At 66.2% G+C, this 57671-nt stretch carries 50 protein-coding genes and 1 tRNA gene (1 of these 51 running past the window's edge); 25 read left to right on the forward strand and 26 right to left on the reverse strand.

The genetic code is table 11. From position 1 onward, the window contains the following. The coding region (locus N825_RS29645) for an NAD(P)(+) transhydrogenase (Re/Si-specific) subunit beta (protein ID WP_037459840.1) at positions 1 to 619 on the forward strand (619 nt) is incomplete at its 5' end. Between the two features lie 158 nt (positions 620 to 777). Then, on the forward strand, positions 778 to 3012 hold the full coding sequence (locus N825_RS37135) for a putative bifunctional diguanylate cyclase/phosphodiesterase (RefSeq protein WP_051513541.1): 2235 nt from the start codon (positions 778 to 780) through the stop codon (positions 3010 to 3012). Between the two features lie 151 nt (positions 3013 to 3163). On the opposite strand, the gene rpsU is transcribed toward N825_RS37135, so the two are convergent. After that, positions 3164 to 3367 (reverse strand): 30S ribosomal protein S21, encoded by a 204-nt coding sequence (gene rpsU, locus N825_RS29655; protein WP_012974546.1) that lies wholly within the window; start codon positions 3365 to 3367, stop codon positions 3164 to 3166. A 191-nt stretch (positions 3368 to 3558) separates the two neighbouring features. Between rpsU and def the strand changes: the two genes are divergently transcribed. Next, complete coding sequence (gene def, locus N825_RS29660) at positions 3559 to 4191, forward strand: peptide deformylase (protein ID WP_051513543.1); 633 nt, start codon at positions 3559 to 3561, stop codon at positions 4189 to 4191. Continuing rightward, on the forward strand, positions 4188 to 4874 hold the full coding sequence (locus N825_RS29665) for a COQ9 family protein (protein ID WP_245613271.1): 687 nt from the start codon (positions 4188 to 4190) through the stop codon (positions 4872 to 4874). Before def ends, N825_RS29665 begins: the two co-directional genes overlap by 4 nt. 22 nt (positions 4875 to 4896) lie before the next feature. Here N825_RS29665 and N825_RS29670 read toward each other — a convergent pair whose 3' ends face one another. Both N825_RS29670 and N825_RS29675 read right to left on the reverse strand, forming a co-directional pair. Then, a complete protein-coding gene (locus tag N825_RS29670) occupies positions 4897 to 5841 on the reverse strand; it encodes an NAD-dependent epimerase/dehydratase family protein (RefSeq protein WP_037459843.1) in 945 nt (314 codons plus the stop codon). Positions 5842 to 5961: 120 nt separating this feature from the next. Further along, positions 5962 to 6489, reverse strand: coding sequence for a hypothetical protein (locus N825_RS29675; RefSeq protein ID WP_157619626.1), 528 nt, complete (start codon positions 6487 to 6489; stop codon positions 5962 to 5964). Positions 6490 to 6512: 23 nt separating this feature from the next. Here N825_RS29675 and N825_RS29680 point away from each other — a divergent pair, with 23 nt between their 5' ends. Continuing rightward, positions 6513 to 9428: an autotransporter outer membrane beta-barrel domain-containing protein gene (locus N825_RS29680; protein WP_157619627.1), complete on the forward strand. Its 2916-nt coding sequence runs from the start codon at positions 6513 to 6515 to the stop codon at positions 9426 to 9428. A gap of 45 nt (positions 9429 to 9473) precedes the next feature. Here N825_RS29680 and N825_RS29685 read toward each other — a convergent pair whose 3' ends face one another. From N825_RS29685 to N825_RS29715, 7 genes are all read right to left on the reverse strand, one after another. Continuing rightward, positions 9474 to 10427 carry a 3-hydroxyacyl-CoA dehydrogenase gene (locus N825_RS29685; protein WP_245613272.1) on the reverse strand — a complete coding sequence of 318 codons (954 nt, stop codon included), beginning with the start codon at positions 10425 to 10427 and terminating at the stop codon, positions 9474 to 9476. A gap of 248 nt (positions 10428 to 10675) precedes the next feature. Continuing rightward, entirely contained in the window at positions 10676 to 11617 is a 942-nt protein-coding gene (locus N825_RS29690; protein ID WP_037459915.1) for an NAD(P)-dependent oxidoreductase, read from the reverse strand. Positions 11618 to 12092: 475 nt separating this feature from the next. Further along, the gene (locus tag N825_RS29695; RefSeq protein WP_037459848.1) at positions 12093 to 12434 is read right to left on the reverse strand and encodes a hypothetical protein; all 342 of its coding nucleotides are present in this window, start codon (positions 12432 to 12434) and stop codon (positions 12093 to 12095) included. A 172-nt stretch (positions 12435 to 12606) separates the two neighbouring features. Next, complete coding sequence (locus tag N825_RS29700) at positions 12607 to 13416, reverse strand: anti-sigma factor family protein (protein ID WP_037459850.1); 810 nt, start codon at positions 13414 to 13416, stop codon at positions 12607 to 12609. Then, a complete protein-coding gene (locus tag N825_RS29705) occupies positions 13413 to 13940 on the reverse strand; it encodes a sigma-70 family RNA polymerase sigma factor (protein ID WP_037459851.1) in 528 nt (175 codons plus the stop codon). Before N825_RS29705 ends, N825_RS29700 begins: the two co-directional genes overlap by 4 nt. A gap of 65 nt (positions 13941 to 14005) precedes the next feature. Beyond that, positions 14006 to 14875 (reverse strand): RNA polymerase sigma factor RpoH, encoded by an 870-nt coding sequence (gene rpoH, locus N825_RS29710; RefSeq protein ID WP_037459854.1) that lies wholly within the window; start codon positions 14873 to 14875, stop codon positions 14006 to 14008. 104 nt (positions 14876 to 14979) lie between these two features. Continuing rightward, positions 14980 to 15510: a hypothetical protein gene (locus N825_RS29715; RefSeq protein WP_157619629.1), complete on the reverse strand. Its 531-nt coding sequence runs from the start codon at positions 15508 to 15510 to the stop codon at positions 14980 to 14982. 477 nt (positions 15511 to 15987) lie between these two features. Here N825_RS29715 and ileS point away from each other — a divergent pair, with 477 nt between their 5' ends. The 8 genes from ileS (at position 15988) to mutL (ending at position 28101) form a co-directional block, all read left to right on the forward strand. After that, positions 15988 to 18834 carry an isoleucine--tRNA ligase gene (gene ileS, locus N825_RS29720; RefSeq protein ID WP_037459918.1) on the forward strand — a complete coding sequence of 949 codons (2847 nt, stop codon included), beginning with the start codon at positions 15988 to 15990 and terminating at the stop codon, positions 18832 to 18834. Continuing rightward, entirely contained in the window at positions 18831 to 19361 is a 531-nt protein-coding gene (gene lspA / locus N825_RS29725; protein ID WP_245613274.1) for a signal peptidase II, read from the forward strand. The genes ileS and lspA overlap by 4 nt, the downstream gene beginning before the upstream one ends. Before the next feature lie 117 nt (positions 19362 to 19478). Next, on the forward strand, positions 19479 to 20093 hold the full coding sequence (locus tag N825_RS29730) for a DUF3035 domain-containing protein (protein WP_084165178.1): 615 nt from the start codon (positions 19479 to 19481) through the stop codon (positions 20091 to 20093). Positions 20094 to 20189: 96 nt separating this feature from the next. Then, positions 20190 to 21740 carry a M16 family metallopeptidase gene (locus tag N825_RS29735; RefSeq protein ID WP_245613275.1) on the forward strand — a complete coding sequence of 517 codons (1551 nt, stop codon included), beginning with the start codon at positions 20190 to 20192 and terminating at the stop codon, positions 21738 to 21740. After that, positions 21737 to 23092, forward strand: coding sequence for a M16 family metallopeptidase (locus tag N825_RS29740; protein ID WP_037459857.1), 1356 nt, complete (start codon positions 21737 to 21739; stop codon positions 23090 to 23092). Before N825_RS29735 ends, N825_RS29740 begins: the two co-directional genes overlap by 4 nt. A gap of 130 nt (positions 23093 to 23222) precedes the next feature. After that, positions 23223 to 24857, forward strand: a complete 1635-nt coding sequence (pgi, locus tag N825_RS29745; protein ID WP_037459860.1) for a glucose-6-phosphate isomerase — start codon at positions 23223 to 23225, stop codon at positions 24855 to 24857. A gap of 72 nt (positions 24858 to 24929) precedes the next feature. Next, positions 24930 to 26222: a pentapeptide repeat-containing protein gene (locus N825_RS29750; RefSeq protein ID WP_037459862.1), complete on the forward strand. Its 1293-nt coding sequence runs from the start codon at positions 24930 to 24932 to the stop codon at positions 26220 to 26222. 52 nt (positions 26223 to 26274) lie between these two features. Beyond that, entirely contained in the window at positions 26275 to 28101 is a 1827-nt protein-coding gene (gene mutL / locus N825_RS29755; RefSeq protein ID WP_037459864.1) for a DNA mismatch repair endonuclease MutL, read from the forward strand. Here the strand turns inward: mutL and rsmD are convergent. The 3 genes from rsmD to N825_RS29770 form a co-directional block, all read right to left on the reverse strand. Next, positions 28098 to 28649 (reverse strand): 16S rRNA (guanine(966)-N(2))-methyltransferase RsmD, encoded by a 552-nt coding sequence (gene rsmD / locus N825_RS29760; protein WP_037459866.1) that lies wholly within the window; start codon positions 28647 to 28649, stop codon positions 28098 to 28100. The two genes, mutL and rsmD, sit on opposite strands and share 4 nt — an antisense overlap. Beyond that, positions 28630 to 29571, reverse strand: coding sequence for a pseudouridine synthase (locus tag N825_RS29765; protein ID WP_084165179.1), 942 nt, complete (start codon positions 29569 to 29571; stop codon positions 28630 to 28632). Before N825_RS29765 ends, rsmD begins: the two co-directional genes overlap by 20 nt. Before the next feature lie 111 nt (positions 29572 to 29682). After that, complete coding sequence (locus N825_RS29770) at positions 29683 to 29892, reverse strand: dodecin (protein WP_037459867.1); 210 nt, start codon at positions 29890 to 29892, stop codon at positions 29683 to 29685. A 185-nt stretch (positions 29893 to 30077) separates the two neighbouring features. Here N825_RS29770 and N825_RS29775 point away from each other — a divergent pair, with 185 nt between their 5' ends. Both N825_RS29775 and N825_RS29780 read left to right on the forward strand, forming a co-directional pair. Further along, positions 30078 to 30512, forward strand: coding sequence for a nucleoside deaminase (locus N825_RS29775; protein ID WP_084165185.1), 435 nt, complete (start codon positions 30078 to 30080; stop codon positions 30510 to 30512). Positions 30513 to 30589: 77 nt separating this feature from the next. Then, entirely contained in the window at positions 30590 to 31471 is an 882-nt protein-coding gene (locus tag N825_RS29780) for a cold-shock protein (RefSeq protein WP_342666057.1), read from the forward strand. A 60-nt stretch (positions 31472 to 31531) separates the two neighbouring features. Here N825_RS29780 and mntR read toward each other — a convergent pair whose 3' ends face one another. Further along, entirely contained in the window at positions 31532 to 31978 is a 447-nt protein-coding gene (mntR, locus tag N825_RS29785; RefSeq protein WP_037459869.1) for a manganese-binding transcriptional regulator MntR, read from the reverse strand. A 211-nt stretch (positions 31979 to 32189) separates the two neighbouring features. Between mntR and N825_RS29790 the strand changes: the two genes are divergently transcribed. After that, positions 32190 to 33500 carry an Nramp family divalent metal transporter gene (locus tag N825_RS29790; protein ID WP_037459871.1) on the forward strand — a complete coding sequence of 437 codons (1311 nt, stop codon included), beginning with the start codon at positions 32190 to 32192 and terminating at the stop codon, positions 33498 to 33500. Positions 33501 to 33699: 199 nt separating this feature from the next. Beyond that, the gene (locus tag N825_RS39295; RefSeq protein WP_157619630.1) at positions 33700 to 33873 is read left to right on the forward strand and encodes a hypothetical protein; all 174 of its coding nucleotides are present in this window, start codon (positions 33700 to 33702) and stop codon (positions 33871 to 33873) included. Between the two features lie 19 nt (positions 33874 to 33892). On the opposite strand, the gene N825_RS29795 is transcribed toward N825_RS39295, so the two are convergent. Continuing rightward, positions 33893 to 34150, reverse strand: coding sequence for a hypothetical protein (locus N825_RS29795; RefSeq protein WP_037459873.1), 258 nt, complete (start codon positions 34148 to 34150; stop codon positions 33893 to 33895). Positions 34151 to 34282: 132 nt separating this feature from the next. Between N825_RS29795 and N825_RS29800 the strand changes: the two genes are divergently transcribed. Next, entirely contained in the window at positions 34283 to 35011 is a 729-nt protein-coding gene (locus N825_RS29800) for a ThuA domain-containing protein (protein ID WP_037459875.1), read from the forward strand. 16 nt (positions 35012 to 35027) lie between these two features. On the opposite strand, the gene lon is transcribed toward N825_RS29800, so the two are convergent. The 7 genes from lon to N825_RS29830 all read right to left on the reverse strand — a co-directional run bounded on the left by lon (position 35028) and on the right by N825_RS29830 (position 43054). After that, positions 35028 to 37448, reverse strand: a complete 2421-nt coding sequence (lon, locus tag N825_RS29805; RefSeq protein ID WP_037459878.1) for an endopeptidase La — start codon at positions 37446 to 37448, stop codon at positions 35028 to 35030. A gap of 12 nt (positions 37449 to 37460) precedes the next feature. Beyond that, positions 37461 to 37880: an Hsp20/alpha crystallin family protein gene (locus N825_RS29810; RefSeq protein WP_037459879.1), complete on the reverse strand. Its 420-nt coding sequence runs from the start codon at positions 37878 to 37880 to the stop codon at positions 37461 to 37463. A gap of 167 nt (positions 37881 to 38047) precedes the next feature. Further along, on the reverse strand, positions 38048 to 38974 hold the full coding sequence (locus N825_RS37140) for a glycosyltransferase family 2 protein (protein ID WP_198038960.1): 927 nt from the start codon (positions 38972 to 38974) through the stop codon (positions 38048 to 38050). Between the two features lie 185 nt (positions 38975 to 39159). Continuing rightward, entirely contained in the window at positions 39160 to 39384 is a 225-nt protein-coding gene (locus N825_RS37145; RefSeq protein WP_051513546.1) for a hypothetical protein, read from the reverse strand. Beyond that, positions 39381 to 40766 (reverse strand): UbiD family decarboxylase, encoded by a 1386-nt coding sequence (locus tag N825_RS29820; RefSeq protein WP_051513547.1) that lies wholly within the window; start codon positions 40764 to 40766, stop codon positions 39381 to 39383. The genes N825_RS37145 and N825_RS29820 overlap by 4 nt, the downstream gene beginning before the upstream one ends. Next, positions 40763 to 42166, reverse strand: a complete 1404-nt coding sequence (locus tag N825_RS29825) for a UbiD family decarboxylase (protein WP_051513549.1) — start codon at positions 42164 to 42166, stop codon at positions 40763 to 40765. The genes N825_RS29820 and N825_RS29825 overlap by 4 nt, the downstream gene beginning before the upstream one ends. Positions 42167 to 42202: 36 nt before the next feature. Beyond that, a complete protein-coding gene (locus N825_RS29830) occupies positions 42203 to 43054 on the reverse strand; it encodes an alpha/beta hydrolase (RefSeq protein WP_037459936.1) in 852 nt (283 codons plus the stop codon). A 347-nt stretch (positions 43055 to 43401) separates the two neighbouring features. On the opposite strand from N825_RS29830, the gene N825_RS29840 reads away from it, so the two are divergent. Beyond that, positions 43402 to 44508 carry an ABC transporter substrate-binding protein gene (locus tag N825_RS29840; protein ID WP_084165181.1) on the forward strand — a complete coding sequence of 369 codons (1107 nt, stop codon included), beginning with the start codon at positions 43402 to 43404 and terminating at the stop codon, positions 44506 to 44508. Between the two features lie 136 nt (positions 44509 to 44644). Then, a complete protein-coding gene (locus N825_RS29845; protein ID WP_198038961.1) occupies positions 44645 to 45358 on the forward strand; it encodes a GntR family transcriptional regulator in 714 nt (237 codons plus the stop codon). 55 nt (positions 45359 to 45413) lie between these two features. Here N825_RS29845 and N825_RS29850 read toward each other — a convergent pair whose 3' ends face one another. Continuing rightward, positions 45414 to 48926 (reverse strand): ATP-binding protein, encoded by a 3513-nt coding sequence (locus tag N825_RS29850; protein ID WP_157619631.1) that lies wholly within the window; start codon positions 48924 to 48926, stop codon positions 45414 to 45416. 146 nt (positions 48927 to 49072) lie between these two features. Further along, positions 49073 to 50902 (reverse strand): glutamine--fructose-6-phosphate transaminase (isomerizing), encoded by a 1830-nt coding sequence (gene glmS / locus N825_RS29855; protein WP_037459887.1) that lies wholly within the window; start codon positions 50900 to 50902, stop codon positions 49073 to 49075. 215 nt (positions 50903 to 51117) lie between these two features. Between glmS and N825_RS29860 the strand changes: the two genes are divergently transcribed. Next, positions 51118 to 51462: a hypothetical protein gene (locus N825_RS29860; protein ID WP_037459889.1), complete on the forward strand. Its 345-nt coding sequence runs from the start codon at positions 51118 to 51120 to the stop codon at positions 51460 to 51462. Here N825_RS29860 and N825_RS29865 read toward each other — a convergent pair. After that, the gene (locus N825_RS29865) at positions 51456 to 52829 is read right to left on the reverse strand and encodes an amidase (protein ID WP_037459938.1); all 1374 of its coding nucleotides are present in this window, start codon (positions 52827 to 52829) and stop codon (positions 51456 to 51458) included. The genes N825_RS29860 and N825_RS29865 overlap by 7 nt on opposite strands. 262 nt (positions 52830 to 53091) lie before the next feature. Here N825_RS29865 and N825_RS29870 point away from each other — a divergent pair, with 262 nt between their 5' ends. Then, positions 53092 to 54267, forward strand: coding sequence for an ATP phosphoribosyltransferase regulatory subunit (locus N825_RS29870; protein WP_037459890.1), 1176 nt, complete (start codon positions 53092 to 53094; stop codon positions 54265 to 54267). A gap of 100 nt (positions 54268 to 54367) precedes the next feature. After that, positions 54368 to 55660, forward strand: a complete 1293-nt coding sequence (locus N825_RS29875) for an adenylosuccinate synthase (RefSeq protein ID WP_037459892.1) — start codon at positions 54368 to 54370, stop codon at positions 55658 to 55660. 57 nt (positions 55661 to 55717) lie between these two features. Here N825_RS29875 and lipB read toward each other — a convergent pair whose 3' ends face one another. Then, the gene (gene lipB, locus N825_RS29880; protein ID WP_051513551.1) at positions 55718 to 56437 is read right to left on the reverse strand and encodes a lipoyl(octanoyl) transferase LipB; all 720 of its coding nucleotides are present in this window, start codon (positions 56435 to 56437) and stop codon (positions 55718 to 55720) included. A 123-nt stretch (positions 56438 to 56560) separates the two neighbouring features. Here lipB and N825_RS29885 point away from each other — a divergent pair. Together N825_RS29885 and N825_RS29890 are read left to right on the forward strand one after the other, a co-directional pair. After that, positions 56561 to 56647 (forward strand) — tRNA-Leu (locus N825_RS29885). Between the two features lie 102 nt (positions 56648 to 56749). Further along, positions 56750 to 57671, forward strand: partial view of a DUF6538 domain-containing protein gene (locus tag N825_RS29890; protein WP_157619632.1) — the 5' portion only. The gene runs 794 nt beyond the window's last position; the window shows 922 of its 1716 coding nt (coding positions 1-922); it begins with the start codon at positions 56750 to 56752; the stop codon falls past the right edge of the window.

The raw sequence follows: 57671 nt of genomic DNA on the forward strand, positions 1-57671 counted from the left end.
CAAGGGCATGAACCGGTCGATCTTCAACGTCATCCTGGGCGGCTTCGGCGGCGACAGCGCGGCGGCGGCCGCGGGTGGTCCCGCTGGCGACCGCGCGGTCAAGGCCGGCTCGGCCGAGGACGCGGCGTTCATCATGAAGAACGCCTCGTCGGTCATCATCGTGCCGGGCTATGGCATGGCGGTGGCGCAGGCCCAGCACGCGCTCCGCGAGATGGGCGACATGCTGAAGAAGGAGGGCGTCGAGGTCCGCTACGCCATCCACCCCGTCGCCGGCCGCATGCCCGGCCACATGAACGTGCTGCTGGCCGAGGCCAACGTTCCGTATGACGAGGTCTTCGAGTTGGAGGAGATCAACCGCGACTTCGGCCAAGCCGATGTCGCCTTCGTGATCGGCGCCAACGACGTGACCAACCCCGCCGCCAAGACCGACCCGACCTCGCCGATCTATGGCATGCCGATCCTGGATGTCGAGAAGGCCAAGACGGTCCTGTTCATCAAGCGCTCGATGGCGGCTGGTTACGCCGGCGTCGAGAACGAGCTGTTCTTCCGCCCGAACACCATGATGCTGTTCGGAGACGCGAAGAAGGTGACGGAAGAGGTCCTGAAGGCCCTGGACTAAGCTGTCCGGGGCTTCCCCAAGGTTTGGGGCAAGGATTACCAGAAGGCGGTGGCGCCGTGGGGCGCCACCGCCTTTTCCATGCCTGCCGTTCAATTTTCCTACCATCGCGATAACGTGATAAGGTTTTCTCTTGCCGGCGGTCCAGAGGGGAAACCACCATGCTCGCCTCTCTCCAAGACGCCGTCGACCGGCGCAACGCGATCTTCCAGGCGATCGCCGATGGGGCCGCCGCGATGGTGGGCCATTCGGACTGGCGGACCGGGATCGACCATCTGCTCGGCCGGCTCGGCACCGCCGCCGGCGTCAGTCGGGTCTACCTGTTCGAGGTCCACGAGGCGGCGGGGCAGGGGCCGGCGCAGACCTGCCGGCATGATTGGGCGGCCCCGGGGCTGGCGCCCCTGGCCGGCGATCCGCGCAACACCGACGAGAAGCTGGTCGGCGCCGACCCGACGCTGACGGACTGGACCGAGCGCCGCCGCCGCGGCGAGTTGATCCAGGGATTGACCCGCGATCTGTCCGGATACCTGCGGGAGGACTTCGAATATCAGCGCATCCTCTCCTTCGTTTCGGTCCCGATCCTGTTGGATGGTGTCTGGTGGGGGCATCTCGGCTTCGACGATTGCGAGAGCGAGCGGGTATGGTCCGAGCTTGAGCTGGACGTTCTGAAGACGGCCGCCGCCCTGATCGCCGGCGCGGTCGAGCGCGGCCGGGCGGCCGGCGTCCTGCGCACCAGCGAGGCACTGAAAAGCGCCATGCTCGACACGGCGCTGGACTGCGTCATCACGATCGACGACGGCGGGCTGGTGGTGGAGTTCAACCGGGCTGCGGAACGCACCTTCGGCTGGCGCCGCGAAACCGTGATCGGGCTGCCGCTCTCCGAGGTGATCGTCCCGCCGGAGATGCGGGGTCGCCATGAGGCGGGCCTCAGCCGCTACCTGACCTCGGGCGAGTCCCGCGTCCTGGGCTCCAGGATCGAGGTCGAGGGCATGCGGTCCGACGGCGGCCGGATGCCGCTGGAACTGGCGATCACCGAAGTGCCAACGTCCGAGGGCCGGTTCTTCACGGCCTATCTACGCGACATCACCGAGCGCCGGCAGGCCCGCGACCGGCTGGAACGAATGGCTTATTTCGATACTGTAACGGGCCTGCCCAACCGCGCGCAGCTGCTGAAGCAGGTGGCTGGGCGTCAGACCACATCCAAGTCGCCCTGGATCGTCGCGGTGGAGCTGATGCGCTTCGGCAGCCTGAGGATCAGCCTGGGCACGGCTTTCGCCGATACGCTCCTGTGCGCCCTGACCGCCAGGCTTCGCGAGCGCCTGGGTCCCGACGCGCTGCTGGCCCGCACCGGCGACCGGCAGCTGGCCGTCCTGGGAAGCGGCGGCGGCGCCGAGGAAACCGCCCGCCGGCTGGCTCAGGCGCTCTACGACGCGTTCCACCTGGATGGCAGGACGATCTTCATGACGGCGAGCTACGGCATCGCCGTCGGCCCCGCAGAGCCCGAGGCGCTGCTGCGCGACGCCGAACTGGCCTGCGAGCGCGCGGTCGAGTCGGGAGGCGGGACCTGCCTATATGACGAGACCATGCACGCGGCACAGCTGGACCGGTTGAGCCTAGAAACCGACCTGCGCCATGCGATCGATGCCGGCGACCAGCTCTGGGTCGCCTACCAGCCGATCGTGGCCTTGCCGGAGGGCCGACTCGCCGGGTTCGAGGCGCTGGTTCGCTGGGACCATCCGACCCGCGGCAGGTTGTCGCCCACTGTCTTCATCCCGATCGCCGAAGTGACGGGCCTGATCGTGCCGCTCGGCCGTCTCGTCCTGCACAGGGCCTGCCACCAGATGGTGCGCTGGACGGCGATGAGGGAGCAGGGCGCCGAGCCGCTGTTCATGAGCGTCAACCTCTCCGCCCGGCAGCTCGGCGACCGCGACCTGCTGGAGACCGTGACGGAGGCGCTGGCGGAAAGCGGCATCGATCCCGCCCAGGTCAAGCTGGAGCTGACCGAGAGCGCGGCCATGAGCCATGCCGGAGAGACCATCGGCCTGCTCTGGCGGCTGAAGGCGCTGGGATTGCGGCTGTCGATCGACGATTTCGGCACCGGCTACTCGTCGCTCAGCTATCTCCACCGATTTCCGGTCGATTCGCTGAAGGTCGACCAGTCCTTCGTCGCGGCCATGTGCCGGTCGACCGAAGGCCGGGACATGGTCCGGATCATCGTCGACCTCGCCCATATGTTGAAGCTGGACGTCATCGCGGAGGGCATCGAGACGGCGGAGGACGCGAAGTTGCTGTCCGACATGGCCTGTGGCTTCGGCCAGGGCTATCTGTTCAGCGCCCCGCTGCCGCCGCGCGAGGCGGCCAGCTGGATCACGTCATCCGAAATCGCCGGCCGGTAGACAGCCTGACCTGAGAAGGCTTGGTCTGCCACGATCGCGACTCCGAGCCGTGATTCGAAAACGCCAAAAACCGCCGCCGGACGATGCCGGGGCGGTTTTTGCAAGCTTGGTCTGAAATCCGCAAGCCAGACGGGCGCGGATCGTCAGTCGATCAATAGCCTTCACGCTCCATGCGCTTGCGCAGCAGCTTGCGGGTGCGGCGAACGGCCTCCGCCTTTTCCCGCGCGCGCTTCTCCGAGGGCTTCTCGTAGTTGCGCCGCAGCTTCATTTCACGGAAAATCCCCTCGCGCTGCATCTTCTTCTTCAGCGCGCGCAGGGCTTGATCGACGTTGTTGTCACGAACCAGCACTTGCACGGTTTGTTGTCTCTCCAACATTTGAATTCAAACGCACGATGCGCAAACAGCACCCGTCCGACACTAAGTCGTGGGTTCTAGCATCCGGGGAGCCCTCTCTCAAGGACTAAACGGTGGCTGCCCACATCCGTTCCGCCAAACCGGGCCGGTGCGGGCTTTGCTTCCGCACCTTATACACCCATACTGGGGCCATGGCTATTCTGAAGATCGCCCGCATGGGCCATCCCGTCCTGCGCCGGATCGCCGATCCCGTCGAGGACCCGTTCGACCCGGAAATCCAGCGGCTGATCGCCGACATGGCCGAGACCATGGCCGACGCCTCGGGCGCCGGTTTGGCCGCTCCCCAGGTGCATGCCGCGAAGCGGATCATCATGTTCATCGTTCCGGCGGAGCGCGCCACCCTGGAAGGGGAGGAGGACCGGCCCCGTGGGCTCTCGGTGCTGATCAACCCGGTGATCGAGCCGGTGATCGGACCGGGCGGGACCGGGATGGTGCCGGGCTGGGAGGGCTGCCTGTCGATCCCCGGCCTGCGCGGCATCGTGCCGCGCCACGCCCATATCCGCTATCGGGGTCTGGACGCCAAGGGCCAGCCGGTCGAGCGGGAGGCCAAGGGCTTCCACGCGCGTGTCGTCCAGCACGAACTGGACCATTTGGACGGCATCCTCTATCTGGACCGGATGCCCAGCCTGGACCTGCTGACCTTCAACGAGGAGATCCGCTATTTTCCGGATGACCTGTCGGAGTTGGCTTTCCGGGGCCGGGACGCCACATCGAATGATCGGACGCCTGGAACGGTCAGGGACGGAAGCGGGACGCCAGAATGAATGGGGCTGATATGAACGACGGCGAGTTCGATCTCGACGGGATCAGGGACGAGATGATCGAGGCGATGCTGCCCAACGTCATCTTCGACGGCTGGGGCACCCAAGCGCTGCGCGACGCGGCGGCCTCGACAGGCCACGACGCCGACACGGCGGCCTTGGCCTTTCCGGGCGGCATCCCGGGGACGGTCGAGTATTTCAGCGGCTGGGCCGACCGAAAGATGCTGGTCGAGTTGGAGAAGCACGACCCGGGCGCAATGAGGGTGCGGGACCGGATCACCCTGGCGGTGCGCTCCCGCCTGGAGGTGCTGGCTCCCCACGAGGACGCCGTGCGCCGGGCGCTGACCTTCCTCGCCCTGCCGCAGAACACCGCGCTGGGCGCCAAGATCGTCTACCGCACCGTCGATGCCATCTGGTACGCGGCGGGCGATACCTCGACCGACCACAACTACTACACCAAGCGGGCGCTGCTCGCCGCCGTCCTGACCTCGACCACGCTGTTCTGGTTGAACGACCAGTCGGAGGACAAAGCTGACACCTGGGCCTTCCTGGACCGGCGGATCGGCGACGTCATGCGGGTGGGGCGGACCACGGGGAAGCTGGCGGGCGTCGGCAACGTCCTCGCCAACCTGCCGTCACCGTTCCGATTCGCCCGCCAGATCCGCCGCCGGGCGTCGGGCTTCTAGCTCTCTCGCCGGCCCTGTAGGGTCACTCCGCCGCGAGGCTGCCGGAGATCGCCGCCAGCGTCTCCCGCAACCCCTCGGTGACGGGAGTCTCCGCCGTGAAGCCGAAGGCCTCCGCCGCCCGCCGGGGGTCACCCAAGGATTCGCGGATGTCACCGGCGCGGGCGGGGCCATGTTCGATCCGCGGCTCCACCCCGCCAAGGCGGGAGATGATCCTGGCCAGTTCCAGCACGGTCGTCGGCCTGCCGGTGCAGACATTGAAGACCCGGCTGCCCTGATGCCCCGAGTCCATCGCCGCGACCAGATGACGGACCACGTCGGTGACATAGACGAAGTCGCGGGTCTGCCCGCCATCGCCGTTGACCGTGATCCCGCGACGCTCGGCCACCTTGTCCGCGAAGATCGCGATCACGCCGGAATAGGGCGACTTGGGGTCCTGGCGCGGTCCATAGACATTGAAGAAGCGAAAGCCGGTGGACGGCACGCCGTGGACCTTCCAGGCGACGCGGGCGTGCAACTCGCAGCCCAGCTTGTCGGCGCCATAAGCCGACAGCGGCGCGGTCGCCGCCGTCTCCGGAAGGGGCATTTCGGGATTGTCGCCATAGACGGCGGCCGAGGAGGCGTAGACCACCGGAACCGCTCCATTTCGCCCCTTGGTCCGGGCGGCGTCGAGCACGGCGACCGTGCCGGTCAGGTTGACCCGGTGGGTGCCCAGCCAGTCCTCGTTGCCGCGTTGGACCGAGGCGACCGCGGCCAGATGGAAGCAACCGTCCACCCCAGCCATGGCGCGGGACACCACTGCGGCGTCCGCCACGTCGCCGACGAGCAACTCGACCCCTTGCGGTAGATTGGAGCGCCGCCCCGTGGATAGGTCGTCGAGCACGCGGACGCTATCGCCCCGTGCCAGCAAGCTGTCGACGAGATGCGAGCCGATGAAGCCGCAACCGCCCGTAACCAGCCAAAGAGCCATTGGAATTCCCCAGGTATCCGAACTTCCTGGGAACCGCTGATATAGCGTCCGGTTGCAAATCTGGCCGTGAGTAAAGGTATTAAGTCGTGGGAGTGCCCACGTCTTGGTGTGCCGTTCAAGTCACAGCGCTACGCTCGAATAAAAGTCGACTAAATCCGTAACAAAAACGACGCCTATCCTCGCGCATGGTCCGCGTCGGTCGTGCCTTTTAAAGGCATTACCAATCAATTGGATCACGCGAGGCGTCATGACATCGGCAAGGCTGTATCTTCTCGGCACGGTTTCCCTTTTGGCTCTGTTGGGCGGCGCCGCGACCGCTTCCGCCCAGGCGATCAATTCGACCACGACGGGAACCACCGTCGGCCAGAACGCCGATCGGTCGATCGCCGCCGGGGTGACGGTGTCCAACGCCACCGCCAAGAACGCCCGGTCGGTCACCATGACTTCCGGCACAAACGCGGCGACGGCGGCCACGCGCACCCGTTTGACCAATTCCGGTACGGTGCGTTCGGTCACCGGCAGTTCGGTCGAGGCCGTCGGGCTCAGCGCCAATGACAACGTCACGATCACCAACACGGCCACAGGCGTCATTTCCGCCGAGGGTACCGGGCGGGCGATCCAGTTGGACGACAATGTCACGATCGACAACGCCGGTTCCATCTCCGCGGTTGGTGACCGACGCGGTCGTCGTCGACGCCAACGCGTCGGTCACCAACCGCGGGACGATCGCCACCAGCCTGTCGCCGGCCGCCGCCGCCGCGGTCTACGCCGTGAGGACCGGCGCCGGCGCCTTCACCAACACCAGCACCGGAACCATCACCGCGACCGGCAACGCCATCGCCGGAACCAGCGATTCGACGCAGGTATACGCCGTCCGGGCCGCCGGCACCCTGGTCAATGACGGCGCCATCAGCGTGACCGGCAGCGCCACCAGCGTGCCGACCGGCGGCAACGAAGGCGTCGTGGTCGGCGTCCGGGTCGATGGCGATGCCAGCACCTTGACCAATACCGGCACGATCTCCGCCACCGGGGCGATCATCACGCCGGTCGGCACCGGCGCCGCTCCGGAGGTGGGCAAGGTGCAGGGCGTGCGCCTCAATGGGCTGGCCAACACCTTGACCAACTCGGGCACCATCACCGGCACCAAGGACGGCGTCCGCGTCCAGAGCCGGGCGACCGGCACCGTCACCACCATCATCAACGAGGCGGGTGGCGTCATTCGCGGCGCCCAGGACACGGGGATCAGTGGCCGGGCCGCCGCGGCGGGCGCCACGACGGCGGCGCCGGGAGCCAATGGTGGCGCCAACGGCATCGTCATCAACCGCGGCCTGATCGAGGGACTCGGGGATGATGGCATCGACTTCTCCTCCGTCTCCGGTTCCACCCGGATCGACAACCATGGCACCATCCGGGCATCCGGCAGCGTCGATCCGCTGGGGCAGGCGGGAACGGAGACCAACGAGGCGATCACCATCAATGCCGGCACCGTCAACAACTTCGCGGGCGGCGTGATCCAGTCCCAGCATCACGGCATCTACTTCGTCGTCTCGGCCAGCGACAGCCCGCTGGCGACCGGGGCGGGCACGGTCGTCAACCAGGGTAGCGTGATCGGCGAGCAGGGCTATGGCATCCGCTTCTTCGGCGCGTTCAATGACAGTGTCACCAATACCGGCGTGATCTCCGGCGGCAACGGCACCGCGATCGACTTCGGCGCCGGCGACGACAGCCTGGCGCTGGGAACAGGATCGGTGGTCACTGGGGCGGTCAACGGCGGGGCCGGCGCCGATGGCGTCACCCTGACCGGCACCGGCAGCCATGCCGGCACCTTCCTGAATTTCGAGACGCTGACGGTCAGCGGTGCCAATTCGGCCTGGACGCTGAGCGGGGCCAGCACCTTCGGCGGCGCCGGCACCACCGTGGCGGCCGGCACCCTGACCAGCACCGGGCGGCTGCTGGGCAAGGTCGCCGTCGCCTCCGGGGCGCGGTTGAACGCCTCAGGTGCCACCGGCGCGCTGACCAACTCTGGAACCCTCGCGATTGGCGACGGGGCGATCTCGGCCCTGACGGTCGCCGGGGACTTCGCCCAGGGCGCCGGCTCGGTTTGGGAGGTCGACATCGACGCCGTAGGCGGGAACGACAAGCTGACCGCCGATGGCGGCGCCACGCTGGCCGGTGGAACCATCGCCCTGACCGGAGCATCCGGCGAGTACCAGCGGAACACGGTCTACACGCTGCTGACGGCGGCCGGTGGCGTGACCGGCACCTTCGCCGACGTCACCTCGAACCTGCCGGCCCTGGGTTTCACCTTCCTGAAGCCGGAGCTTGGCTACACGGTGTCCGACGTGCGCATGAGCCTGGTCTTCAGCGACACCACCTTCGCCAGTGCCGCGCGGGGTGCCGCCGAGTCGCGTGTCGCCACGAGCCTGGACCACGTCAAGCGCACCGCCGGCGGGTCCCTGGCGCCCGTGCTGGACGAGGTCGCGCGCATGACCCCGTCGCAGGCCCGCACCGCCTTCGCCCAGCTCGATCCCGAGGTGGCCGCGATCAACGCCGGCATCGGCTCGGTGTCGGCGACCCGCGTCGCGGGGCTGGTGTCGCGGCGGCTCGGTCAAGTCGGGGCCGGCGCCCTGGCCGCGACGCCCGGCGCGTCCTCCTTCGCCGGACCGCAGTTCAGCTTCGCCGGAACCGACGGGGATTTCGGCCACGGCGCGCCGCTGGCGGCGTTCGGCGGCATGTCCAGCGATCCTGGTGCCGCCTGGGGCGGCTGGGCGCGCGGCTACGGCATGCTGGGCCACGCGGACGCGTCGGGCGGTGTCGGCGGCAGCGACAGCAGGACGGCTGGCACCGCCATGGGCCTGGATTATCGCCTGACCGACGATCTGACGGTGGGCGTGTTCGGCGGCTACTCCCGCACCGATCTGTCCTATGATGGGCGGTCCGACGACACCGACATCGACAGTTGGCAGGCGGGCGTCTATGGCGGATTGACCATCGGCAACAGCTACGTCAACGCCCAGGCCGGCTACGCCCGCAACACCCATGAATCGGTTCGCGTGGTCCAGGTCGGCGCCAGCACCTTCCGGCCGCGCGCCGACTATGACGGTCACGAGTTCAACGGCTATCTGGAAGCCGGCCACCGCTTCCATCTAGCCGACGGCTTCGGCCTCCAGCCCTTGGTCTCGCTCCAGGCTGGCCAGATCGTCCAGGACGCCTACAGCGAAACCGGTGCCGCCGGCGTGCGGGTGGAGAAGGCGACCTCGGAGTCCCTGCGTCCGTCGGTGGAGGTCAGGCTCGACCGCGCGTTCACCGTTTCCGACGATGGCGCCAAGCTGACGCCGGAGCTGCGCGTCCGCTACGCCAGGGAATTGCTCGACACCGACCAGTCCGTCACCGCGTCGTTCGTCGGTGCCACCGGTGGATCCTTCGTGGTGCCGGGCCGGTCAGGCTCCCGCGACATCGTGGGCTTGGGAGCCGGCGTCACCGCCGCCGCCGCCGATGGCGTCGCGTGGTTCCTGGACTACGACGCCGAACTCCGGGACGATCAGAACGTCCAGGCGATCAGCGCCGGACTTCGCCTGAGTTGGTAGGCCAGAGCTGGTAAGGGGAGAGAACGCCAAAGGCCGGCCGACGGCTCACTCGGTGATGGTCTTGCCGGCCTGCGTCTTGTGGGCCGCCAGGGCCATCAATCTCCGGTCGCGCCAATCCTGCCGGGCCTGCAAGCGGTCCTCGGAAAGCAGTACGCGGCGCTGACGCTCGATCCGATCGGCGACGTTGCCATCCCAGGCCCGCGGCTCCGCTTGGCTCTGGGCCATCTCGTAATACATCGGCCCATAGCGGGTGATGTAGTCGACGATGCCGCCCGGCGCGTTCAGATCGATCGTCTCGAACGGTCCCATGAACGACCAGCGCAACCCCAATCCCTCGCGGATCGTCTTGTCGACGTCCTCGACCGTGACGACGCCGTCCTGCACAAGCTTGAACGCCTCGTTCAGCAAGGCGCCCTGAAGCCGGTTCAGCACGAAACCGGGAACCTCGCGGGTGGTCCGGATCGGCTCCTGCCCCAGGGCGGTCATCAGCGCCTGGGTGCGCAGAACCACCTCCTCGTCGGTCCACGGCGCCGGGATCAGCTCGACCAGCGGGATCAGGTAGGGCGGGTTGACGGGATGGGCGACCAGACAGCGCGCCCGACCGGGCAAATGTTCGGTGAAGCTGGAGGCCGGCAGGCCCGACGACGAACTGGCGATGGCGGCCTCGGGCTCCGCCATCCGGTCGAGCTTCGAGAACAGCTCGCGTTTGACGTCGACCTGTTCGACGACGCATTCCTGGACATGGCTGGCGCCACCGACCGCTTCCGCCAAGTCGGAACTGGGCTCGATCCGTTCCAGCAGACGGGCGGGCTCGACGGCGATCAATCCAAAGTTGAAAAGATCCCGCAAGTTGCCTTCGATGACCTGCATCGCCAGGGGAAGGGCTTCGGGATTGCTGTCGTATAGGGCGACCCGGCGGTTGGCGCGGGCGCACACGATCGCCCAGCCGCGTCCCACCAATCCGGCTCCGACAACGGCGATCTTATCCACCATGGCCATGGGGTTTCTCCATTCTCTTCGCTATATCGCGGGGCTGCCCCAGGATCCTCGCGCCCGCGCCGGATTGGGCCGGGAAGATCACCTGGGAGCGCGACCCTAAGCCTTCGGACCATTTGAATCGAGTCCGAAACGTTCCATAACTCATATATTTCGCTTCTACTTTGAAACGAGTTTGTGGATAGTTTGCCGCACCCGGGAGACCGCCGGGAACGGTTATCCGTCGTCATTGGGACGTCCCCGGATGACCGTCAGACAACCCGGTGATCCGGCGTCCCGCCGCCAAGCAGGGTCACAACCCCGCCGACGACACCCATCCCCATGCGTTCCATCGATTCCGCCGTGGCGGCACCAATATGCGGCGTCGCGACGAAGCCGGGCAGACGCAGGAGCGGGTGACCGGCTGGTGGCGGTTCCTGGACGAAGACATCCGTGGCGGCTCCGGCGATGGTGCCGTTGGTCAGCGCGTCATGGAGCGCCGTCTCGTCCACCACGCCGCCGCGCGACAGGTTGAGCACCATGGCGTCCCGCTTCATGAGCGCCAGCCTTCGGGCATCGATCAGCTTCTCGGTGTCGCGGTTCAGGGGAATGTGCAGCGTCAGCACGTCGACGCGCGGCAGCAATTCATCCAGGCTGGCGCAGCGCTCGGCGTCCGCGGCCGCGAAAGCCTCTGGAGGGGCGAAGGGATCGTACGCCAGGATGGTGGAGCCGAAGGCCGCCTTGAACAACGCGGCGGTGCGCCGCCCGACCCCGCCCATCCCAACCACCCCGACCGTCCTTCCGGTCAGCTCGATGCCCTGCGGCGGCGGGCTGGTGACGGCGCCATCGCGCAGCATGCGGTCGAGCAAGGCGATCCGCCGGGCCACCGCCAGCGCCAAGCCAACCGCCAGTTCGGCGACCGCGTTGGAGTTGGCGCCCGGTGTGTTGATCACCGCGACGCCTCGGTCCCGGGCGGCATCCAGATCGATGTTGTCGACACCGACCCCGTGCTTGCCGATCACCTTCAAACGTTGGGCAGCGGCGATCATGTCGCGCGGAATCTTGCTGGTTCGGACGATCACCCCATCGGCGTCCTCAAGCCACCTGCCTTTGCGCTTGTCGTCATGATCGACCACGTCGCAACTCTGCCTCAAGGTCGCGACGGCGCTCGGCGCGATCGGATCGAGGACATAGACGAGGGAGCGTTCCACCATCTCGCTTTTCAAAACCCTGGTTTTCGGCCTCGGCATTCGGCCGGCCTGATCATCACAATTGGCCAAGTTAGTCACTCGGCGGCCGGGATGGCAAATACCGATGACCTCTTCCGCCGTGCCGGCCCAACGCCTTGACTACCGCGGCGGAGAACCCCTTTGGAGAGACTTGACGGTAACGCCCGACAGGATCGGACGTTCAGCGCCAAAGCCCCATCGCGGTCGCGACGCGCCAGCCACGCGCGGCGCGCGCCGATGGACCGGTCGGCAACGGACCGGACGCTTGCCAGAAACAGGGTATTTGTTCAAGACCTTGCGGGAGTTCCGCGGGCGTATCCAGGCGATTGGGTGATGACGATCGGCTGATTCGAACCGACCGCCTTAATCCCTTATTGCCAAGGATCAAGGCGTGTTCCGCGGCGGGGTAGCCCCAGCCCGAGGGCGTCGCCTGGGTATGCCGGTCGCCCCTATGCTCCAGCTATTTCCCGGTCGGGCGGCTCACCGCGAATTCGTGGACCGCGTCGTCGTGCCGGTAGCGGACCATGGTCAATTCTCCCTGCTGGCATCGGAGGTCGATCCGCTCCGGCACGGTCTGATCGTCCCCGAAGGTCAGGGGAAGCTCGACCGTGTCGCCGACCTGGATCACCCGCATGCCATCACTCGCGATATCGGACCGAAACCGCAGCCGCAGCGATCCGCCAGCGCCGGGCAGGTCGATCGGCCCGAAGCTGATCGGTGGCGCGTCGGCCCCGTTCCGCAACAGCTCCAGGGGCAGGATGACGCTTGCGGCGTCGAACCCCCGGCATCCCGCCAGCCCCACGGTGACCGTCCGCGTCGCGTGGAACCGCGCCGACAGGAGATAGGCCGTGACTCCCCCCGCGACCGCGATCAGGACCAGCGCGGCCGGGATCAGCCAAGCCGGGATCAGCCAAGCCGGGATCAGCCAAGCCGGTCGGGGCCACCCCGGTGGCCGGGGGGAGTTCGGGCGCCGGTCAATAATGCCCGGCCTGATACGACCGGTCGCGGGTCAACTGCCCGACGATGGCGGTGAGCTGGGTTTCACTGGTGTCGGCCACGATGACGTAGCTCTGCTCGCCGTTGCTCCAGTACCCGACGCGCACTCCCCCAACCTCGGCGACATGCAGGCCATCGACCGGTCCGTCGTCGCGCGGCGACAGGCAGATGGTCAGGCGCCTGCCATCCTTGTCCTCATAGACCAGCCCGGCCAGCGGATGCTCCATGCCGCCCATCACCCGGCCACCGACCAGCTTCAGGCCGATCGGCGACAGTTCCGGGATCTCCACCCGCTCGCCGAGACGCGCCGACATCACCCGCGCCAGATCGCCGCCGACCGGGCTCGTCACGCCGACCTGGGTCATCGGACCCTCCGCGAACACCAGATGCGCGCCGGTCGCCTCGACCACGTATTCCGGCAGGCGCCCCCCCGGCTTCATGTGGTGCCACAGCTCGTTGGTGGTCCAGCCGGCGGCGACCAGCGCCACGACGGCGGCCGCCTGGCGCAGCCACGTCAGCGAGCGCCACCGTCCTGGAAACTTATGGCGGTGGCTTTCGAGCTGGTCGGACAACTCGCCGGCCAGTTCCTCCGTGCGCGTCGGATCGCCACCCGCCAGACCTTCGGCGGCGCCGATCGCCGTCAGCAGCTTCTGTTCGGCGTAATCACGCAGCCTGTTCCGGGCTTCGGGATCGCTCTCCAGCCATGCCAGCACCAGGGCTTCCTGCTCGGGCGCCAGCTGGCCGTCGAGGAAGGCGTGAAGGTCGTTCTCATCGATTTCGATCGTCATTGTGACCTTCCCACCAGCCGAAGTGTCGGCCGCTTGGCCTGATTGAGCATGGAACGCAACGCCGCCCGTCCGCGGCCCAGCCGCGACATGAAGGTCCCGATCGGGACGCCCAGCCGCTTGGCCGCCTCCTCGTACTTCAACTCCTCGGTCGCGATCAGCGTCACGGCGCGGCGCTGGTCCTCCGGCAACTGGGACAGCGCCGTCATCACGTCGCGCACCTCCAGGTTCCGGTGCTGCGCCGGCTCGGCGACGGTGTCGTGTCCGGCGGCTTCGGCGTCGGCCTTGACCGCGTTCTCCAAAGTGCGTCGCCGCAGGCCGCTGACATGGACGTTGTGCAGGATGCGGAACAGCCACACCCGCAGATCGCCGTCTGTGCGGAACGTGTCGGCACCGGCGATCGCCCGCGACAGGCATTCCTGTACCAAATCCTCCGCCTCGTCCTTATTGCGGGTCAAGGCGATGGCGTAGCGGCGAAGGCTGGCGATATGGGTCGCCATCTCCTCCTTGAGCTTGCCGTGCGGCATGATCGCTTCCTAGGTCCCTCTCCGCCATTCCCCAGCCGGCATTCCCATGCCGGGCCGCCTTCCTATCATGCCGGCACCAGGCCCGTCATGCGCCTGCCACCCGCCATCATGCGCTGGAGCTTCTCGATCGCCCGGGCCTCGATCTGGCGCACCCGCTCCCGGCTGATGCCGAACTGGCGGGACAGGTCGTCCAGCGTCAGCGGCTCCTCGGACAGCCTGCGCGCCGCCAGGATCGACCGCTCGCGCTCCTGCAACTGCTGCATCGCCCGCTTCAGCTGGTTGCGCCTGCGGTCCAGTTCCTGACGCTGAGCCAGCATCTCCTCCTGCGTCTCGGACGGGTCGACCAGCCAGTCCTGGGCTTGGCCATCCTCCATGCCGGGCAGCGGCAGGTTGAGCGACTGGTCCGGTCCGGCCAAGCGGCCATTCATGCCGGAGACGTCGTGGACCGGGACCTTCAGGTGCTCAGCCAGCCGCTGGGCCTCCTCGGGGCTCAGGTCGCCCTCCTGCAGGAGGTTCATGGCGCTCTTGGCCCGCCGCAGGCTGAAGAACAGTTTCTTCTCCGCGCCGGTGGTGCCCATCCGGACCATCGACCACGACCGCAGAATGTATTCCTGCATCGCCGCCCGGATCCACCACAGGGCGTAGGTGGTGAAGCGGTAGCCGCGGTCCGGGTCGAAGCCGTTGAGCGCCTGGACCATGCCCATGTTGCCCTCGGCGATCATGTCGGCCATCGGCAGGCCATAGCCGGCATAGCCGCGCGCCACCTTGGCGACCAGACGCAGATGGCTGCCGATCAAGCGGTCGGCGGCGTCGGGGTCGCGGCGGTCGCGCCACGCCTTGGCCAGTTCCTGTTCCTCTTCGGCGCCGAGCATTGGATACTCGCGAATCCGGGAAAGGTAGCGGTTGAGATCTGTCCGGTTCGGCGAAGGCTGCATCCAAGTGCTCCCGTGTTTTCCGTCTGTCTTCTGGTCGATCATGTCGATGATCCGCGTTTCCCCAATTACGCGGGGCTCGGCGCTTTCATCCCTGATTTTTCGAATTATTTCGCGGCGTGGTGCGATTTCCCTGCCGCACCCTCCGCCACCTGGGTGTGGATGACGGCGAATTCTTTGACGGCGCCGCTTTGGCTGACGTACTGGACCAGCGCCACGACATCGTTCCGGCAGTGCAGCAGGATGCGGCGGGGCGGATCGGCGGGGTCGCCTTGGTGGACGGGCAGATGGATCACGTCGCCGACCCTGGACACCGTGCCGGCGTCGCCTTGGGCGTCGGCGCCGAACCTCAGCCGCACCACGTCGGCGGAGCCCTGCTGCGCGAAGGGACCGAGCCAGACCGGCACCGGCTGCCGCCCGCCCAGGCTGGCGTCCGTGCGCGTGATGTCGAGCAAGGGGCCGGGTAGGGTGAAGCTCGCGGTGTGCTTGGGAACGCCGCAGGGAACCTGCGCGATCTCCACCGGCAGCGGCGTTTCCCGGCCCAGCGTGAAGCCGGCGATGGCGGGCGCCATCAGGGCCAACGCCCCGACCGCGACGACCCAACCATTCCTGAAACCCCAACGTCCGTCCCGCCGCACCACGCCTCTCCCCGTGCCAAAGGTCCCGGCCCCGAAAGTCTTGGCCAAAGCCTTGATCGAGACGATTACGCGGGCGGCGGCGGTTTAATCCCGGGGGTTCATCGACGAGACGGAAAATCTGCACGAGGGAGCGGAGAGTGGGTTTGGACCAAAGCTGACCCGACGGATCGCGGCCACGCTCCTTGACCCTTTCCCGCCGCCCGCCTAAACTCGCGCCATCATGATGGGCTTCACGACCATGGACGCCCCCGGGCTCCGGCGAATTATCTGCCCGGTCCTCCCCTGAGGGCCGGGCACCAAGACGTTTGACCAAGCGGCCCAACCTTCGGGGGAAGACCGGGCCGCCGGTTAAACGCGGTTTTCGCGCCGCCACGGCTGGACGCGGGAGCCCCCGCGATGCTATCGCTCTTTCCTGATTTCACCCGACGGCTTGGCCGGTGCGAGCACCAGCCGGTTGGCGGCTGCCTGGACCCGATCATGACCCGCGATTATAAATCGACCGTCTTCCTGCCCCGCACCGATTTTCCCATGCGCGCCGGCCTGCCCGCCAAGGAGCCCGAACTGCTGCGGCGCTGGGCGGAGCGCGGGTTGCACGACAAGCTGCGCGAGACATCGGCCGGACGGCCCAAATTCATCCTCCACGACGGCCCGCCCTACGCCAACGGCAACATCCATGTCGGGCACGCGGTCAACAAGATCCTGAAGGACGTGATCAGCCGGTCGCGGCAGATGCTTGGGCAGGACAGCGTCTACGTTCCCGGCTGGGACTGCCACGGCCTGCCGATCGAGTGGAAGATCGAGGAGAAGTACCGGGCCGCGGGGCAGGACAAGGATCAGGTGCCTCTGCTCCAGTTCCGCGAGGAGTGCCGGCAGTTCGCGCAGGAGTGGATCGACATCCAGTCCGAGGAATTCCAGCGGCTGGGCGTCATGGGCGACTGGTCGCATCCCTATAAGACCATGACGAACGCCGCCGAGGCGACGATCGTCCGCGAGATCCACAAGTTCGCGCTCAACGGTGGCCTGTACAAGGGCGCCAAGCCGGTGATGTGGTCGGTGGTCGAGAAGACCGCCCTGGCCGAGGCGGAGGTCGAGTATCACGACCACACCTCCACCACCGTGTGGGTCAGGTTCCCGGTCTCCGCCCCGGCCACGCCGGAGCTGGACGACGCCTCCGTCGTGATCTGGACCACCACGCCCTGGACTCTGCCGGGCAACCGCGCGATCGGCTATGGCCCCGACCTGGAATACGGCGTGTTCAAGGTGCTCGCCGTGGCCGAGGGTAGCGCCGCCAAGGTGGGCGAGCGGCTGGTGGTGTCGACCGCGCTGGCGGAGGACCTCGCCAAGACGGCCGGCATCACCGAATGGCGCAAGGCCCACACGCTCCCCGGCTCCCGGCTGGCGGATACCCGCTGCGATCATCCGCTGCACGGCCAGGGCTACGACTTCCCGGTACCGCTGTTGCCCGGCGACTTCGTCACGGACGACGCCGGCACCGGCTTCGTCCACATCGCCCCCGGCCATGGCGAGGACGACTTCCATCTTGGCCGCAAGCACGGCATCGAGGTGCCCCAGACCGTCGCCGACGATGGGACCTATTACGACCATGTGCCGCTGTTCGCCGGCAAGCGGGTCTACACGCCGGCCGGCAAGACCGGTGACGCCAACGGGGCCGTGATCTCCGCCATCGCCCATGCCGGCGGCCTGCTCGCCAAAGGCAAGCTGGTCCACAGCTACCCGCATTCCTGGCGATCCAAGGCGCCGCTGATCTTCCGCACCACACCGCAGTGGTTCATCTCGATGGAGACGAACGATCTTCGTCATGTGGCGCTCAAGGCGATCGACGATACCCGCTGGGTGCCGCCGCAGGGCCGCAACCGGATCGCGTCGATGATCGAGAGCCGGCCCGACTGGTGCATCAGCCGCCAGCGCGCCTGGGGTGTGCCGATCGCCCTGTTCGTCGAAAAGAAGACGGGCAAGCCGCTCCGCGACGAGACGGTGCTCGCCCGCATCGCCGACACCTTCGACCTGGAGGGCTCCGACGCGTGGTTCGCCCGCGATCCCCAGTTCTTCCTGGGCAACGCCTACGCGGCGGCCGATTACGAGCAGGTGTTCGACATCGTCGACGTTTGGTTCGAGTCCGGCTGCACCCACAGCTTCGTGCTCGAGGCGCGGCCCGACCTTCAATGGCCGGCCTCGCTCTACCTGGAAGGCTCGGACCAGCATCGCGGCTGGTTCCACTCCTCCCTGCTGGAAAGCTGCGGGACGCGGGGCAGGGCGCCTTACGACGCGGTGCTGACCCACGGCTTCGTGCTCGACGAGCAGGGTCGGAAAATGTCGAAGTCGCTGAAGAACGTCACGGCCCCCCAGGAGGTCGTGGACAAATACGGCGCCGACATCCTTCGGCTTTGGGTGGTCGGCTCCGATTACTCCGAGGACCTGCGGATCGGGCCGGAGATCCTGAAGTCGCAGGCCGACCTTTACCGGCGCCTGCGCAACACGCTCCGCTATCTGCTTGGGGCGCTGGCCGATTTCTCGGAGGACGAGCGGATCGACGTCGCCGAGATGCCCGAGTTGGAGCGTTGGGTGCTGCATCGCTTGACCGAGCTGGATGGCGTCGTCCGCCAGGGCATCGAGGATTACGACTTCCACAGCCTGTTCTCCGCGCTCCATAACTTCTGCGCGGTGGATCTGTCCGCCTTCTATTTCGACGTGCGCAAGGACAGCCTGTACTGCGACCGTCCCGATTCGACGCGGCGCCGGTCGGTGCGGACGGTGCTGGACCATCTGTTCTCGTGCCTGACGGCGTGGCTGGCGCCCGTCCTGTGCTTCACCACTGAAGAGGCTTGGCTGAGCCGGCACGGCGAGGACGCCGACGTGTCGAGCGTCCATTTGCGTACGTTTGTTGACATTCCCGGGGAATGGGCGGCGCCGCGACTGGCCGCCAAATGGGCCGTCGTCCGCGATGTCCGCCGTGTCGTCACCGGCGCGCTGGAATTGGAGCGGGCGAGCAAGCGCATCGGCTCCTCTCTCCAGTCGTCGCCCGACGTGTTCGTGACGCCGGAGCTTCACGCCACGCTCGAAGGCGTCGACATGGCGGAGGTCGCCATTACCTCGGCCATCCGCGTCGTCGACGGCGCGGTGCCGGAAGGCGCCTTCACCCTGGAGGACGTGCCGGGCGTCGGCGTCGTGCCGGTGCTCGCCGAAGGCGAAAAGTGCGAGCGTTGCTGGAAGGTGCTGCCGGAGGTCGGGACCATTCCCGCCCATCCCACCCTCTGCCACCGCTGCGCCGACGCGGTCGATCACCTTCCGGAGGCGGCGGAATGAGCGACCGCGTGGATGGGGAGGCCGGGTTGGGCGCGCGTTCCCGATCGATGGTCCGCATCGGCCTTATCGTCGCCGTTTTCGTGATGATCCTGGATCAGGCATCGAAGTGGTGGATGTTGGAGATGGTCGGGATGGCCACCGATCCGCGCGTGATCGAGGTCAATTCCTACTTCAATCTGGTCATGGCATGGAACAGGGGTGTAAGTTTCAGCCTGTTCTGGCACGAGGCGGAGTACATGCCCTATGTGCTATCGGCGGTTGCGCTGGGCATCGTGGGATTTCTCTTCACGTGGCTGCGCCGGGCGGATCGTCCTTTCCTGGCCGTGTGTATCGGCATGGTGATCGGCGGTGCGATTGGCAACGTGATCGACAGGTTGAGGTTCGGCGCGGTGACCGACTTCCTGGACTTCCATGTCCTGGGGTATCACTGGCCGGCCTTCAACGTGGCCGATGCCGGGATCTCGGTCGGCGTCGTCCTGATCGTGCTCGACAGCCTGTTCGCCGGGCGGAGCGCGTCCGGAGACTGACCGTCGCGCGACCCGGTGATCGGTCGATCGGGCCATCAATCGGCCGGGCCATCAGTCGGCCTGGGCGTCGTCCTGGGCGTTTGGACCAACACGAGCTGGATAAAGAGAAGAACGGCAATGGACGCGATCAGCACCCCTATATCCCGTCACGATCGGCGCGCCTCGCGGTGCGTCGCACCGCTGGTCTGTCTGGCGCTTGGCACCCTGGTGCTTTCCGGTTGCGGCGGCGCCCGTCAGACCTTCGGCCTGGACCGCGCGCCTCCCGATGAGTTCAGCGTCGTGACGCGGGCGCCGCTCGCCGTGCCGCCCGAATACAACCTGCGCCCGCCCCAGCCGGGAGCGCCGCGCCCGCAGGAGTCGGAGACGCGCCAGCAGGCGGCGTCCGCCGTGTTCGGTTCGGCGCCGGTCACCCGTCAGCAGGCCACGGCCGCCAGCCCGGCTGTCACGACCGGCGAGTCGGCATTGCTGGCCCAGGCGGGAGCGACCCAGACCAGCCAAGGGATCCGCTCGACCGTCAACCAGGAAACGACGGCGATGGCGGCGCAGGACAGGCGGTTCATCGACAGCCTGCTGTTCTGGCGCACACCCGAGCCGCCCGGCACCGTCGTCAACGCCCAGAAGGAGCAGCAGCGTCTGCGCGAGAACTCGGCGCTGGGCAAGCCGGTGACCGAAGGCGACACGCCGATCATCGAACGGCGCAGCAAGGCGCCGCTGGAAGGCTTGTTCAATTAACAGGCACCCCCCAGCTTTCTGTCCATCGGACGATCCCCGCGGCGGCACGCCCGCGGGGATCGGTCCAGCATCGTTGAAACCAGTCGAGGTGTCGCCGTGATCGAACCGTTGCGCCGGCTGATCGCCGCGCCCGTCGTCGCATCCCTGCTACTGATCTCCGCCGGCGGAACCGTCCTCGCCCAGGACCCGCCGAAGACCGCCGATCCCAATGTCACGCCCAATACCGCGTCGGCTCCGGCGACACCCGCGGCTCCCCTCCAGGCTCCCGAAACCGCCACACCGGCCGCCCCGCGCAAGGGCGTCTTCTTCCCCGAGACCTTCACGCTGGACAACGGCATGCAGGTGGTCGTGGTGACGAACCAGAGGGTGCCGGTGATCACCCACATGGTTTGGTACAAGGTCGGCGCCGCCGACGAGGAGACCGGCAAGTCGGGTATCGCCCACTTCCTGGAACACCTGATGTTCAAGGCGACGGACGAACTGAAGCCGGGTGAGTTCAGCCGGATCGTCGCCCGCAACGGCGGCCGCGACAACGCCTTCACCTCGTGGGACTACACCGCCTATTTTCAGAACGTCGCCGCCGACCGGCTCGAACTGGTCATGAGGATGGAGGCGGACCGGATGGCCAACCTCCGCCTGACCGACGAAACCGTGCTGCCCGAGCGCGACGTCGTACTGGAGGAGCGCCGCCAGCGGACCGAGAACGAGCCCGGTGACAAGCTGTCCGAACTGGTCCAGGCGTCCCTGTACGTTCACCATCCCTACGGCACGCCCATCATCGGGTGGGAGAACGAGATCCAGAAGCTGACCCGCGACGACGCCAACGACTTCTATCACACCTGGTACACGCCCAATAACGCCGTGCTGGTGATCGCCGGTGACGTGACCGTGGATCAGGTCCGCCCGCTGGCGGAGAAGTATTTCGGCCCGATCGCGCCCCGTCCGGTGCCGGCCCGGGTCCGGGTCGAGGAGCCGCCGTTCGGCGCCGAGCGCCGCGTCATCCTGCGCGACGCCGAGGTTCGCCAGCCCAGTCTCCGCCGTCTCTATGGCGCGCCCAGTTATAACAGGGGCAAGACGGCCCAGGCCTATCCGCTCCAGGTCCTCAGCGAGATCGTCGGCGGCGGCGCCACCAGCAGGCTGTACCGGTCTCTGGTGGTCGAACAGCGCCTCGCCACGGCTGCCGGCACCGGCTATTCGCCGGACGCCTTCGACATGTCGGTGTTCGGCGCCTATGTCAGCCCCAATCCGGGCGTCGACATGGACAAGCTGGAAGCGGCGCTGGTCGAGCAGCTGGAGAAGGTCGTCAACGAGGGCGTCACCGCCGCGGAGGTCGAGACCGCCAAGACCCGGATGGAACGCGAGGCGATCTTCGCCCGCGACAGCCTGCGCGGTCCCGCGATGAGCTTCGGGGTGGCGCTGACCACCGGCAGGACGATCGAGGATGTCGAGGCGTGGCCCGAACGGATCGCCGCCGTCACGGTCGATCAGGTCAACGCCGCCGCCCGCGCCGTGTTGGGCCAAGCCAATCCGGTGACCGGGCTGTTGCTGCCGGCCCCCGTCCGGGAGGCCGCCGCCGGTCAGGCCGGACAACCGTCGCCCACTCCGTCCGCTCCCCCCGTTTCCGGAACCTCGGGAATGATCCGATGACCCGCCGCCTGTCGATCCCGGCTTTCCTGTCCACCTTCGTCCTGATCGTCACCTGCTTCATCTCGACCGCCCAGGCGATCGATATCAAGCGGGTGGTCAGCCCCGGGGGCATCGAGGCGTGGCTGGTCCAGGACACCAAGATCCCGCTGTTGGCGATCAAGTTCGCCTTCAAGGGCGGCGTCGAGACCGATCCCGCCGGCAAGGAGGGCTTGGCCAACCTCACCTCGACCCTGCTGGACGAGGGAGCCGGTCCCCACGACAGCCAGGAATTCCAGCGGCGGCTGGCCGACAACTCGATCTCAATCAGCTTCACCGCCACGGTCGATGGCTTCTACGGCGGGGTGGAGACGTTGGTCGAAACCCAGGACGAGGCGTTCGACCTCACCAGGCTTGCCTTGACCGAGCCGCGGTTCGACGAGGAGGCGGTCGAGCGGATGCGCCGCGCGGTCCTGACCCAGATTCGCCGCGACCAGGGCGATCCCGATTTCATCGCCCGGCGGGCCCTGTACGAGACCGCCTTCCCGGACCATCCCTATGGCAAGCGCGCCCGCGGCACGGCCGAGAGCGTCGGCGGCATCACGACCGACGACCTTCACGCCTTCGTGCGCGAGCGGTTCGCCAAGGACAACCTGACCGTCGCGGTCACCGGCGACATCTCACCCGAACAGCTAGGCCCCGTGTTGGATCGCCTCTTCGGCGCCCTGCCCGAAAACGCCAAGGTCCAGCCCCCCGCCGACACGACTCCCAAAGGCGCCGGGGAAACCATCCTGGTGCCCCGGCCGCAGGCCCAGAGCGTCGTCCTGATGAGCGAGCCCGGCGTCAAGCGCGACGACCCCGACTGGTTCCCGGCCTACATCATGAACTACGTGCTGGGCGGCGGCAGCTTCAGTTCCCGCTTGATGAACGAGATCCGGGAGAAGCGCGGGCTGACCTATGGCGTCTACAGCTATCTGGTCCCGTTCCAGCATGCCGCCATGGTGATGGCCGGGGGCTCGACCGCCAACCAGAACGCTGGCAAGATGGTCGAGCTGATGAAGGAGGAGTGGCGGAAGATGCGGGATGAGGGCATCACCCAAGCCGAGTTGGATGACGCCAAGACTTTCCTGACCGGATCGTTCCCGCTTCAGTTCACCTCCAGCGAGGCCATCGCCGATGTCCTGCTCCAGGTCCAGCGCGACAATCTCGGCATCGACTATCTCGACCGCCGCACCGCCCTGATCAACTCGGTCACGCTGGACGATGTCAAGCGCGTCGCCCAGCGCCTGCTCGATCCGGCGGCGCTGCTGACCGTGGTGGTGGGCAAGCCTGAAGGAATCGAGCCGACCCGGACGATGGATGACGTCCCGAGCTAAACAATCAAACTGGCTGGGGCGCCGGGATGGTGACCTTCGATGACCTTCCGGCGTATGGAGATGCGGCCGAACACCCGTCCGCGATGTTCATTCGGCAAAACTGGATCGACCAACGAGAGGCAACATCTCCATGTCCGTTCTGACCGACTCCTCCGCTTGGCAAGCTTTGGCGGCACACCGCTCCCGGATTGACGGTGTCCACACGCGTGACCTGTTCGCGCGCGATTCCGACAGGTTCTCCCGGTTCTCCGCCCGCCTCGGCGATCTGACGCTGGATTACTCCAAGAACGGAATCACCGAGGAGACGGTGGGCTTGCTGCTCGACTTGGCGCGCCAGCTGGACGTCGCCGGCTGGCGCGACCGCATGTTCTCCGGAGAGCGCATCAACACGACCGAAGACCGCGCCGTTCTCCACACGGCGCTCCGCAACCGCTCCAACCGCCCGGTGATCGTCGACGGCAAGGACGTGATGCCCGAGATCAACGCCGTGCTGGCGCGGATGGGCAGGTTCGCGCGGGCGGTGCGCGACGGCGCCTGGACCGGCCACGACGGCTCCCAGATGACCGATGTGGTGAACATCGGCATCGGCGGGTCGGACCTTGGCCCCTACATGGCCTGCGAGGCGCTGAAGCCCTATGGCCACCCGGACCTGCGGATGCATTTCGTCTCCAACGTGGACGGCACCCACATGGCGGAGACCCTGAAAAAGTGCCGTCCGGCGACGACGCTGTTCATCATCGCCTCCAAGACCTTCACGACCCAGGAGACGCTGACCAACGCCCACACGGCGCGCGCGTGGTTCCTGGAGACGGTCGGAGACGAGACCGCCGTCGCCAAGCACTTCGTCGCGGTATCGACCAACCAGGCGGAAGTCGCCAAGTTCGGTATCGACACCGAGAACATGTTCGAGTTCTGGGATTGGGTCGGCGGGCGCTACAGCCTGTGGTCCGCCATCGGCCTGCCGATCGCGCTGGCTATCGGCATGGACAATTTCGAGGCGATGCTGGCCGGCGCCCACGAGATGGACGAGCACTTCCGGACCGCGCCGCCAGAAGCGAACCTGCCGCTGCTGCTGGGGCTGATCGGGGTCTGGAACGCGAATTTCCTAGGTGCCGACAGCTACGCCGTATTGCCTTACGATCAGTACATGCACCGGTTCCCGGCCTATCTTCAGCAACTGGACATGGAGAGCAACGGCAAGTCGGTCGACCGCTCCGGCAACCGGGTCGACTACGCCACCGGGCCGATCCTGTTCGGTGAGCCGGGCACCAATGGGCAGCACGCCTTCTACCAGCTGATCCACCAAGGCACCCGCGTCGTGCCGGCCGATTTCCTGGCTCCGGTCCATAGCCAGAACCCGATCGGCAAGCACCACCGGATCCTGCTGTCCAACTTCCTGGCGCAGCCGGAGGCGTTGATGCGCGGCAAGAACGCCGAAGAGGTCCGAGCCGAACTGGAAGGGGCCGGCGTGATCGGCGAGGCGCTGGAAGCGCTGGTGCCTCACAAGATCTTCGAGGGCAACCGGCCGACCAACTCGATCCTGTTCGAAAAACTCGATCCCCGTACCCTGGGGATGCTCGTGGCTCTCTACGAGCACAAGGTCTTCGTGCAGGGGATCATCTGGAACATCAATTCCTTCGACCAGTGGGGCGTCGAGCTTGGCAAGCAGTTGGCCAAGGTGATCCTACCCGAATTGACCGAGGCATCCGATCCGGTTGGACATGATTCCTCCACTTCCGCGCTGATCCAGGCTTGCAGGGAGTAGCGCCGACACACCCGCACACGCTATGCTGTCGATTATAGGTAAATGTAACCGATCTGGCGCGCGTAGGTTTTTATGACACAGTCCCGTCCTCTGACGCGGATAGATCAGGCACAGTTGGATGTCGTCGTCAAACGGCATGAGATGTTCCGCAACGCGCGGATGGGGGGATCGCGGGCGACCTTGTCGTTCTTCGACCTCTCCGGCCTGAGCCTGGCTGGACGGGACTTGGCCCATGCCGATTTCGTCGGTTCGGCGATGCGGGGCGCCAATCTCGCGGGCGCAAGGCTGGACTGCGCCGCCATGTTCGCCTGCGATCTCAGGCAGGCCAACCTGGAGAACGCCAGCCTGGTCAAGACCGACCTGCGCGGCGCCTGCCTGCGGGGCGCCGTGCTGATCGGCGCCAACCTGTTCGAGAGCGATCTTCGCGACGGTACGTTGGCCGAGACGGATCGAGGCGGCAACCTCAAGATCCTCCAGGTGGAAACCCAGCCGACGGAAGCGTCGGGGGCAGACCTCAGCGGCGCCAACTTGACCAACGCCCGACTGTCGGGCGCCATGGCGCTCCACACCGACTTCACCGACGCCGTCATGCGCGGCTGCAAGCTGATCCGCGCCACCATGCGTGGCGCCAACTTCACCGGCAGCAACCTGGAGGGCGCCGATCTCAGCGGGGCCGACCTACGCGGCGCCTGCCTGCGGGGCGCGGTCCTGACCGGCGCCTCCATGACCATGACGGAGATGGCGGGCGCCGACACCGAGGACATGCTTTCCGATCAACCCGCCGGCCTCTCGCCCGATGGGCTCGGGAAGCCCCTGGATGAACTGGCGCGCGATCATACCCTATGGGTCGGCAGCGGTGGCGCGCAGGGCGCCAAGCTCGTCCTCACCGGCTACGATCTGCGCGGCAGTCCTTCGCTGGCCCGCATGTGCCTGACCATGGTGGTGGCCGGCGGGGCGGTGTTCTATGGGATGAACCTCGAAGGGGTCCAACTTCAGGCCGCCAACCTGGAGGGCGCCGACCTCCGGACCTGCAAGCTCGCCGGAGCCGACCTCCGGGGCATCAACCTGAAGCGGGCCAAGCTCAACAATGCCGACTTGGGCGGCGCCAACCTTCGGCCCCTGATGCTGGACGAGAAGCGGGCGATGCGCTCCGACCTGGAGGGCGCCAAGCTACGCTACGTCAACCTGAGCGGCGCCTGTCTCAGGGGAGTCAGTTTCGCCGGCGCCGACCTGTCCTTCGCCAACCTGCTGGGCGCCGACATGACCAAGACCGACTTTCGCAATGCCAAGCTATTCGGCGCCAGGGTCGAGCGATCGGCGATGCAGACCGCCAACCTGGAAGGCGCCGCTGGTCTCAAGGTGTGATCATCCGCGAGGGCTGGTGACAGATCACGTTTCACCGCCTACATTTTGCGACATGACGATCCGCCTTCTCCCCGAGACACTGGTCAACCGCATCGCCGCCGGCGAGGTGGTCGAGCGCCCGGCCGCCGCCGTCAAGGAATTGGTCGAGAACGCCTTGGACGCCGGCGCCACCCGGATCGACATCGTGATCCGCGACGGCGGCCGATCCCTAATCGCGGTCACCGACGACGGCTGCGGCATGACAGGCGACGAACTGGAACTCGCGGTCGAGCGCCATGCCACCTCCAAGCTTCCTGGCGAGGACCTGCTTAATATCGCCACGCTGGGCTTCCGTGGCGAGGCGCTACCGTCGATCGGCGCCGTCAGCCGCATGACGATCACCAGCAAGGCGGTGGGTGCCGACAGCGCCTGGTGCATCGCGGTCGAAGGAGGCGCCAAGGGCGGGGTCCTGCCGGCGTCCCATCAGGAGGGAACCCGGATCGAGGTCCGTGATCTGTTCTACGCGACTCCGGCCCGCCTCAAGTTCCTCAAGCAGCCACGGACCGAGTTCGACCACGCGGTCGACGCGGTCGAGCGTCTGGCGATGGCGCATCCCGGCGTCTCCTTCACCGTCACCGGCGATGGCCGAACGCCGTTGCGCCTCTCCGCCACCCAGGGCGAGTTGCTCGACGCGCGCCTGACCCGGCTGGGCGCCCTGATGGGGCGGGAGTTCTCGGACAACGCCGTCCCGGTCGCGGCCGAGCGCGGCGCCGTCACGCTGACCGGCCATATCGGCCTGCCGACGCTCAACCGCCCGACGGCGCGGCACCAGTACCTGTTCGTCAATGGCAGGCCCGTCCGCGACAAGCTGCTGGTGGGCGCGGTCCGGGGAGCCTATGCCGATTTCCTGGCACGCGACCGCCATCCGATGCTGGCGCTGTTCCTGGACATCCACCCCGAGGAGGTCGACGTCAACGTCCATCCGGCCAAGGCGGAGGTCCGCTTCCGCGACAGCGCCCTGGTGCGCGGCCTGATCGTCGGCGCCCTCAGGCACGCGCTGGCGCAAGCGGGACACCGGGCATCCAACACGGTCGCCACCGCGACACTCGACGCCTTCTCGCCGAGGACCGACGCGTCGGCGATGCCGCCCACCCGGTTCGACTTCCAGTATGGCCAGGGCGCCCCACGGTCCAGCACCGTGCCGCGCGATCTGGCCGAGGCGGTGGCGGCGTTCCAGGCGCCGCTGACCGGCTTCTCCGCCCAACCCTCCGCCCGGCCCGCCGCCTTTTCCGATGGGCCGGCGGCGCCGGTACAGGACGACCATCCCCTCGGTGCCGCGCGGGCGCAGGTCCACAATACTTACATCGTCGCCCAGACGGGTGATGGCATCGTCATCGTCGACCAGCACGCCGCCCACGAGCGTTTGGTCTACGAGAAGTTCAAGCAGGCGATGGTCGACGGCGGGGTCAAGCGCCAGGGGCTGCTGATACCCGAGGTGGTCGAGTTGGACGAACCCTCGGCCGCCCGCCTCGTCGCCCGCGCCGAGGAACTGATGGAACTCGGTCTGGTGCTGGAGCCGTTCGGCGACGGTTGCGTGGTGGTCCGCGAATTTCCGGCCCTGCTCGGCAAGACGGATATCAAGGGCCTCGTGCGCGATTTGGCGGACGAATTGGCGGAACTCGGCGATACGCTGAGCCTGCGCGAGCGGCTGGACGCCGTCTGCTCCACCATGGCGTGCCACGGCTCGGTCCGCGCCGGCCGCGGCCTCAATCAGGATGAGATGAACGCCCTGCTGCGCCAGATGGAGGCGACCCCCCACAGCGGCCAGTGCAACCACGGCCGCCCCACCTATGTGGAACTCAAGCTCTCCGACATCGAACGGCTGTTCGGCCGACGTTAGCCGACCCGCAGGAACAGCACCCGGGTATCGCCATAGGCGCGGTCGTCCAGCGGCTCCGCGAAGGCGGGGGCTTCCCAGGGGTCTTCCAGCCCGATCTCGACCACCGCGACCGCGTCGGGCGCGCACCAGCCGCGATCACGCAATGCCGTCAACGCCGTGGGCGCCAGTCCCTTGGCGTAGGGCGGGTCGAGGAACAGGAACGCGCAGGCCACCTGCGCGCGGGGCGGGCGGGTGGCGTCGGCGCGGATGATGTCGCAGTGGCCGGCGACCGACAGGGCCGCGACGTTGCGCCGGACCAGGTCCAGGGACTCCCGTCCATTGTCCAGGAAGACCGCGCGCTTGGCTCCGCGCGACAGCGCCTCCAGGCCCAGCGCGCCCGTGCCGCAGAAGGCGTCCAGCACGACGGCGCCCTCGATCTCCGGAGCCCAGTCGGCGTGGGCCAGGATGTTGAAGATCGCTTCCCGGGTGCGGTCGCTGGTCGGCCGAATGTCGCGTCCGGCCGGAGCTTCCAGGCGCCGGCCGCGCAGGTTACCGCCGACGAGTCTCATGTCTGCCCTTGGGTGGTTCGCCAGTTGGGGAACGGCGCTCGCCTTCACCTCGCGCGCCAGGCTTGCCGGCCGGTTTCGCGAAGGGCTTGCCGTGGGGCTTGGGTTGCGGCTTCGCCTTGGCGGTGCCGGTGTTCGGCTTGGCCGGCTCGTCGCCCCGGTCCAGGAAGAACTTGGAGACTTGGTCGCGCAGCACCCGTTTCGGCACCTCCTCGACCTCGCCGCGCTCCAGCTTGCCCAGCTGGAACGGGCCATAGGCGACGCGGATCAGCCGGTTGACCGTCAGCGCCATGCTTTCCATGACGTTGCGGACCTCGCGGTTCTTGCCCTCGCGGAGCGTCACGGTCAGCCACGCGTTCGCGCCCTGCTGGCGGTCGAGGACCGCCTCAATCGGACCATACTGGATGCCGTCGATCGCGACGCCGCGCGCTAGGCCCATCAGCCGGTCGGGATTGACGAAGCCGTTGACGCGCACGCGGTACTTCCGGGCCCATCCCGTCGTCGGCAATTCCAGGAAGCGCGCCAGCTCGCCGTCGTTGGTCAGCAGCAGCAGCCCTTCGGTCGTGAGGTCCAGCCGGCCGACGGAAATGACGCGCGGCAGATCCGCCGGCAAGACGTCGAACACCGTCTGGCGGCCCTTCTCGTCACGCGCCGAGGTCACCAGACCCTCCGGCTTGTGGTAGCGCCACAAGCGGGTCGGCTCCAGGCTGGGCAGCGGCTTGCCGTCGACGACGATGGTATCCCGCGGACCCACGACGACCGCGGGGGTGGTCAGCACGGCGCCATTGACGATGACGCGGCCATCGGCGATCCAGCGTTCGGCGTCACGGCGCGAGCAGAGGCCCGCGCGGGCCAAGCGCTTGGCGATACGTTCGGGGCCTCCCGACGCCTCTTCTGGCGAGGGATCGGTAACGGAATCGGTCATCGGCGGGCTCCTGCCCGGTGCGGCGGCATGGGTATCGACATGCCGCGACTGTACGGGGCGGGAGACACCGCCGCAAGGACCGTGCCGCTTTGGGTGCGGGCTCCTAGACGGTCAGTCCTCCAGGCGGAAACCGACCTTGATGACGACTTGGTAATGCGCGACCTTGCCCCCCGAGATATGGCCGCGCGTCTCGACGACCTCGAACCAGTCGAGATGGTCGTGCATGGTCGCGGCGCGGGCGACGGCTCCCTGGATCGCGTCCTCGATGCTGGTGGGCGACGATCCGACGATCTCGATTTTCTGATAGACGTGGTCGCTCATGGTGGATGGCTCCCCTGGGGTTGAGGGTGAAGCATGGGCCGGTCGAGGCGTGCCGCGCAACCATGCGGGGCGGGAGCCGCCAGTTTGCCGCGGGCGGCGGTCTCACCGGCTTGACGCGGTCTCCCATTACTTGCCAGTGTGCGGCCATGACCAAGGCCTCCGCCGATCCGAAAGCGATAACCCCCATGGCGCTGGCGTTCGCCGAGGCCGAGGCCGCCGCGGCGCGGGGAGAGGTGCCGGTCGGAGCCGTGATAATCGAGTCGAAAAGCGGGCGGGTGCTGGCCGCGGCGGGCAATCGGACGGAGGAGTTGGCCGATCCGACCGCCCATGCGGAGCTTCTGGTCATCCGTTCGGCGTGCGCCGATCGAAGGGAGCCTCGCCTTCCGGATTGTGATCTATACGTGACTTTGGAGCCATGTGCCATGTGCGCCGCGGCAATCAGTTTTGCCCGGTTGCGTCGAGTGTACTTCGGGGCTTATGATGTAAAAGGCGGTGGGGTCGAACATGGGCCCCGCTTCTTCCACCAGGCGACTTGCCACCACGTTCCCGAGACTTATGGCGGGCTGGGGGAGCGTCGGGCGGCGGAGCTGTTGAGGGTGTTTTTCCGTCAGCGGCGCTAGTGAATGTAAACAGGTTGTAGGCGCGTTTTGGGTCGGGCATGGCAGGGATGGGTAGGCGAGGGCTCACCCACGGGGGCATGGGAAACCATGAACCTCTTGACGTGTTCGGCGGCCAGGGCGCGACCTTCGAGACTCCACGGATCGGCTATCCCATGCGCTTCAACGCCCCGCGTCATAATTTCCAGCAGCAAACTCCCGTCGCCGAAAAGATCAAGGCGACAGTCAAGTGGTTCGACCCCAACAAGGGGTTCGGTTTCGTGGCACCCGATGACGGGTCGCCCGACGCGTTCCTGCCCGCATCCGCCGTGACGGCGGTTGGGCATGATCGCCTGCCCGAGGGATCGACCGTGACGGTCGATCTTGTCGCGGGCCAGAAGGGTAATCAGGTGAGCCGGATCTACGATGTGGACGTCTCGACCGCGTCCCCTCGTCCGCGTCGCGATGACGCGGCCCGTCCCGCTCCCCGCATGGGCGGCGCTCCGCGTCCGGCCTATGGCAACGAGCGCCCGGCTTACGGCAACGATCGCCCGGCCTATGGCAACAACGACCGCGGCGGCTACGGCAATGACCGTGGCGGCTATGGCAACGATCGTGGTGGCTACGGCAACGACCGCGGCGGCTATGGCAATGATCGTGGCGGCTACGGCAACGATCGCGGTGGTTACGGCGGTGGCGGCTACGGCAACGATCGTCCGTCCTATGGCGGCGGCGGTTACGGCAACGACCGCGGTTCCGTCTCCAGCGCGGGCGCGGAGGAGGTCGAAGGCACCGTCAAGTGGTTCAACACCACCAAGGGCTTTGGCTTCGTCGCTCCCGACAGCGGTGGCAAGGACGTGTTCGTCCACATCACCGCGGTCGAGAGGTCCGGGACGGGTGCGTTGCAGGAAAACCAGCGGGTCCGTATGAAGGTCCAGCAGGGTCAGAAGGGTCTGGAAGCGGTCAGCATCGAAGCGCTGTAACGATCCCAGGTTGAGTTTCGAGTAAATGGGGGGTGCGGGCCGTAGGGTCCGCGCCCCTTTTTATGTGCGCCGGTTCAGGATTTCGGCGGTGAGACGCTCCATCGCGGCCAAGGTCTGGTCGCTGGCGTGGTGCTCCATGCCTTCCGAGTCGGCTTCGGCGGTTTCCCGGTCGATGCCGATGGCGCGAAGGAAGTCGAAGACGACCCGGTGACGCTGCCGGGCCATATTGGCCATGCGCGTCCCATCCTCCGTCAGGAAGATCGACCGGTATGGCCGGTTCAGCACCAAGCCCTCGCGTTTGAGGCGGGCGATGATCTTGGCCGCCGTGGCGTGCGTCACGCCCATATGGGCCGACACATCGACCAGACGCGCCTCTCCGCGTTCGGCGATCAGGTCGTCGATCAACTCCACGTAATCTTCCGCGACCTCGGTCTGATGGGCGTCCCTGATGCGCGCGAACGCAGCGGCACGGCGATCCGGCCTCGTGTCCGCCTTCGTCTCCGTCAAATCCTTCCTCCCCAATACCCTGGCCCGAAAACCCAGCCCAAATCCTGGCCGACACCCCGGTTGTTTCCGTGGCTCCGAGTTGGTTGTCCCGAAGCCCCCTTCAATGACCTTTTTTCGCTAAAACGGCAACTTGACGGATTGCCCAAGCGATGACAATTGATTGCTCATGCAAAAAACTTTAGCCATGGCAAAACCTGAAGGGTCGCAGCCGATGAACAACGCTGCGGCCGCCCAGTCGCTATCGGACAGGACATCCGGAGCGATCCAGGATGTCCTGTCGGGACGTCGGCGGGGTGGGGTGATGAGTTCGCTGCTGTTTGTCGGGCCGGCGGTGATCTCGTCGATCGCCTATATGGATCCCGGCAACTTCGCGACAAACATCCAGGCCGGCGCTCGCTATGGCTACACGCTGCTGTGGGTCGTCATCATGGCGAACCTGATCGCCATGCTGTTCCAGGCGCTCTCGGCGAAGCTCGGCATCGTCACCGGCAAGAGCTTGGCGGAACTATGCCGGGATCGCTTTCCCAAGCCCGTCGTCCTGGTCATGTGGGCGGTCAGCGAGGTCGCCGCCATGGCGACCGACTTGGCCGAGTTCCTGGGTGGAGCGATAGGGTTCTCGCTGCTGTTCGACATGCCGCTGATGGCCGGGATGGTGGTCACCGCCATCGTGACCTATGGCATCCTGCTGTTCGAGAGCAAGGGGTTCCGCCCGATGGAGTTGATCATCGGCGGTCTCGTCGGGGCGATCGGCCTGTGCTACTTGATCGAGATGCTGCTGGCTCCGGTCGCCTGGGACCAAGCGGCGCTCGGCGCGGTGACGCCCCGCATACCCGACGCGGCGGCCTTGGCGATCGCCGTCGGCATCATCGGCGCCACCGTCATGCCGCACGCCATCTACCTGCATTCGGGGCTGACACAGGGCCGCGTGATCACCCGGAACGACGCCGAGCGGCGCATGCTGCTGCGCTTCTCGAACCGCGAGGTGGTCGTTGCCCTGGCCGTCGCCGGCATGGTCAACATCGCCATGGTGGTGATGGCGTCCAGCGCCTTCCACGCCGGCCATCCGGAGGTTGGCGAGATCGAGACCGCCTATCATACCCTGACGCCGCTGCTGGGTGCCGGGGCCGCGACGATCTTCCTGGTCTCGCTGATCGCCTCGGGAGTGTCCAGTTCCGTCGTGGGAACCATGGCGGGGCAGATGATCATGCAGGGTTTCCTCCGCTTCCGCATCCCTCTCTGGTTCCGCAGGCTTGTCACCATGGCGCCGGCCTTCATCGTCGTGGGATTGGGCGTGGATTCGACCCAGGCGCTGGTGGTCAGCCAAGTGATCCTGAGCATGGCCCTGCCGGTGCCGATGATCGCCTTGGTGATGCTGACCGGAAATCGCGAGATCATGGGAGGATTCGTCAATGCCCGCCTGACCCGCATCGTCGCGATGGCGGGCGGCGCGGTCGTGCTGAGCCTCAACATGGTGCTGCTGCTGCAAACCTTCGGCGTCTCCATCCCCGGCCTGGAAGGTTGATCCCAGCCGGTTGCCCCATCCCTCGATAACGAAGGATATCTGGAACAATCATCGCGGGCGGGCTATTGACTCACCTGATGGATCCGATTTCACAAACGGGGGCTACCGTGGAAAACAACATGAACCACGTGATCGTGATCTCCTCGGTCGCGATCTCGATCCTACTGCTCCTCATCATCACCGCGTAGAGGTTGACGTGATGACGACCCTGACAGTGGAGGGCGAACTGCGCGGCCATGTCGCCGGGGCCCTTCGCGATTACATCACGAAGCTGTATGAATTCAAGGCTTCGACGCCTTCCGCCGCCGCGAAGGCGGATTACGATAGAACCATCGCCGAGGTTCAACTGCTGCTAGACAAGGTCGAGCAGTAAACCCGCGGGGCTGTTCGGTTCAGCGAATCTTCGAGATCGAGACGAGCCGATCGCACCGGTCCTTGACCCGCACGCTGAAGCGACGGCGGCTGGCATTGGGTTTCACGTTGACGATATCACCGCTATTCAGCAGATAGTTCCGATCGACGATCTCCGGCTCGTCCAGCGCCTCCTCCTCCTCGGGGGTGGCGAAACACGTCCAGATCGTGCCGTTGGGCGTCCGCGCGTCTTTCCGCAGATGCTCGACCGGCTTCGGGCGATGCCTGAACAGCCCCATGGGCATGGTCTCCTGATGACAGGACGGTTAAGATTTGACGGGTTCGTCGTGCAACCGGTGCCGCGACGCTAAGTTCCCATATTCAAAAGGTGTGCTTGCGCGCCGCGGCATGATTGTGGAAGGGAAGGAAGCATGAAGCCGGTCAGGGTCACCGTCTGGAACGAGTTTCGGCATGAGAAGGCAAACCCCGAAGTCGCGGCGCTCTATCCCGACGGCATGCACGAAACGCTGGCCGCCGCCTTGCGCGCGGCGGGTCACGAGGTCCGCACCGCCACCCTGGACGAGCCTGAGCACGGCCTGACGGAGGCGGTGCTGGACCAGACGGATGTGCTGCTGTGGTGGGGACACCGGCACCACCGCGATGTCGCCGACGCCATCGTCGACCGGGTCCAGGCGCGGGTGCTGGGCGGAATGGGATTGATCCCGCTGCACTCGTCCCATTTCTCGAAGATCTTCGTTCGGCTGATGGGCACCACCTGCCACCTCAAGCACCGCGTCGCCGGGGAGCGCGAACGGCTATGGGTGATCGCGCGCGGTCATCCCATCGCCGAGGGCATCCCGGAGCATTTCGACCTGAAGCCGGAGGAGATGTACGGCGAACCGTTCGACATCCCACCGCCCGACGAGTTGGTGTTCGTCAGCTGGTTCCAGGGGGGCGAGGTGTTCCGCAGCGGTTGCTGCTACCATCGTGGACAAGGGCGGATCTTCTACTTCCGCCCCGGCCACGAGACCTATCCGACATACCACGACCCCAACGTGCTACGGGTGATCTCCAACGCGGTGCGCTGGGCGGCGCCACGCGATGTGGCGCCGCGCCAGTTCGGCCGGAGCGCTCCGCTGGAGCCGTTGGACCCCACCTGAGCATAGAGTTGGCGGCTTACGTCAGCGCCGCCGCCATGGCGTCATCGACCCGTTCCAGCCAGACGAAGTTGAGCGCGTTCCGCGCCGCCTCCGGGATCTCCTCGTAATCCCGGCGGTTGCGGGCCGGCAGCATCACGGTGGTGATGCCGGCCCGCTGGGCCGCCAGCACCTTCTCCTTGATGCCACCGACCGGCAGCACCAGACCGCGCAGGCTGATCTCGCCAGTCATCGCCAGGTCACTGCGGATCGTCCGGCCCGTCAGCAGCGAGACCAGCGCCATGAACATCGCCACACCGGCGCTGGGGCCGTCCTTGGGGATGGCGCCGGCCGGCACGTGGACGTGGATGTCGAACTTGTCGAACTCGACGGGTTCGGCGCCCAGGAGCTCCGGCCTCGACTTGACCAGGCTGAGCGCCGCCTGCGCGCTCTCCTTCATCACGTCGCCCAACTGACCGGTCAGGATCAGCCGTCCGCCGCCCGGCGTCCGGGTCGCCTCGATGAACAGGATGTCGCCGCCCACGGGTGTCCAGGCCAATCCGGTCGCGACACCGGGAACGCTGGTCCGCATCGCGGTCTCGCTCTCGAACCGGCGCGGGCCCAGGATCTCCGTCACCTGATCCGGACCGACGATCATCCGCTCGATGTCGCCCTCCGCGATCCGCATGGTCACATTGCGGAAGACACCGCCGATCAGCCGCTCCAAGTTGCGGTTACCGGCTTCCCGGGTGTGATAACGGATGATCTCGCGGATCGCGTCGTCGGTGATGCCGGCCTGCTCGGCGGACAGGCCATTGGCCTCCAACTGACGGCGCACGAGATACCGCTTGGCGATTTCGAGCTTCTCCTCCTCGGTGTAGCCGGCGAGGTCGATCACCTCCATGCGGTCGCGCAAGGGGCCTGGGATGCTGTCCAGCACATTGGCGGTCGCGATGAACAGCACGGCGCTGAGGTCGAACGGCACGCCCAGGTAATTGTCCTTGAACGTCCCATTCTGCTCCGGGTCCAGCACCTCCAGCAGGGCCGCCGAGGGATCGCCGTGGAAGCCCTGGCCCAGCTTGTCCATCTCGTCCAGCATCATCACCGGATTGCGGGTGCCGGCCTTGCGCAGCGACTGGATGATGGTGCCGGGCAACGCTCCCACATAGGTCCGGCGGTGGCCGCGGATCTCCGCCTCGTCGTGCAGGCCACCCAGGCTGACGCGGACGAATTCCCGCTCGGTCGCCCGCGCGATGCTCTGGCCCAGCGAGGTCTTGCCGACGCCCGGCGGGCCGACGAAGCACAGGATCGGGCTGCGGCCGTTGGGGTTCAGCTTGCGCACCGCCAGGAACTCGAGGATGCGGCGCTTGATCTTGTCCAGCCCGTAGTGATCCTCGTCCAGGATGCGGCGCGCCGCCGCGATGTCGATCGCGCCTTCGCTTTGTTTCGACCACGGCAGTTCGATCAGCCAGTCCAGGTAGGTCCTGACCATCGAGTATTCGCCGGCGGCCTCGGGCATCCGCTCCAGCCGGCGCAGTTCCTTGGTCGCCTGCGCCTCGACCTCCGGCGGCATGCCGGCCTTGGCGATGGCTTCGGACAGTTCCTGGATCTCGACCTGCTTGGCGTCGGTCTCGCCCAGTTCCTTCTGGATGGTGCGGAGCTGTTCGCGCAGCACGTATTCGCGCTGGCGCTCGTCCATCGTTTCCTTCGTCTGCTCGCTGATCCGGCGCGACAGGCGCAGCACCTCCAGGCGGTGGGCCAGGAAGTTGCCGACCTTCTCGAGCCGACGGGCGAGGTCGAAGGTTTCCAGGACCTCCTGCTTCTCCTCGGGCTTCAGATCCATGTAATTGGCGACCAAGTCGGCCAAGGCCGAGGCGGTCGGGACGTTCTGGACGGCGGCCAGCAACTCCTGCGGCGCCTGGGGCAGAAGCTGGACAGCCTCGACCGCTTGCTGGCGCAGGTTGTGGAAGCGGGCCAGGATCTCCGTGTCCATGGTCTCGTGTTCGGGAGCCATCTGGACGCGGGCGACCAGGAACGGATAGCCGTCAAGGTATTCCAGGATGCGGAACCGCTGCTGCCCTTGGGTCACCACGTGGTGCGTACCATCGGGAGCCGTCAGATAACGCAGCACGCCGCCGACGGTGCCGACCCGATGCAGGTCGAGGCCGCTCGGTTCCGAGACGGTCTCGTCGCGCTGGAGTACGACTCCGATCGGCTTCTCCGACCGCACCGCGTTCTGGGCCGCCGCGATGGAACGTGGCCGTCCGACCGTGATCGGCAGGACGACGCCCGGAAACAGGACGAGGTTGCGAACCGGCACGATGGCCAAGGCGTCGTCCGGCAGGATCAGCCCGCCCTCGGGGGTGCTACCGGCGGTGCCCCCAACTGGGCTCGAAGCGTTGGAGCCGGGATTGGGGGAACTCGGGTAATTCGTGATGTCGTTCAGTGTGGTCGTCGCCATGTCATCGACTCCTCAGCCCACCTTGCGCAGGGACAGCACCAGGCAGCCATCGGCGAGTTCGCGCCGGCCCAGTTCGAGCGGACCGGGCGGCAATTCGATATGCCGTTCGAACCGGCCGTGGGGAATTTCCATACGGTGGATCAGCCCGGCCTTGCCGGACACCGGCAGGGCGCGTTCGCCCACCACGGTCAGCACACCACCGTCGATCACCACTTGGACCTGATCGGGACGCACGCCGGGGAGCGCCACCACGACGAGGTATTCCTCGGCGGTTTCGATCAAGTCGACCGGCGGTTGCCACGTCGGACGGCGGGCGGAGCCGGGATTGCCCGGAACGCCGGGTTGGAAGAACTGGCGGTGCATGCGCTCCGCCTTGTCCATCATGTCGAGGGCTTCCGCCCACATCCAGATACGGGGGTCACGCGACGGCATCTTGCCTTCCCCTCCTGAGAAATAGTCACTTCCTTCTCAAGTGGGCATGCGACTGGCGAAGTCGAGGGAATGGCATGGGGTATGCCGTGGAGATCAGCCCGGCGTGGCGCGCATCGCGCCCGCCCTTGAAACCGATCCTGGAACCGATGGCCCCGTGCGGGGGCCGCTCAGTGGGACGCGAGCCGGCGACCGGCGCGGCGCATCATGTGGCTTGGGTTGCAAACGGCCGCCATGCCGGCGGACCATATCGCCTTCGCGAAGCGGTGCTCAGCCAGATGCATGATCGTGTTCCGGTAATGGATCCGACCCTTGTCATCCAGGTAGCGCGCCATCCGCCGTGACAGCGGCTGCGCCTCCAGGTCGCGCCAAAATTCCTCGATCGTCAGGTCCGAGCCACGCAGCCGGGCGAGATTGCGCTGGTGGAGGTATTGGAGGACGCGGTGCTGGCGTAGGAAGCGGGTGGCGCTGACACTGCCGCCATGCAGCCGATACAGCGCGATCTCACGGGGGATCACCCGCACCGGTCCAAGCTCGGCCAAGCTGTTCATCAACTCGACATCGTCGGCACCGTCCATGCGGTCATCGTAGCCGCCAAGGTCGAGCGCCAAGTCCCGGCGGAACATGCAGGTCGGGCTGACCACCAGGATCACCCGCCCGTCCTTCCGGGCATCGAGATAATCCTGTTGCGTCTCCGGACCTAGCCTGACCTGCCGCATCCGTCGGCTCCACCGGTCGATCAGTCCGGCCCAGGCGCCCCACAGCACGACCTCTGGGTTCGCGCGCACCGCCTCGGCGAGCACCGCCAAGCGATCCGGCAGGGAGATATCATCCGAATCCATGCGAGCCACCCAAGGGTACTTCGCGGCTCGCAGGCATCGGTTGCCATTCTCGGCGGCTCCGACATGATCGGCCTGGATGACCTTCACCCGGGGGTCCTTGGCGGCATACGACCGCGCGATCTCAAGTGTGCGGTCGCTTGAGCCATCGTCGGAAATGATCAGTTCGAAGTCCTGGAAAGTCTGATTGAGGATACTCTCCACGGCTTCGACGATGAAGGCCTCCGAATTGTAGGCTGGCATTATGACACTGATCATGATCGCTCCTTCCACGTCGCCGATCTCGCTACCCCAAAACCTCGTCATTTTGACGGCTTCATTCCGACTGAAGCTAGGCTTTCGGAGTCACGTCCGACGATCGTGTTCCTGGGACGGGGGAAAACCATCGCCACAAACAAACGCGGAGGTCGTTCATTCAACCTGCAACTATTTTTCGCCGGTCCTCACCCAAATTTGGAAGGAGGGCCAAGCCGATACCGGCCGCGCTCGTCACGGTCGAGTGCGTGGGCCTCACGCAGGTCGCTCCAGGCGTTCAGCACCGCCCGGTAGGATTGGTCGCCCAGCGCCTCCAGCACCTCATGGAAGAACACGGGCCCGCCGCCAAGCAGTGCCTCCAGCCGGGCGACCAGCGGGGAGGCTTGCGGCGACGCGGAGGGTGGAACGCTCACAGGTAATCCTCCAGCCTGACCGCGTCCTTGAACGCGGGTTCGATGCGCTCGTAGCGGAAGGCGGGAATGCCTTCGGGAATGGTGGCGTCGATACCGAATTTCGAGGTAATCGGCAGTTGGCCCGGTGGCAGTTCCCAGGGGCGAACGCTGGGATCGACATGCTTGCCCTTCAGGCCGGACAGCACCACCACGTCCTTGTCGGCTTGGCAGCGGAAGGTCACCGCCCATTCGACCTGCGCCGGATCGTCGATGTCGATGTCGTCGTCGGTCACGATCACCTGCTTGACCACGGGCAGCGACAGCAGAGCCGCTATGGCGTTCTTGCCCTCTCCGGCGCGCTTCCTGATCGCCACGACGATCGACCAGCCGCAGCAGCCGCCTTCGGTGGCGCGGACGGATGTGACCTGGACGCCGATCATGCCGAGGATGCGGAAGCAGGCCGCCTCCGTAGCCGGGCCGTTGAGCCAGTCGTTCTCCCACGGCATCTGAAGGGCGTAGAAGATCGGTCGCGCGCGGTGGGTGATGGCGTTGACGCGGAAGATGGGGTTGTGCTTGAGATCGCCCTGCATGCCGGCGAACTCGCCGAACGGTCCCTCGTCCGCCGTCCAGCCATTGGGCAGCAACTCGCCCTCCAGGATGATCTCGGCATCGGCGGGCACGCGGATGTTCATCGTCCGGCACCGTACCAGACGTGTCGGCTTGCCGCGCAGGCCGCCGGCGATCTCCATCTCGTCGACGCCTGCCGGCGCCTTGTAGGCGGCGGCCATGTGCTCGAAGGCGTGGACGCCGATGGCGATGGCGACCGGCATCGGCTCGCCGCGCTCGAAATACTGGGTGTAGTGGCGGCGCAGGTCGGACGCGGTGAACAGGTCGATCGTCATCTCGCGCCGGGTGCGGAACATCAGGCGATAGCATCCGGCGTTCGGCCCCAGCTTGGGATCGTCGGCGAAGGCGACCCCGGCCGAAATGTAGGGACCGCCGTCCTTCTGGTGCATGAACGGGATCGGCAGGCTGGTCAGGTCGACTTGATCGCCCAGCATGACCCGCTCCTGGCATGCCGCCTCGGTCACGATGGTGGGCGCGAGCGGCTTGGCGACGCCCGCCGCGAAGCGCCGGCCAAGCTCTCCCTCCGGCCAGCCCAACGCGGAGGCTGTTCTGGCGCGCGTCCAGAACAGCCCGCCGACGACCGGGATGCCATAGTCCTCGACCGCGTCGAACATCAGGGCCGTCGGGGCCTTGCCGGTCAGCGCCGTGATGTGCTGCGGCCTGACCGGCTTGGCGATGCGGCGGAGTTGCCCCTCCCGCTCCATGCGGGCGAGCATGCCGCGGAAGTCCTCGAAACCCGCCTCCGCCTCGATCCGGACCTCCGTCGCGGCGGTCACAGTGGCAGCCCGGCGGCGCGCAGGATGTCGCGGGCGCGACCGCGCTGTTCCTCGGTGATCACCAGCCGTTCGGCGAAGTCCTTGCCGGTCGGGCGGGTGGCGTCGATGCCCATCTTGGTCAGGGTGAAGGTTTCCGGATCGGAGGTCGGGTCCAGGATGGCGCCCTTGGCATTGGGAATCATGAAGATGTCCTTCTCCGCCCGGACCCGCGTCGCGATCGCCCACATCACGTCGTTCATGTCGAAGATGTCGACGTCCTCGTCCACCACGATGACGTATTTCGTGTACAGCTCGGTTCCCAGCGCCGCCATCACCGCCAGTTGAGGCTCGCCCTCGGCGGTCTTCCTCATGGAGATGATTGCCATGAAGGCGCCGCAGGTGGTGTGCGGCACGTGGACCGCCTTGACGTTGGGAAGGTTGCGCCGGAGCGTGTTGAGGATCTCGCCCTCCCGCGTGACGCAGGAGATCAGGATGTGATCCTTCGCCATGCCGGAAACCACGCTGTGGTACAGCGCGTCGCGCCGCATCCGGACCCGGTGGGCTACGAACACGTTCTGGGTGCTGCGATAGGACGCGTAGCCGGTGAACTCGCCGAACGGACCTTCCGGCTCGTGGACGCGCGCCAGGATCTCGCCCTCGATGATGATCTCGGCGCCGGCGGGCACCTCCAAGTCCTGGACGCCGCAGCGGGCCAGCCGGTACGGCTCCTGGAACAGCCCGCCGATGATCTCGAACTTCCGCACGCCGGGGGGATAGGCGTAGGTCATCGACCCCATGTAGTGCAGCGGATGGATACCCAGCGTGATCGCGGCGGGCAGCGCCTGGCCACGCTCCTCCGCCCGGCGGTGGAACTCGTACATGCGCCGGCGCGAGTGCAGCGAGATGCCCAGCCGGTTCTTGCCTTTCAACATCAGCCGGTGGAAGCCGGTGGTGTCGACCCCCGTGACGGGGTCGCGCGCCACGATCTGGCCGGCGGTGATGTAGGGTGCGGCGTCGACGCTGAATTGGAGCGGGATCGGCAGCTTGGTCAGATCGACGTCGTCACCCTCGATCACGACCTCGTTCCACGGCGCCCAGTCCACGGTCTCGCACGGGATGTAGGTTTGGCAACGCTCGCGGAAGGCGGTGGGCAGGTCGCCGGGTTCGACGCCGAGGCAGGCGGCCAGCAGCTTGCGGCTGGCCGCGACGTTGGTCACGACGGGCATGTCGAAGCCTTCGACCTTCTCGAAGACCAGCACCGGGTCACGCCCCATCTTCTCCAGTTCGAACGCGACGGACGTCATGTCGAAGGTGCTGCTGACCGGCTGCTTGATCCGCAGCAGGTCGTCCGGGAACTCCCGCTCCACGAAGTCCAGGAATCCGCGCAGGGATTGGCGGTCGAAGGGGGGGTGCTGAACCAACGTCTCTTCCTCAGGTCGCTTCAGGGGCGGTGGGCTTTAAGGGCGGTGGGTGGGTATCAACTCACCGAGACGGCGGGTCAGGATGCCGTCGGGCGAGCGCAATTCGTCGAGCACGGTGAAGTGGTCGGCGCCGGTGATCGGCACCAGCGCGCCCGTGGCTCCGGCCGCCGCGCGGAGCGCGTGGAACTCCTCGGAATTGGCGACCAGGGCCGGCAGTTCGGCGGCGCCGTAGGAGACCATCAGCGGCTTCTGGACGACCGGCAGCCGCATCGGCGACAGCGTCTCGATCTCGGCGTCGGTCAAGGCCAGCTTTTCGTTTAGATAGGTGTCGCGGATCGGCCCAACCTCGTAGACGCCCGAGATCGCCAGCCCGGCGGCGACGGCGGGATGGTCCAGCACCATCGCGGTCAGGTGCCCGCCGGCCGACCATCCGGCGGCGACGATGGGACCCGCGACGCCATGTTCCACGCCGTGGGCCGCCAGCCAGTCGAAGGCGGCGCGGATCTCCGCGACGATCTGGGTCAGGCTGGCGTCGGGCGCCAGCGTGTGGCTGGGCATCGCCACCGACCAACCCTGGGCCAGGGGGCCTTCCGCCAGACAGGCGAAGCCTTCCCGGCTGTTCATCTGCCAATAGCCGCCATGGATGAAGGCGAGGCAGGGCGCCGCTGGGTCGGCCGCGGGGTAGAGGTCCCACTTCAGCCGCTCGGATGCGCCATAGGCGAGGTCCAGCTTGGCGGGACGCCGCGCGCGGAACTCGGCGGAGGCGGCGTTGCGTTCGGCGCTGTGGGCCTTGCTGTTGGCGACCGCCGCGCCATTGTTATACGCGGCGTCGCGCTCGGCTTGCGGCAGCTTCAGCCAGTCGTTCGATGGCCCGTCCTTCGATGACATGGCGGCCTGATGTCCGTTGTTTTCGCTCATTACCTTCTGGGACCCATGGCTTTCGAGGCTTGCCTCGGTTTCAGGAGCAAGCAGTATGCCATGGGCCGAACAGGGCCGCCCGCCCCGATGACGGTGGCCGGTATACGGTATGAAATCGACCGGCTGCCGATAAAGCGCGCTCCGGGCGCCGCTGGATCGCGCATTATCGACAACGCGCGCGGGAAGGCGCCGAAGCCCAGCCTTGAGGCGGCGTTTGCCGCTTCGCTCCCCAAGTCACCCCGATAACAGCCTGAATTCCCTTGGCACATCGCTTGCTGACCCTCCGTGGTCCAGCGACACACGGTGGAGGGGATGTCATGCCGGAAATCACCAGACGGGGTTTGTTGGTCGGGTCCATGCTGGCCGGGTCGGTGCTGGCGGCACCGATGATCATGAGCCGCCGGGTCCACTCCCAGGAACGCCGGAAGATCTCGTTCACGCTGCCGTTCCTCGCGGAAGGCGGCAACGCCTACGCCTATGTCGCCAAGGCCCAGGGATATTGGGATGCGCTGGGCCTCGACGTGGCGATCAGCCGGGGGTACGGCTCGGTGGCCGCCGCCCAGGCGATCGGCGCGGGGCAGTTCCAGTTCGGGTTGGCGGCGCCCTCGGCGGCGATCCAGCAGGCGGCCAAGGGCGTGCCGCTCGTCTCGCTCGCCTGCGCCGGATACGACGCGACCATGGGTATCTGCCTGCTCAAGGACAGCCCGATCCACAAGCCCAAGGATCTGGAGGGCAAGAGGATGGCGTCGGTGGTGACGTCCGGCGAGCATCCGTTCCTGCCGGTGTTCGCCGAGATGACCGGCTTCGACATGAAGACCGTCAATATCGTCCAGACCGATCCCAATGTCCGCCAGCGGCTGCTGGTGACTGGCCAAGTCGATTGCATGTCCGGCTTCGCGGTCTCCTTCATCCCGCCGCTGGTCTCGCAGGGCTTCGAGGCGCGGGCGATGCTGTACAACGATTTCGGCCTGACGCTCTACAACAACGCCCTGCTGACCCAGCCGGAGATGGTGAACAAGGAGCCAAAGCTGTGCGCCGACATCGCCAGCGGCTTGCTGCAGGCGATCAAGTTCACGATGCTGAACCCGGAGGAGGCGATCAAGCTGTTCCTCCAGCAGGTTCCGGAGGCGGGCCTGTCCGCGACGGGCGTCGAGCAGATCCGTCTGGGCGTCGGCATCTTCAACAATTCGATGCTGCACGAGCCGGCGTTCAAGAACAGCATCGGCTACGCGGTTCCCACGGACTACGAGACCATGACCGATTTGGTCATGAAATATGTGGCGGCACCGGGCGAGAAGCCCCCGAAGGTCGGCGACCTCCTCACCAACGACTTCATCGGCAAGCTGACCTTCACCCCGGAGGAATGGGCGGCGGCCCAAGCCAACGCCAAGCCGTACCGGAAGTACCTGGGGGAAGAGACCTGAGCGCGCGCCGGACATGACCGGCTCGGCCGAAATCATGGGTCGACAGGGAAGCGGTGGCGCGGGAAGATCGGTAATATCCTCCGAATTCAGCGCCCACCCGCCGATGATCAAGCGCCACAAGGCCGAAGTGGAATTCATGGTCCCGCACGCCCTCCCCCTGGGAGGGGCTGGGGATGGAGCTGCGGAAACGCTGACCAGCACCGTCCGGCACGCCTTGAGGCGCGACGTGCTGACCTTGGCCTTGCCACCGGGAGCGCGGCTGTCGATCCGCGACCTGCGCCTGCGCTACGATGTCGGCGCCACCCCGATCCGCGAGGCCTTGTGGAGCCTATTGGGGGAGGGGCTGGTCGTGGTCGAGCCCCAGATGGGCTTCCGAGTCGCGGAGGCCGACCGCGACCGGCTGGTCGGGCTGATGCTCCTGCGCCAGCGGATGGAGCCCTGGCTGCTGGGCAAGGCGCTCGAACTGGGCGGTCCGGCGTGGCTGCGATCGGTGGAGCGCGCCTATGCCGAGTTCGAACCGCTCGACAGCAAGGTCGGAGACCTTCGTCCGATCGACGAGCGCTGGGAAACGCTGCACCGGGCCTTCCACATTTCCCTGGTGGAGGGCAGCGGCGTTCCCACGCTGGTCCAGGCCGTCGCCCATTGGTACGCGGAGACCGACCGCTACCGCCGGCTGGCCTCCCCCAACCTCGGCGCCACCGTGGGCGCCAAGGGCGATCACGACGAGTTGTGCGAACTGGTCATGGCCGGCGCCGCGGCGGAGGCCGTCGCCGTTCTGGAACGCCACATCAGGGACACGGCGGAGCGGCACTTGGACTATTTCGACGCGGGGGGAGTGGGCGACGGGTAGGGAAATTCCGCGCGAGTCCGGGGATGAAGGGGCCAGACCCGCACCAGACCGAAGGTCAGCTGGCTGCCGTCTCCGCCAATCTCTGGGTGATGAGCCTGATATCCAATATCTTCAAATTGTATTCCTTGTCGCTCTTTCTCTTCCAGCGCAGATGCTCGGCCACCCTCGTGTCGAATTCGGACCACCAATGCACGAAAAGATCGAAGAGAGGCTCGTCCTGGGCACATTCGAATGTCGAGAAGCGGGCCTTTTCGTCGAGCAAAAGCTCGACCAAGTGGTTCCGGCGACCCTCGCCGATCCAATCATATAACTCCCGGGCCTTTCCGGGAGTCATCAGCCACAGATGGAAGAAAACCGGGGCGACTCCGGAGTCATAGAGTGCCGTGATCCGCGTCGCCATATCCTGGATGTCGATCCTGCTGGCGATCGACGACGCCGTTTGGCGTTTTTCCTCGAGTTGACCAACGAGCTTGCCCAGGAACTCCCATCGGACCAAATCCAGTTTTCCAGCCTGGATGTTGGTCATCAATGACGCGAGCCCCGCAGCGTCGCTTTCGGGAGGATACAGGTCGCTTCTTATGTCATCCAAACCGGTGTCGATCATTTCCCTCACTTTCTCCAGCGCCTGTCCGATATCGCGTTCCATATGCCTCAACCGTTTTTCGAGCTTGATCCGATCTCCCGCCGACGGTGTCGACGATCCTGGCTGATCGATCCGCCGCTTCTGGAAATGCGTATCCGCGTCGCGCATCATCTCCACCCACTCGCGGGCCGCGTCGAGTGCCGGCATGTTCGCCATGGTGTACAGAAGCCCGGTTCGCCTGATCAATTCCCTGGACATGCCGAAGTTCACGACGGTGACGAAATCCATCACGCCCGACCCGTCCCGTATCGCCGACAATCCCGGCAAGGATCCGACGAAGACTATGGGTGGATACCGCAAACTGTTGTATGTGAAGGAGTTGATCCTGTTGGTGATCCAATAGAGATGATGAAGGTCGGCGGCCTCCATGGCTTCTACGAGATCGGACCAGGCATCACGGTAGACGTCTTCGATCAACGGATGATTGACCGTCGCGAGGTCCAGTTGGGTAGCGCGTTGGATGATGGCGGCAAAGTCGTCATCGATCACCTGGTAAACCTCGTACTTCGCTCCCGCGATCAGGGATCCCATTTTCCGCTTGGACAAATTTGGCTTGGTTATCCTCTCCCTGAGAAGTCGGGCCACGATGTCGGGTATGAGCCACCCGTTCTGAACGAAGCCGATGCGGATCAAGCTGCTGGCTTCGATCATGTGGCGAGGAGCGAAGCCCTGGCTGCCGATGACGACCAAGCGCAGGTGGGAGAGTTGGCGCAACCCGTCGCGTACCCAATAATCCAAATTCCTCGAAGGAAGTCCTTGGGGAAAAAGCCCGTGGGCACGCGAAAACTCGACGAGGGAGTGAAATGGAATGGTGGTTTGGCCGATGAAGATCGTCCAGAGGCAGACGCCGAGCCAGATCAGATCGAAGTCGCCCTGACTCCTCACGAACGCGAGTTCGTTCGAGAGGCGGCGGGAACCACCTCGAAGCACATAGAAGAAGTGCCATTGTGAAAAAGTACGTCTGAGATCTTGATACGGAATGGTTCGTTCACCACGGGTTTTCAGAATGTCCTTCTCATTGTCAGCCGCCCAGTCGAGAAGTCCGCTCAAGGTGCTGGGCCAGTCTCGATCAAGTGAGTCATAATCTTGCGGGGCGGATTTCAGGGAGTAATCCACCGCGATGTCGCGTTGGATTTGTCCTTCGGATATGATGTAAGGCTTGAAGTCGTTCGCATACACCAACAAGATACCGATATTTTTCAAAGATATAGAGTTCTTGTCCAAAGCATTGATGACATCCGCCCGCAAGGCATCGCGGGTGTGAAAATCCTCAACGATCAGGATCATGGGGACGTCGAACCCATCGAGGTCTTGCAGGAACTTCTCGAACTCATCGAGGGTGACGTCATCCTCAATCATGTCGGAGCACGATACGAGCTTGATCGAGTACCCCTCATCATGGAATCGCCGGGCTATGAACAGGGCCTTGGCCGTCTTCCCCGATCCAGGTGGTCCGAATATCAGATGATATCCCCGGTCCCTCACGATTTGTTCAGCCAAAGTGATGGACGGGGGTTCACACGCGATGGCGGTATCTTCTGGCTGGAATGGCTCGGATGAGATTATTCTCTCCCAGGATGGAGCGCCCGTGTAATCGATTGTTCGACAATAACGGTGAAAGGGGGATATCCGCCGCTTGGACGATAGTTTGTCCAAAACACGGACGGGATCGCCAAAGTATTTGTAGAGACAATCGTCAAGCTGGATGGTGCGATCGCGGCCGACGATGTGAACCTCGGTAGACCGCGCCATTTCGACGAGCGTCGCTCCAAGCTGGACGATGTCGATGTGGGACAGGTTGACGCCAACGATGATCGGCCTTTGCGAAGAGGGAGCCGCCAGGACCGCGGATAGGCGGTCCATGATTTCTCCACCCATCGCGATCAGGCGGACCTTTCCATCTGGCGCCCGGCCGGTTCGCAGGAAGAAAGGCTGGCGCTGAACCCGCGCGGCACCCTCGATGACAACGCCTGGGCCGCATCGCTCCACCACGCCTTTCCGCAGGCCATCGGTCCATGACAGTTGGATCACTCCCTTGATCACGTGCGACGTAATCAGATCCATCACGGCTTCATGTGCCGGCAGCCTCGCGCCTCCACCATCATGCTTGTCCAAACAAGCCGTGAGCGGTTCCCCCAGAACCGGGTCCGCGTCGAACCTCGAATAGGCTTCGAGCCTCAGCCGCAGGTACCTGTCCAGCGTGATCCTGCCATGGACGAGACTGGAGAGGGACGGGAAGACGGACTCCAGGAAACTCCTGCCGGTGGCCGCCGGAGCCGAGACGGAGCTTGTGAAAACGGTGGGATGATCCTCGATGATGCTTTCGATCACTCCGTCGACGCTTTCGAGGGAGGGATATGTCGGGGAAATCTCGTCGCCTCGGCCAATGATGAGGACGACGCCCCGGGAGCGGGCGGCTTCGATCAAATGGCGCGTGGTCTGTTCCACCAAGGCCGACAGGGCGCCTTCACCGAAGAAATGGACGATCAGGTCGTCGTGCCTCAGAAGCATCGACGAGAGTTTCGTCCTGTTCCAGATTTCCGCTTCGTCAATGCCGATCCGCTTCGCTTCGCGGCGGAGGAAAACGCGGGTGGCGTCGGTCGGCACCGAAGACGTCACCAGTATGTACTCCTTGGGCCGCTCCTCCGCCGGGATGCCATCCAAGCGCGTGATTTCCGCGGCGATGTCGCTCCGATCCAAGGACTGGGTGCGTTTTGCCTGGATGCCGATCCGGTGTCGCGGTGACGTCGTGGAGATGGCCCACATGTCGATGCCGCGATCGTTGCCCTTTTGCCCGCTGTCCTCGACCGAATGGAAACGGGTGGTGTCGCGATCGGCCAGCATGAATACCAGCCTATGGAAATCATTCGGCGAAAGCTGGTCGAATGGAAAATCCTGCGTTGTCCTGACGATGAAACCGCTCACGGCAGACGTTCCCACCAAGCATCTATCTTTGCGACGCTAGATGCTCAGGGAACGATAAGCAACCATGACGGGCTGCGTCATCTTTCACCTCTGGAGAGCGCGCCTGCCGCTTAACCGTGGCCGCGCGCCCAGAGTGACGCTTTCCGCTATTCGACCGTGACGCTCTTGGCCAGGTTGCGCGGCTGGTCGACGTCGGTGCCCTTGATCACCGCCGTGTGGTAGGCCAGCAGCTGCATCGGGATGGCGTAGAGGATGGGGGCGACGAAGGCGTGGACGGTGGGCAGGGTCACGGTCCAGCGGACCTTGTCGCGCATCCGCTCGACGCCGGCCTCGTCGGACAGCAGCAGCACCTGTCCGCCGCGCGCGGCGGCCTCCATGATGTTCGACGCGGTCTTGTCGAACAGCCCGTCGTTGGGGGCCAGGGCGATGATCGGGACGTTCTCGTCGATCAGGGCGATCGGGCCGTGCTTCATCTCGCCGGCGGCGTAGCCCTCGGCGTGGATGTAGGAGATTTCCTTCAGCTTCAGGGCGCCTTCCAGCGCGATGGGATAGCTGGTGCCGCGGCCGAGATAGAGAGCGTCGCGGGCTTCCGCCACGTCATGGGCCAGCAGGCGCAGGCGTTCGTCGTGGTTGAGCACATCGGAGGCGCGGGCCGGGACCTCGCGCAGCGCCGTTGACATGGCGGATTCCTGCTCGGCGGTGATGGCGCCGCGCGCCCGCGCCATGGCCAGGGCGAAGCAGGCCAGCACGGTCAGCTGGGTGGTGAAGGCCTTGGTCGAGGCGACGCCGATCTCCGGCCCCGCCAGCGTCCCCAGCACGGCGTCGCTCTCGCGCGAGATCGTGCTCTCGGCTACGTTGATCACCGACAGGATGTGCTGGCCCTGCCGCTTGGCGTAGCGCAGCGCCTCCAGGGTGTCCAGCGTCTCGCCCGACTGGGAGATGAACAGCGCCAGCCCGCCCGCCGGCATCGGCGCCTCGCGGTAGCGGAACTCCGACGCGATATCCAATTCCACCGGCACGCGGGCGATCTGCTCCAGCCAGTATTTGGCGACCATGCCGGCGTAGAAGGCTGTGCCGCAGGCGACGATGGTGACGCGCGGGATGGCCGTCAGATCGAACGGCAGCTCGGGCAGGGTGATGCGGCCGGTCGTTGCCTGGACGAAGGCGTTCAGCGTGTCGCCGATCACCTGCGGCTGCTCGTAGATCTCCTTAAGCATGAAGTGGCGGTGCTCGCCCTTGCCGATCATGGCGCCCGACACGGCGGAGAGCTTGATCGCGCGCTCGACCCGTTCGCCCGCAGCGTTGCGGATCACCACCGAACCCCGATTCAGCACCACCCAGTCGCCGTCCTCCAGATAGGACAGGCGGTTGGTCAGCGGCGCCAGCGCGAAAGCGTCCGACGCCAGGTACATCTCGTCATTGCCGTTGCCATAACCGACCGCCAGGGGCGTGCCGCGGCGGGCGCCGATCATCAGGTCGTGCTCGCCGGCAAAGATCAGCGCCAGGCTGAAGGCGCCCTCCAGGCGCTTCAGCGCCTCCGCCGTTGCCTCGACCGGACCGAGCCCGCGATCGAGATAGTCGGTCACCAGGTGGACGATGATCTCGGTGTCGGTCTGGGTCTCGAAGACGTGGTCGCGGGTTTCCAGCTCGGCCTTGAGTTCCTGGTAGTTCTCGATGATGCCGTTGTGGACGACGGCCACCTTGCGGGTGGCGTGCGGGTGGGCGTTGGTCTCCGTCGGGCCGCCATGGGTCGCCCAACGGGTGTGGCCGATTCCGATGGTGCCGGCGAGCGGCTGCTCGCGCACGCGGTTCTCCAGGTTGACCAACTTGCCCTCGGCCCGGCGCCGGTCGATCCGGCCGTTGACCAACGTCGCGACGCCGGCGCTGTCATAGCCGCGATACTCCAGCCGGCGCAGTCCCTCGATCAGGAGAGGGGCGACGTCGTTCTTGCCGATGATGCCGATGATGCCGCACATGATCTTTTCGCTCAGCCTTCACACTTCGATTCCGCACCGCACCTTACTGCCACACGGCGCGAGCGCAACCCAAGTAAACTTATGTTGCACGATGTTGCACGGACCTTCTCCACCGGGGGTCGTCATCACCGCGTGTGGCTTATCACTTGACGCTGATGGGAACTGGCGCTGAACTACGCGCGTTAATCCACATTCCCATCGCACGCAGGATCAAGATGCCGCCCAGAGTGAACCCGCTGAAGCTCAACCCGCTCCAGCTCAAGACCCTGACACTGTTACAGGAACTGGGCCGGCTGATCGGGTCTCCCGCTCCCGACGAAGGCGAGGGGACGTTGCTGGTCGATCAGTTTCCCCATGCCCATGGCAACCACTTCCACATGGGCAGCGCCGTCGTCTCAACCGCCGACGCCACCGGCCTTGCCAATCCCGCCGTCTGGGTGGCGCTGGAGCGGAAGGGCCTGATCAAGTCCCGGTTCCCCCAGGCCGCCGTCATCACGATCGAGGGCATGGGCTATGAAACCGGCATGACCGACGAGATCCTCCACCGCTCGGATCACTGACGGCTGGCACGCCTTCGGTTGATCACCGGTTCGACACCCAGGGCCATCGCCAGCAGGCGGTGGTCGTGGTGTCGCTTACCGACCAGCATGACACCCACCGGCAGGCCGTCGGTGGCGCAGGGCAGGGTGACGGCCGGACGGTCCAGGAAATTGAACAGCGACGGATTGCGCAGCATCATCACGTTGAGCCGCGCGTAGTCGGCGTCCTTCTCCAACTCATCGAAGCGCGGCGCCACCAGGGGCACGGTCGGCAGGACCAAGGCGTCGAAGTCCCGGGTCTGCGCCGCCGCCTCCGTCATGATGGACGTCCGCGCCGCCAGCAGATCGATGTAATCCACCGCCGATTGCTCGGCGCCGCGCCGAATGCGGACCGCGACGCGCGGATCGTACTCGTCGCCCCGGTCTTCCAGCAGGTCCTTGTGCCACGCCAGGGCCTCGGCGGTGGCGAACCCGCCCTTGCCGTTCGCTTCGGCGATCCGGGTCAGAGCCGGCATGGAGAACTCTGCGATCCGGGCACCCGCCCGCGACAATCGGTCCAGCGCGCGGGCGAAGGCGGCGGCGACGGTCTCGTCCAAACCGTCCAGCACGATCTCCCGGGGCACCGCGAGGCGCAGGCCGGAAACCGCCATCGCGGCGGGAGCCGCGGGGGGCTCGCCGGCCAGGACGGCGTCGAGCAGCGCGCAGCACTCGACGGACCGGGCGAGCGGGCCGATCGTGTCGAGCGTCCAGGACAGCGGCAGCGCTCCCGTCCGGGGGACGCGCGACTGGGTTGGCTTGAAACCGGCCAAGCCGCACAGCGCCGCAGGGATGCGCACCGACCCGCCGGTGTCCGAGCCGATGGCGCCCGCCGCCATGCCGTCAGCGACCGAAACGGCGGCACCGGATGAAGATCCACCGGGAATGCGGGCGCGGTCGAACGGGTTGCCGGGTGTGCCGTGGTGCGGATTGAAGCCCAGTCCGGAGAACGCGAACTCGGTCATGTTGGTGCGGCCGACGATCACGGCTCCCGCCGCCCGCAGCCGCGCCACCACGGGAGCGTCGGCGCCAGCCGGCGGGGCGCCCCGCAGGACGACCGAACCGGCCGCAGTGACCTGTCCCGCCACATCCAGGAGGTCCTTGACCGAGATCGGGATACCGGCGAGCGGCGAGGGCACGATGCCGGCCGCGCGCAGCCGGTCGCTGGCTTCCGCCTGGGCCAGGGCGGTGGCGCGCGCCGCCGCCGGATCGGGAGAGATGAAGACGCGCGCACCTTCCCCCGCCGGATCGGCGATCCGGTCCAGCGCGGCCTCGGTCAGGGCGACGCTGGTGGCGCGGCCGGCGGCGAGATCGGCCGCCAGGGATGCGATGGTTTTCTGTGTCGGGGGCATTCGGGAGTTTTCTCCGGGCAACTTGGGATGGCGGGTGCCGGCCGCCATCGCGGTTCCCCGATTTCTAAGGTCAAAGCGGATTCGTGTCCACGGGACTGATCGCCGGGATTGGCCGGAGTGACCGGGGCAGGGGTGCCGCTGGCCCATGGCTGCCGTGCCCCTTTTCCGTTTGCCCAACGGGATCGATTCCGATACTTAGCGGCCCGGTGCGTCCGGCCCGCGGGTCGGGCAACCCCAATGTGGACCGGGACCCCTTGCCGTCATGACCGAACCGATGAACAGAGCGCTGCTGCCCGCCGGCCTGCACGATGTGCTGCCGCGCGAAGCCGCCTTTGAGGCGACCATCGTCGAGCGGCTGATGGCGGAGTTCGCGTCGAACGGCTTCGAGCGCGTCAAGCCGCCCCTGATCGAATTCGAGGCGAGCCTGCTGTCCGGTCCCGGCGCCGCCATGGCGACCCAGACATTCCGGCTGATGGACCCGGTTTCCCAGCGCATGCTGGCCATCCGGCCGGACATGACGCTCCAGGTCGCGCGCATCGCGACCACCCGTCTCGCCAACGAGCCGAGGCCGCTGCGTCTCAGCTATGGCGGGCAGGTGCTCCGCGTCAAAGGATCGCAGCTTCGGCCGGAGCGGCAATTCGGCCAGGTCGGCGTCGAGCTGATCGGCACGCTTCAGCCGACCGCCGACGCCGAGGTCGTGCTGCTGGCCTATCGCGCGCTGAAGGCGGCGGGCGTCACCAACATCTCGGTCGACCTGAACGTGCCGACGCTGGTCTCGTCGGTCTGCCGCGGCCTCGATCTGCCGGAGGACGAGACCTTCCGCCTGCGCCAGGCGCTGGACCGCAAGGACGCCGCCGAGGTCGCGGCGGTTGGTGGCAAGGCCGCCGATCTGCTGACCGGCATGATGGGCGCGTCCGGACCGGCCGACCGGGCGATCGAGCTGCTGGCGGCCTTGGACCTGCCGGAGACGGCGGAAGCCGATCGCCGGCGGCTGAACGAGGTCGTGCGGCTGATCAGGACGGCGGCGCCCGAGTTGATGCTGACGGTCGATCCGGTCGAGCATCGCGGCTTCGAGTACCAGACCGGCATCAGTTTCACCCTGTTCTCGCGCGGCGTGCGCGGCGAGTTGGGGCGCGGCGGCAGGTACCGCGCGGGCGGCAAGGCCCCCGCGGGTGACAATGGCTCCAGTCTTTCGGGCGAACCCGCCACCGGCTTCACGCTCTATCTCGACACCGTGCTCCGGGCGGTGCCCGATCCGGCTCCGATACCAAAGGTCTTCCTGCCGATCGGGACCGATCCCACCGAGGGCGAGCGGTTGCGGGCCGAGGGTTGGGTGACGGTGCGGGCGCTGGACGCGCTGGACGATCCGGCCGCCGAGGCGCGACGGCTGCGATGCACCCATGTTTTCGCTGGCGGCCAGATCCTTTCGGCCGTCTGATGTTCGCCTGCTTATCGAGATCCGGTGCGCCGTCCGGCCGCCCGGCTGATGTTCAGGAGAAGGCGCCAACCTTCTCCGCTGAATAGCGTGGAGAGACACTATGGCAAACGTGGCGGTGGTCGGCTCCCAGTGGGGCGACGAGGGTAAAGGCAAGATCGTTGACTGGCTGTCCAGCCGGGCCGACGTCGTGGTCCGCTACCAAGGTGGTCACAATGCCGGCCATACGTTGGTCATCAACGGTGTCGAGTACAAGCTCAGCCTGCTGCCGTCCGGCGTGGTGCGGCCCGGCAAGCTATCGGTCATCGGCAATGGCGTCGTGGTCGATCCCTGGGCGCTGATCCGGGAGATCGACGCGATCCGTAAGAAGGGCGTCGAAATCTCGCCCGCGAACCTGTTGATCGCCGAGAACGCCACCCTGATCCTGCCGATCCATGGCGCGGTCGACCGGGCCCGCGAGGAGGCCCTTGGCACGTCGAAGATCGGCACCACCGGCCGCGGCATCGGTCCCGCCTATGAGGACAAGGTGGCCCGCCGGGCGATCCGCCTGTGCGATCTGGCGGACGAGGACGTTCTCGAGGAGAAGGTCGACAAGCTGCTGTTCCACCACAACGCGCTGCTGCGCGGCCTGGGATCGGAAGAGGTCGGCCGGGATCAGGTGCTGGAGACGCTGCGCGAGGTGGCGCCGCTGGTGCGGCCCTACGCGGCGGTCGTCTGGGAGAAGCTGGACGAGATGCGGCGGGCCGGCAAGCGCATCCTGTTCGAGGGCGCGCAGGGTGCCATGCTCGATGTCGATCATGGCACGTACCCGTACGTCACCTCGTCCAACACCGTCTCCGGCAACGCGTCGACCGGTTGCGGCATGGGGCCGGGCGCCGTGGGGTACGTGCTGGGCATCACCAAGGCGTACACGACCCGCGTCGGCTCCGGCCCGTTCCCGACCGAGCAGCTGAACGAGGTCGGCGACCGGCTGGGCGAGCGCGGCCGCGAGTTCGGCACGGTCACTGGCCGCAAGCGCCGCTGTGGCTGGTTCGACGCCGTGATGGTTCGTCAGGCCGTCAAGGTCGGTGGCATCAATGGCATCGCGCTGACCAAGCTGGACGTGCTGGATGGCTTCGAGCAGTTGAAGGTCTGCGTCGGCTACCGCTACCAGGGCCAGGAACTGCACCACTTCCCGGCCGGACAGTCGGCGCAGGCCGGCGTCGAGCCGATCTTCGAGACGATGCCGGGCTGGTCGGAGAGCACCCAGGGAGCCCGCAGCTGGGCCGATTTGCCAGCGACGGCGATCAAATACGTCCGCAGGATCGAGGAGTTGATCGAGGCGCCGGTGGCGATGGTCTCGACCAGCCCCGAGCGCGACGACACGATCCTGGTGAATGACCCATTCCAGGATTGAGGAAGACTTGACCCGTTGGGAAACGGCGCGGTGGGTGACACCGCGCCGTTTCGCGTTTCAGGCTTCGAAAACGTCTTCCCAGGCGGCTTTCAGCGCCAGATCCACTTCCGGCATGGTCACCAAGTGGCCAAGCGCGTGCAGGCTGGTGACGCCATGCTCGCTGATGCCGCAAGGCACGATACCGGCGAAGTGTCCCAGATCGGGATCGACGTTGAGGGCGACACCGTGGAGCGTCACCCAGCGCCGGACTCGCACGCCGATGGCGGCGATCTTGTCCTCCCGTCCAGTCAATCCGCCATAGGGGCCCTTGTCGACCCAGATGCCGACGCGGCCGGACCGCCGCTCGCCCTTGACGTTGAACTGGGCCAGGGTTTGGATCAGCCACTCCTCCAGCTTGCAGACGTAGCCTCGGATGTCCGGAGCTTCCAGGCCGGCGCGCGGGCGTTTCAGGTCGATCAAGACATAGGCCACGCGTTGACCCGGCCCGTGATAGGTGTACTGACCGCCGCGGCCCGACTCGTAGGTGGGAAAGCGGCTGGGCTCCAGCAGGTCGGCCGCCCGCGCGCTGGTCCCCGCCGTGTAGAGGGGGGGATGTTCGAGCAGCCAGACCAGTTCCGGCGCCTCACCGGCGCGGATCGCGGCCACCCGGGCCTCCATCTCCGCGACCGCATCCGGGTACGGCACCGGCTCGTCCGTGATCCGCCACTCGATCGATTGGTGGCTGATGGAAGGTTGCCGCAGGCCTTGCGGGGCGGCGTTGGGGGCGGGCGTGGCCATATGCGACTGTGATCCTGTTTTCTTCGAAGAAGCCGCTTCATTCTCTTGATCGCGGCATCCGGATTTGGTATTCCCCCCGCACGCTTCAAGCAAGCCCCGTGCTGGTTGAGGCGGATGTTGAATGCGGTCGTGGCGGAATTGGTAGACGCGCAGCGTTGAGGTCGCTGTGGGCTAACCCCCGTGGAAGTTCGAGTCTTCTCGACCGCACCATCTCTAAGTGCTTGATACTACGAAAAAGCTGTGCCGGAACCTTGACGGCACGGCTTTTTTGTCGCCCCTTGTGTCACACAAACTGTCACACAAGGGGGTGCGGTGGCGTACAAGCATCTGCTCAGACGAGGCGACAAGTACCACTTCAAGATGCGTGTTCCCACTGACCTGCTTGAATCGGTCGGGAAGGAGTTTTGGCAACTCAGTCTGCGCACTGGCGATAGGGCAGTGGCTGAGGCGCTCTGCCGTGCTGAGACGGATAAGCACCTTGCGCTGATCGAGCGTTTGCGAACGGGGTCGGCGCCCGCGCGTGCTGCCCAGGAACTTGGCAGGATGCAAGCGGAAGACCGTGAGGCATTCGTGGCAAGAGCGCGCCAACTGCTGTTCCTGTCTGATCCGAACGATTATGACGACTCCAACCCATTCACGGCTCGACCTGATCCCGCCTGCTATGGGGATGAGATGCCGCACGTCCGCGAACCACGTAACGATACTGAGTTGGTGGAGATGCTTCGCGCGACCTTGAAAAGCTTCATCAGCATTGCTGAGTACGGGGAACGAGGAAAGGCGTTGAAGGATCCTGAGGGACGCAGACGTTCTAGGTTGCTCCCCCCCAAAGATGCTCCTGGGAACGAACTGCTGCGCCCGTATACAGAGTTGCTCAATCAAGTCAGCTTTGATTATGAGGATCTGGAGGAAACCGTCACAAAAGTTGAACAAACGCCGAAGCGGAAACACGTTGGGCTGAATGAGATTGTTGACGACTGGGCAAGTGATAGCGGAGCGCCAGAGCAGCACGTTGGACAGTACCGATACACTGCCCGTAGGTTCATCGAGCTGCACGGAGACTTGCCTGTAGCGCAGATTACCAAGGCACATATTAGAGATTTCAAATCGGAGGTTGCTAAGCTTCCGGTGAGTACGCGCGCCGATATCCGCGCGATGGCAATTCGCGATGCCATCGCCACTGCTGAGGCTGAGGGCTTAGAGAAGATCGGAACGCAGACGCTGCGGAAGCACTTGG

This window comes from Skermanella stibiiresistens SB22, from assembly GCF_000576635.1.
Lineage (GTDB): Bacteria > Pseudomonadota > Alphaproteobacteria > Azospirillales > Azospirillaceae > Skermanella > Skermanella stibiiresistens.

Bases quoted from the DNA above. Each gene is read 5' to 3' on its own strand.
- N825_RS37135 (WP_051513541.1), top strand. From the start codon at position 778: ATGCTCGCCTCTCTCCAAGACGCCGTCGACCGGCGCAACGCGATCTTC.
- def (WP_051513543.1), top strand. From the start codon at position 3,559: ATGGCTATTCTGAAGATCGCCCGCATGGGCCATCCCGTCCTGCGCCGG.
- N825_RS29665 (WP_245613271.1), top strand. From the start codon at position 4,188: ATGAATGGGGCTGATATGAACGACGGCGAGTTCGATCTCGACGGGATC.
- N825_RS29670 (WP_037459843.1), bottom strand. From the start codon at position 5,841: ATGGCTCTTTGGCTGGTTACGGGCGGTTGCGGCTTCATCGGCTCGCAT.
- N825_RS29685 (WP_245613272.1), bottom strand. From the start codon at position 10,427: ATGGCCATGGTGGATAAGATCGCCGTTGTCGGAGCCGGATTGGTGGGA.
- N825_RS29690 (WP_037459915.1), bottom strand. From the start codon at position 11,617: ATGGTGGAACGCTCCCTCGTCTATGTCCTCGATCCGATCGCGCCGAGC.
- N825_RS29700 (WP_037459850.1), bottom strand. From the start codon at position 13,416: ATGACGATCGAAATCGATGAGAACGACCTTCACGCCTTCCTCGACGGC.
- N825_RS29705 (WP_037459851.1), bottom strand. From the start codon at position 13,940: ATGCCGCACGGCAAGCTCAAGGAGGAGATGGCGACCCATATCGCCAGC.
- rpoH (WP_037459854.1), bottom strand. From the start codon at position 14,875: ATGCAGCCTTCGCCGAACCGGACAGATCTCAACCGCTACCTTTCCCGG.
- ileS (WP_037459918.1), top strand. From the start codon at position 15,988: ATGACCCGCGATTATAAATCGACCGTCTTCCTGCCCCGCACCGATTTT.
- lspA (WP_245613274.1), top strand. From the start codon at position 18,831: ATGAGCGACCGCGTGGATGGGGAGGCCGGGTTGGGCGCGCGTTCCCGA.
- N825_RS29730 (WP_084165178.1), top strand. From the start codon at position 19,479: ATGGACGCGATCAGCACCCCTATATCCCGTCACGATCGGCGCGCCTCG.
- N825_RS29740 (WP_037459857.1), top strand. From the start codon at position 21,737: ATGACCCGCCGCCTGTCGATCCCGGCTTTCCTGTCCACCTTCGTCCTG.
- pgi (WP_037459860.1), top strand. From the start codon at position 23,223: ATGTCCGTTCTGACCGACTCCTCCGCTTGGCAAGCTTTGGCGGCACAC.
- N825_RS29750 (WP_037459862.1), top strand. From the start codon at position 24,930: ATGACACAGTCCCGTCCTCTGACGCGGATAGATCAGGCACAGTTGGAT.
- mutL (WP_037459864.1), top strand. From the start codon at position 26,275: ATGACGATCCGCCTTCTCCCCGAGACACTGGTCAACCGCATCGCCGCC.
- rsmD (WP_037459866.1), bottom strand. From the start codon at position 28,649: ATGAGACTCGTCGGCGGTAACCTGCGCGGCCGGCGCCTGGAAGCTCCG.
- N825_RS29765 (WP_084165179.1), bottom strand. From the start codon at position 29,571: ATGACCGATTCCGTTACCGATCCCTCGCCAGAAGAGGCGTCGGGAGGC.
- N825_RS29770 (WP_037459867.1), bottom strand. From the start codon at position 29,892: ATGAGCGACCACGTCTATCAGAAAATCGAGATCGTCGGATCGTCGCCC.
- N825_RS29775 (WP_084165185.1), top strand. From the start codon at position 30,078: ATGGCGCTGGCGTTCGCCGAGGCCGAGGCCGCCGCGGCGCGGGGAGAG.
- N825_RS29780 (WP_342666057.1), top strand. From the start codon at position 30,590: ATGGGAAACCATGAACCTCTTGACGTGTTCGGCGGCCAGGGCGCGACC.
- N825_RS29790 (WP_037459871.1), top strand. From the start codon at position 32,190: ATGAACAACGCTGCGGCCGCCCAGTCGCTATCGGACAGGACATCCGGA.
- N825_RS39295 (WP_157619630.1), top strand. From the start codon at position 33,700: ATGACGACCCTGACAGTGGAGGGCGAACTGCGCGGCCATGTCGCCGGG.
- N825_RS29795 (WP_037459873.1), bottom strand. From the start codon at position 34,150: ATGGGGCTGTTCAGGCATCGCCCGAAGCCGGTCGAGCATCTGCGGAAA.
- N825_RS29800 (WP_037459875.1), top strand. From the start codon at position 34,283: ATGAAGCCGGTCAGGGTCACCGTCTGGAACGAGTTTCGGCATGAGAAG.
- lon (WP_037459878.1), bottom strand. From the start codon at position 37,448: ATGGCGACGACCACACTGAACGACATCACGAATTACCCGAGTTCCCCC.
- N825_RS29810 (WP_037459879.1), bottom strand. From the start codon at position 37,880: ATGCCGTCGCGTGACCCCCGTATCTGGATGTGGGCGGAAGCCCTCGAC.
- N825_RS37140 (WP_198038960.1), bottom strand. From the start codon at position 38,974: ATGATCAGTGTCATAATGCCAGCCTACAATTCGGAGGCCTTCATCGTC.
- N825_RS29830 (WP_037459936.1), bottom strand. From the start codon at position 43,054: ATGTCATCGAAGGACGGGCCATCGAACGACTGGCTGAAGCTGCCGCAA.
- N825_RS29840 (WP_084165181.1), top strand. From the start codon at position 43,402: ATGCCGGAAATCACCAGACGGGGTTTGTTGGTCGGGTCCATGCTGGCC.
- N825_RS29845 (WP_198038961.1), top strand. From the start codon at position 44,645: ATGGTCCCGCACGCCCTCCCCCTGGGAGGGGCTGGGGATGGAGCTGCG.
- glmS (WP_037459887.1), bottom strand. From the start codon at position 50,902: ATGTGCGGCATCATCGGCATCATCGGCAAGAACGACGTCGCCCCTCTC.
- N825_RS29860 (WP_037459889.1), top strand. From the start codon at position 51,118: ATGCCGCCCAGAGTGAACCCGCTGAAGCTCAACCCGCTCCAGCTCAAG.
- N825_RS29865 (WP_037459938.1), bottom strand. From the start codon at position 52,829: ATGCCCCCGACACAGAAAACCATCGCATCCCTGGCGGCCGATCTCGCC.
- N825_RS29870 (WP_037459890.1), top strand. From the start codon at position 53,092: ATGACCGAACCGATGAACAGAGCGCTGCTGCCCGCCGGCCTGCACGAT.
- N825_RS29875 (WP_037459892.1), top strand. From the start codon at position 54,368: ATGGCAAACGTGGCGGTGGTCGGCTCCCAGTGGGGCGACGAGGGTAAA.
- lipB (WP_051513551.1), bottom strand. From the start codon at position 56,437: ATGGCCACGCCCGCCCCCAACGCCGCCCCGCAAGGCCTGCGGCAACCT.